A 55,932-nucleotide genomic window follows, 5' to 3' on the forward strand; every position below is an offset into this window, starting at 1 on the left:
GTCAAGCGCTTCGTCAATGGTGGCCTGCATGCTGTCATTGGCAAGCTTGGTGAGTTCCTCGACTGAACCGAAGATACCCGTCGCGAATGGGTTTCCCGTGTCCTCGCGGTTGTCTGTCGACACCTTGCTGTAGACCGGTTGGCCCGTCTTCTTATCCAACACCGTTACACGGAAGCGTGCATGCGCCTCCTTGCGGACGAACTGGCTGCAATCAAATTTCTCGACCACGATGTCCAAGCCGTAGCTCCCGTCTTTGGCTGGGGCGAGAAGACCGCGCGCGTCGAGTGCGTCTTCAAATGCTTTGCGCACCACATCCTTGACCGGGCCTGACGCTTCGATGGTCTTCACGGCGTTGCCGTAGCCGCCGCGGATTGCGCCCAGATGCTTGCCGGTGTATTTGCGCGAGTCGGTGACGGAGATCACATCGACGTTTGGCTTCGTCGACATCGGCTTCTGCACAGCGGACGGACTGTAGGTCATCGGGACCTGATGCGTCGAGCATGCCCCGAGAAAACCGGCCGCCATCAGTGCGTACAGAGCAGTCTTCCGCATTCCGATTTTCCTCTTCGGTTCGTGGTCCGGTCTCCGCATGAGAGTTCATGAACGTGAGAACCACCTGAGCGAGCGTACCCACGGGTGCGGAAGATAGGAACTGAAAATGGCAGTCAAGCCATTGACTGCAACCGATCAAGCGGGAAGTATACCGTCCTCGCGTGACACCGACAAAGGACAGGCTTGTGCGCAACATTCTGGCGGCCGCCGCCATTCTCTTTCTCGCCGCCTGCCAGACCCGGCCAATCACGACGACCCAGGAGCATGCTGTGCCCCCCGGGGCGCAAGCCCTGCCGCTCAACGCCATCGAACTCGCCATCGTCGAGGCTGGCGCCCGGCGCGGCTGGCGTTTCCAGCACCTTGCGGATGGACAGGTCCGCGCCACCTACACCAAATGGCCGTGGGTGGCCGAGGCCGATGTGCTGTTCTCGAACCGGAGCTACCGCATCCAATATGTCAGCGCCAAGAACATGGAGCGCGGCAACGACGGGGTGGAGCGGGCCTACAACCGCTGGGTGGGCAACCTCGAACGCGACATTGCGGCCAAGCTGGACCAGGTCGCCGTCCGTCGCTGAATTCGGTCGCTTGACGTTGCTCCCGCAACAGGGGTAGGAGGTCGCCTCTCCGACCGGCAAGCCTCATGGAGAAGGCATGAGCATCCGGGCATGCGCCATCATCCCCAGCCACAACCACCACACGGCGCTCGACGGAATCGTCGCGGCGCTGCGGGGGCATGGGCTGGAGGTCATCCTGATCGACGACGGGAGCGGTGAGCCCGCCCGCAGCGCCATCGCGGCACGGCACGCCCCTGCGGACGGGGTCGAGGTGCTGCGGCTGGACGTGAACCGAGGCAAGGGCGGCGCCGTCATGGCCGGGCTCCGCCGCGCTCATGAGCGCGGCTTCACCCACGCGGTGCAGGTGGACGCCGACGGCCAGCACGACCTTGGCGCCGTTGCCGACCTGCTGTCGACCGCGGCGGCGCATCCCGACGCGCTGGTCAGCGGCCGGCCGGTCTATGACGATTCCGTCCCCCGCTCGCGGCTGATCGCGCGCTGGGCCACCCATGTGTGGATTTGGGTGGAGACGCTGTCGCTGCGGGTCAAGGACAGCATGTGCGGTTTCCGCGTCTACCCGCTGGCCCCCACCATGGCGGTGCTGGACAGCGAGCGGATCGGCGCCCGCATGGACTTCGACCCGGAAATCGTCGTCCGCCTGTTCTGGCGTGGCGTTCCGCTGGTCCACATCCCCGTGCGGGTCATCTATCCCGAGGGAAACACCTCCAACTTCAACCTCCTGCGGGACAACCTGCTGCTGACGCGCATGCACACGCGGCTCGTGCTGACCATGCTGCTGCGCCTGCCCTCGGTGCTGCGCAACCGTCCGCCGAAAGCGGGAGCCGACGCGCACTGGTCGACCGTGGGGGAGCGGGGCGCCTGGTGGGGCATGAGGCTGGTGACGCTGGTCTATCGGCTACTCGGCCGGCCGGGCTGCATCGCACTTCTGTGGCCGGTGGTCGGCTATTTCTACATGACCAATGCCGCGGGACGGCGGCATTCGCTGGACTTCCTGACGCGCGCCAACGCGGCGAAAGGCCTGCCGGCCCCGTCCTGGCGGGACGGGCTGCGACACCACATGGGCTTCGCCGTCAAGGCGCTCGACACCTTCATCGCCTGGGCCGCTCCGGAGCGCACCGGTCCCATCGCCGTCGACGGCGACGAGCCGCTGGGCCGCCTCGCCGCGGAGGGGCGTGGGGCGCTGCTGATCGTTTCGCACCTGGGCAACGCCGAATTGTCGCGTGCCCGCCTGGGGACCCGGTTTGGAAAAGACATCAACGTGCTGCTGCACACGCGGCATGCCGTCCGCTACAACCAGATGATCCGCTCCGTCCGCCCCGACGCCGCGGACCACACCATACAGGTCACCGACATCGGCCCGCAGACCGCCATCGATCTCAAGGAGAGGGTGGAGCGCGGCGAATGGATCGCCATCGCCGGGGACCGCACGCCGGTGGAGTTCAACGGCCGGGTCAGCAGGGTTCCGTTCCTCGGCCGGGAGGCCGCCTTCTCGCAGGGACCCTACGTGTTGGCGGCGTTGATGGGCTGCCCGGTTTACCTCCTGTTCTGCCTGCGCGAGGGACAGGGCCACCGCGTCACCTTCGAGCCCTTCGCCGAGCGCATCGAATTGCCGCGGCGCGGGAAGGACGACGCGCTCGCCGTGCTCGCCGCGCGCTACGCGGCAAGGCTGGAGCACCATTGCTTGCGCGACCCGCTGCAATGGTACAACTTCTTCGACTTTTGGGCTGACCCGAAGGCCGGGCCGCGGTGAAACCTCTCCACGCAGTGATACAGCCTGAGATGGCATCGATGGAGGCCGGGCGCATAGGGCGCTCGACTCTCGCCCTGCACCGCCCGGCTTTCCTTCCATGACGCATCGTCCCTTGTCCGGTCAGTCCTCGGCATGGCCGATGCCGACGTTCGGCGGTTGGCCGGCCGGCGAGCACGAGCATCATGCGGTGGTGGTCGGCGCCGGGATCGGCGGGCTGTCGGCGGCGGCGACCCTGGCGGAGCGCGGGCTGAAGGTGCTGGTTGTGGAGGCGCACGACCGGCCGGGAGGCTACTGCTCGTCCTGGCTGCGCAAGGTCCGCGGCCGGGATGGGTCGGTGGGGCGCTACATCTTCGACGCCGGAGTGCAGGATTTCAGCGGGCTGGGGCCACGCGGACCGCTGCGGCGGCTGCTGGAGGGCCTGGGCGTGGCGCATCGCATGGACTGGCGCCGGGTCCGCCACCGCTATGTGCAGGACGGCCTGTGCCTGGATGTGCCGGACCGGCCGGCGGAGCTGGTGACGCACCTCCAGGCGCTGTTCCCGCAGGAGGCTCCGGGGATCGCCAGCTTCTTCGCGGAGATGGGGCGCGTCTACGCCGATCTCTACGCCGATGTGGATGAGACCGGCGGCGTGCCGATGCCGCCCGCCACGCTGGAGGCCATGCGGTCCTGGACCGCCCGCCGGCCCGACGCCTGGCGTTGGATGCACCGCCCCTACGCCGAGATGCTGGATACCCATCTGCGCGCCCCGCGGCTGAAGGCCCTGCTGACCACCATCAGCGAGTATCTCACCGACCGCCCCGAACTGCTGCCCGTGCGTGAGATGGCGCCGCTGTTCGGCTATTATCTGGAAGGCGGCTGGTACCCGGCCGGCGGCTCCCAGCGGCTGGCGGACCTGCTGTGCGCGGTGGTGCGGGAGCGGGGCGGCGCCGTCCATCTGCGCACCCGCGCCGAACGCATCCTGATCGAGGGCGGTCGGGCCGCCGGCATCGCCACCGCCGACGGAACGGTGCACCGGGCGCCGCTGGTGTTGGCCAATTCCGACGTGGTCGGCACGTTGACGCGGCTGGTGGACCCGGCGCTGCTGCCCAAACGCTACGCCCAGCGTGTGAGGGGGCTGAAGCGCGGTCCCACGGCGGTGCTGGTCAGCCTCGCCGTGGAGGGCGTTCCGGACCTGCCGGCCCGCGTGTTCGTCGGGGCGGACGGCCTGCATTTCGGCATCGGCAACCCGAGCGCCGTCGATGCGTCCCTGGCCCCGGAGGGCCACGCCGCCGTCAGCATGCTCTGCCTACGGCCCGAACCCGAGGCTGTCGAATGGTTCGCCGCCGACAAGGCCGCCAACCGCCGGCGCAAGGAAGCCTTCGCCGACCGTCTGGTCGCCGCGGCGGAGAGCGTGCTTCCCGGGCTGCGGGGGCGCATCCTCTACCGCCAGACGGCCAGCCCGACCACCTTCACCCGCTACGCGCTCGCCGACAATGGCGCGATCTACGGCGCCGCCCGCGGCCAATGGTGCCCGCCGAACAAGACGCCGCTACCGGGGCTGATGCTGGTCGGCGCCGGCTGCCAAAGCGGTCCCGGCGTCGAAGCGGTGGTGATCTCCGGCATGGGCGCGGCAAACCTGGCAACGGGGTTCCCGGCGGAGGCCAGGGCGGCGGAGTAGACGCCCGTCTACCCGCGCCGGAACACCAGCGACGTGTTGATGCCGCCGAAGGCGAAGTTGTTGGACATCAGGAACTCGGTGTCGATGCGCCGGCCCTCGCCCATGACGTAGTCCAGCTCGGCGCAGCGTTCGTCCACATTGTCCAGATTGGCGGTCGGGGCGAACCAGCCCTCGCGCATCATCTCGATGCCCAGCCACGCCTCCAGAGCGCCGCAAGCGCCCAGAGAATGGCCGAAATAGCTTTTCAGCGAATGGATGGGCGCGCGCGGCCCGAAGACGGCGTGGGTCGCCGCGGTCTCGGCGATGTCGCCCCATTCGGTGGCGGTGCCGTGGCCGTTGACGAAGCCGATGGCGTCCGTCGACACCCCGGCGTCCTCCAAGGCCATGCGCAAGGCGATCTCCATGGTCCCGGCCTGCGGCTGGGTGACGTGGTTGCCGTCGGAATTGCAGGCGAAGCCGACGATCTCCGCGTGGATGTTGGCGCCGCGGGCGATGGCGTGCTCGCGCTCCTCCAGGACCAAGGTGGTGGCGCCTTCGCCGATCACCAGCCCGTCGCGGTCGCGGTCGTAGGGGCGGGGGCTGGTGTGCGGGCGGTCGTTGCGGGTGGAGGTGGCGAACAGCGTGTCGAAGACCGCCGATTCGGTCACGTCCAGTTCCTCGGCGCCGCCGGCGATCATGGCGTCGGCCTTGCCCCACTTGATCGCCTCGTAGGCGTAGCCGATGGCCTGGCTGCCGGAGGTGCAGGCGCTGCTGGTCGGGATGATGCGGCCGGTCACGCCGTAGAACAACCCGATGTTTACCGCCGCGGTGTGGCTCATCATCTGGATGTAGCTGGTCGCGTTGAGCGTCTTCGACGCGCCCTGGGTCATCAACTCGGCGAAGGCGATCACCGGGGCGGGACTGCCGAAGGACGATCCGTAGGCGATGCCCATGCGCCCGCCGCGGACGAACGGGTCGTTCAGCAGAGCCGCGTCGTTCAGCGCCTTCTCGGTGGCGTAGACCGCCATCCGGGAGACCGGTCCCATGGTCCGCGTCTTCTTGCGCGGATAGCGGCTCTCCACCGAGAAGCCGGTCACCGGGGCGGCGAGGCGCGTGTTGATTCCGTGGAAACGGTCCCACTCCCCCATGGTGCGGACGGCGGTCTCGCCCTTCGCCATGCGGGCGCGGATGGTCGGCCAGTCCTCGCCCAGCGCGCTCACCCCACCCATGCCCGTGACGACCACCCTGCGCATCACACCATACCCCCGTTCACCGCGATCACCTGCCGCGTCACGTAAGCCGCCCCGTCGGAACACAGGAAGGACACCACCGCCGCGACCTCGTCCGGCCGGCCGGCCCGGCGCATGGGGACCAGCTTCAAGGCTTCCTCCATGGGCAGCCCGTCGGTCATTTGCGTCTCGACGATGCCGGGCGCCACGCAGTTCACCGTGATGTTCCGCTTCGCCAGCTCGATCGCCAGCGCCTTGGTGGCGCCGATGATGCCGGCCTTCGCGGCGCTGTAGTTGACCTGTCCGCGGTTGCCGACCAGCCCCGACACCGACGACAGCGTCACGATCCGTCCGCCCCTGCGGGCCGAGACCATCGGCATCACCAGCGGCTTCAGCACGTTGTAGAAGCCGTCGAGGTTGGTGTGGAGAACCGAATCCCAATCGTCGTCCGCCATGGCCGGGAAGGCGGCGTCGCGGGCGATGCCGGCGTTCAGGACGGCGCCCCAATAGGGGCCGTGCGCCTCCATGTCGGCCTCCAGCGCGGCGCGGGCGGCGTCGCGGTCGGCGATGTCGAAGCCGAGCAGCCGGCCCTCCCCGCCGGCCGCGCGGACGTCGGCCAGCGTCGCCTCGCCGCCGGCCGCGTCGCGGCCGTAATGCACCACCACCGCGAAGCCGTCGGCGGCCAGCCGTTCGGCGACCGCGCGGCCGATGCCCTTGCTGGCTCCGGTGACCAGAATCGTCTTCTTCATCGTTCGACCTGAACTCCCTGGCTGGCGAGCAGCGCGGCCGTGTCCTCGGGCTGGTAGACGGTGAGCTGGGCCTTCGCCAGTTCGTCCCCGGTGCCCGCGCGCATCACCACACAATCGAAAGACCCAATGTTCTCGTCCCGGAAGACCGGCGCCACCGACACCTCCAACCGCTCGCCGATGGCGAACCAGGGAACGGAGGCGCGGAAGTCGCGCGTGCCCAGCAGCAGGCCGAGACGGACGTCGCCGCCGGCTTCCCTGGCCTCGGCTCCGGCCTGGGCGCCGCAGGTCTGCGCCATCCACTCCACGGCGACATGGGCCGGGGCGCCCCGCCCCGTCACCACGAAGGGCGCCCCCTCCCGCACGGTCAGCGCCGACACGAAGCGGTCGTCCACCCGTCCGACCGCCTCGTCCAGCAAAATCATCGGGCGTGCGTGCGGCAGCAGATCCTCGATGGACCACGGATACGCGCTCATCGCCATTCCCCCCGGCCCAGCACCAGGGCCACGTTGCTGCCGCCGAACGCGAAGGAGTTGCTGAGCATCGCCGCCGGTCCGGCGGGAAGCGCCGCGCCGGGGCCGATCAGGTTCAGCGGCGGAATTTCCGGGTCGGGCGCGCCGTCCCACAGGTGTGGGGGCAGCAGGCCGTCGGGGTTGTGGGCTGGATTCAGGGCCAGCCACAGGAACGCCGCCTCGCACGCCCCGGCGGCGCCCAGCGTGTGGCCGGTCATCGCCTTGGTGGAGCTGCACGGGGTCGCGTCGCCGAACAGCGCGTGCACCGCCTTGCCCTCCATGGAATCGTTCAGCGCCGTCGCGGTGCCGTGCAGGTTGACGTAGGCGATGTCCTGCGGCGCCAGCCCGGCGTCGTCCAGCGCCGCCCGCATGGCGGCGAAGGCGCCGCGGCCCTCCGGGTCGGGGGCGCTGACGTGGTGCGCATCGGAGCTTTCCCCCACCCCGAGAAGCTGAACCGGGGCATCCTCCGCGGTCAGCAGGAAGACCGCCGCAGCCTCGCCGATGTTGATGCCGTCGCGATTGGCGCTGAAGGGATTGCACAGGCCCGCCGATACCGCCTCCAGCGCGCTGAAGCCGCCCAGGGTCGTGCCGCACAGCGTGTCGGCACCGCCGACGACGGCGGCGTCGCACAGCCCCGAGCGGATCAGCCGCCGGGCGGACGCGAACACCTTGCCGCTGGAGGAGCAGGCCGTCGCCACCGTGTAGGCCGGCCCCGGCAGGTCGAGCGCGCGCGCCGCGAACTCCGCCGGCCCGCCGGTGGCAAGCTGGTCGTAATGAAACGGACCCGTCCACGCGCCGTCGCGGCGCATCGCCGTGAAGCCGGCCTCCGCCTCGGCCATGCCCGAGGTGCTGGTGCCGATGATCACGGCGATCCGGTGCCGGCCGTGGCGCGCGGCCGCCGTTTCGACGGCGTCGCGGATCTGCTCCAGGGCCAGCAGCAGCAGGCGGTTGTTGCGGCAGTCGTAGGTCTCCAGCCCCGCCGGGACCGGCGGCAGCGGCGCGTCCACCGAACCGACATGCACTGCGCGGCCGGGCACGAAGCCGGTGCGCGGGCGCAGACCGTCGCGGGTGCCGGCGAACAAGGCATCGGCCACCGCGACCGCCCCGGTGCCGATGGGGGTGGCGAGGCCCAGGGCGGCAAGCCCGAGCGGGTGGCTCATTGCGCCGCCGCCGCGGATGGCGCCGTGGATGCCGCCGCGGATGCTGCCGTGGACTGCACCTCGATCTCGTAGCCCCAGGCGAGGTTGGCGTAGCGCAGGGTGCCGGTCCATGGCGCGCCGTCGGCCCAGCTGCGTTCGGCGTGCAGCACCTCCTTGCCGTCGATGCGCACGCTGCGCCGGTGCGGGTCGGCGCTCAGCGTGCCGCCCGCGGGGGCGAGCGCCTTCTGCACGACCGCTTCGGGCCAGTACAGCACGACGATGTCGGCCAGCATGCTGCCCGGCCGCAGGGCCGGGGGCAGCCAGGGGGCGGTCTCCATCTTCAACCCGGCATCGCTCCAGGTGACGGTCATGGCGCGACGGCCCAGGCTGTCCACCCCGACCAGCAGGAACCGCTCCGGCGTGACGCTGATCCGGCCCTCGAAAACGAAGGTCTGCCCGTCGCGGCTGGCGGTGATGAGCTGTGCCGCCTCGATGCTCTGCCCGAGATCGGACGGGCGCGGCAGGGCCAGCGGCTCGCCGGGGGCGAGCAGCGGCGTGCTTGGGTCCGCCGGGCCGCTGCCGGGCACGGAGGCGCACGCTCCGAGCAGGAACAGGAGTGCGACCCACCCCTTATGCGTGGTCATGACGTGAGGTGATTTCCCAGAAATGTATCTAACCTAGAGCATACACCAATCAGAGTAACCGCGCACCGGTTGTGGCTTCATTGTGGCGCGCGCCGCGCGCGGCCAGCGGTGCGAAAAGAAAGGCAATCGAGATTCCGATCAGCATGGTCATGCCGAAGCTGTGCACCGCCGGAACGGCGCTGAAGGCCAGAAGCCCGAAGGACAGCAAGGTCGTCAGAGTCGCCAGCCACACCGCCAGCATGGTCACCGGCTGCTGCTCGACGCCGCTCTCCGCGCAGAAGACGGCGTAGTCCACGCCGATGGAGAGGATCAGCACCAGCGCCATGGCATGGAAGAAGGTGAAATCCTGGCCCATCAGCCCCACCGCTGCCGGCGCCAGGATGAGCGCCGCCCCGGGCGGCAGCAGCGTCCACAGCCCCCCTTGCCAGCCGTAGCGCCACATCAGCACGGGCAACATCAGCAGTCCCGCCAGCCCGGTCAGCAGCAGCGCCCGGTGCCGGTACTTGGCGAGCAGCGCCGAGAAGTCCGCCGTCGGGTTCACCAGCCGGACGCCGGCCGTGCCGGCCACCGCGGCGCGCACGGCGTCCGGATCGTTCAGCCCCTGCAAGGCCACCACGTGCAGCCCCGGCCCGAGCACGAGCTCGCGCAGGAACGGCACGCTGTCCGCCGCCAGCGCATCTTTCAGCGTCAGCACCCCGTCCGCCGCCTTGTCGTTCGGAGCCTTGTCATCCGGCCCGGCCGGCGGCAAGCCGAGGCTGGCGCGCTGCGCCGCCAGCAGAGGACCGTCGAGCGCCCCGGCGACCAGTGCGCGGTTTTCCCGTTGCGTCCGGGCGGACGGCACGAAGGCGGCCGGCATCTGGTAGCCGGCGATGCTTCCTTTCGCCTTCAGCCCGGCCAGCGTGGCGGCGAGATCCTCCTGCAGCCGCAGCGCCGCCTCGTCGTCCGCGGCCTGCACCAGCAGGAACTGCGCGGCGGTGGTGGCACCGATCAGCCGCTGGATCTCGTCCTGCTCCTGCCTCAGTTCCGCCGAGACCGCCTGCAACCGCCGGACGTCGTCGTCCGCCGACAGCCGCGCCAGCCCCACCGTTCCGGCCAGCGCGCAGCCCAGCAGGAGAACGACGCGCACGCCGCGCCAGCGGCGCTCCTCCCAGAAGCCCCACAGGCCAGCCGCGGCGCGCAGCATCCAGGCGCCGTGCGTCAGCTTTCCCGCCCGGTCGAGCGAGGGCAGCCACAGCACCACCGTCAGGAAGGCGCCCACCAGTCCGATGATCGAGAAGGCGGCGATCTGCCGGAGCCCTGGAAAGGGCGCCAGCATCAGCGCCGCGTAGCCGATCAAGGTGGTGACCAGCCCCAGCGCGATGCCCGGCAGAACGTGGCGCAGCCGGTCGCGCGGGCTTCCCGACAGGGGATCGAACAGGCTGGCGCTGTAATGCAGGCTGTAGTCCACCGCCACCCCGATCAGGCTGGACCCGAACAGCAGCGCCGCCACATGCAGTTCGCCGAACAGCAGCAGGCTGCCGCTCAACCCGACCGTCATCCCGACGCCCAGCGCCAGCAGATTGTGCAGCAGCGGTCCCGGCCGGCGGAACGCCAGCGCCGTCAGCACTATGGTGCCGACCAACGACAGCGTGCCGAGCGTGGAGGCTTCGGCGATCGCGGTCTTCGAGCCGGCGTGCGCGAAGAACACCGCGCCCAGCCGCTTCACCGTGACGCCCGGCATCTCCCCCACGGCGGCGTCGAAGGCGTCGACCAGCCGGTCCTGCAAATCCAGCTCGAACGGCTCGCCGGCCAGAACGGCGCTGACCAGAACCCAGGTCGCGCCGTTCTCGGTGACGCTGAGCATGCCCTCGTCGGGGGTGAGCCGCGACAGCGGGAAGGGCAGGTTGGTGAGGAAGGAAGGCAGCAGCAGGAACGGGTCGGTGCGCAGCAGCCCGGCGTCCACAAGCCCGGCGAAGCCGAATGCCTGCGCCTGCGCGCGGGTGGCGACCTCCTCCCCCTTGCCGGCCGCCAGGAGCGCCCGGTCGCCATCGCTGAGCAGGCTCTGGCGATGGGGAAAGTAGAGAGCCCCCAGCCGCTTCAGCCGGTCGACGTCGATACCCTCGCCGATCCGCTCCACCTGCCCCGTCGCCAGAAGGGCGTCGCCGAGCTTCGCCGCCGCCTTGCGGGCGGTTTCGCGGTCGGCGTGCCCGACCAGCACCAGCACCCGGCGACCCAGCGCCTTGGTCACCGCATCGTTGGCACGCTGCAGAACGGGGTCCTGCTCCTCGCGCGGCAGCAGGGCGAGCAGATCGGTGCGGAAGCCCAGCCCATCGTGAAGGCGCAGCGCGAGATAGCCGCCGGCCAGCAGGACGAGCGCGAGCCAGAGCAGTGCCCCCAGCCGTCTCACGGACGCGCCGCCGAGGCCAGCAGCGCCGCCTCGTCCGCCGTCGGCGCTTCCGCGTTCAGACGCTGGTCGCGGAAGGTCAGGCGGTCGCGGTCGCCGTCGGGCTTGACGATCTCGACCTCTTCCACGAAGCGCCCGCCGCGCACGTCGATGGCGCGGATCGGCATGGTCGGGTCGTTGGTCCGGCGCGGCGTCAGGTGGAGGGTCCAGGCGTCGCGGTCGCCGCCGCGCTCAACCGCGAACATGTCCTCCAGCGCCTTCCAGTCACCGGTCAGCGCGCCGCCCAGCATGGTGTAGAGCTTCGACATGAAGGGCAGGCGCGCGGCGGGCAGGCGCATGGTCTCGTTGCCTTTCACCTCTTGCACGAGACCGGCGGGGCTCATGACGGTGGTGACTGCGAAGGGGGTCTCGGTGCGCCAGATCAGCCCGCGGCCCGGCGCCAGGGTGAAATGGCCCCCGCTCTTCAGCGGCGCCTGGAAGCCCTTGAGGAAACGCTCCTGCACGAAGGCGCCGCGCAGCACCTGCCCCTCATTGAGCGTCTCGGTGGCCAGCCTCTCGGTGGCCTGCGTCTGGGTGGCAAGCGTCCCGGCGGCCGGTGTCTCGGCGGCCGGCGCCGGGAAGGCGGCCAGCAGGGCCAGGAGGAAAACGACGATGCGCGTCACAGCAGAGCCCTCACCTTGTCCGTGAACACCGTGGGGCATTCGAAGCACAGCTCCGCCCCCTCTTCCTTCACCGCGAGCTGCACCGTGCGCGCCTTGGTCAGCAACGTGCCGTCCTGCTCGTCATGGATGCGGTAGTCGATGCGGATGCGGTTCTCGTACTCGACCAGAGTCGCCGTGACTTTGACCGACTGACCGAAGCGAATGGGGCGCACATACTTCACATGGAGGTCGACGATGGGGAAAACGTATCCCGACGACGCCATCTCCGGGTAATTGTAGCCGATGCGGTCGAGCAGCGCGCAACGCGCCTGCTCCAGATACCGGGCGTAGTTGCCATGCCAGACCACCTGCATGGGGTCGAGGTCGTAGAACTGCGCGCGGGTGATGACCTCTGCCGAAATCATGGGGCGATCCCCTCCACGCCGATGGAGCCGGAGGACAGCGTCTCGTCCCCGCAGCGATACTCGAAGGACAGGCGGCGCCGTGCCGGGGCGTGGCGCAACGCCAGCGTCACCAGCGTGTCCGGAACGGTGACTCGCCGGAACTTCACCTGCAGCGCCTGCGCCGCCTCGATCCCGAGGCCGAGATGCGTGTTGGCGAACATCACCGCCCAATCGATCTGCGCCACGCCCGGCACGATCGGCATGCCGGGAAAATGACCATCGAGCTGCACGAGGTTGCCGGGAATGAAGAGGTCCAGCTCCACCCCGTCGGCAAGCGACCGGACGGCGCGGACATCGGGGGCGGTTGACCGGGGGCCAGCCATCTCAGGCAGGACGGCTTCAGAAAGGGCGGCTTCAGACAGGGTGGCCTCCTCGAACAGGGCGGCGATGTCGGCATGCCGACGCTTGCCCAACGCGCCATCCGGCAAACGGTTCACGAAGCGCCAGCGGCGCGGCAGGCCGGCAGGTTCCAAAACGGCGGACAATTCCCGCCGCAACGAGCGGCCGAAGCGGAAGGCGCCGATCTCCTCCAGGCGCGCCGCGCCCTCGGCGCTCGGCACCACGACGGCGCAAAGCTGCTCCAGCGTCAGCACGGCGGCGTCGGCCACCAGGGGGGAGCGGCGCAACTGCGCCTCCACCTCCGGCAAGCTGACGCGCTTGCCCTCCACCTTCGCGATCCGGTCGGCGCGGCCAAGGAGACGGAAGCCGCCGTCCCCGGCCATTTCCACCAGGTCGGAGCCGACATGCTCCCGCCCTTCCACATGCGTCGCTCCGACCCGCAGGCGACCCTCCGGGGTGCGTCCGGCGACGACGCCGGGCAGCGGGCGCCAGGGCGGATCACCGCCCTCGCGGTGGCGGTGGGCGATGGCTCCGGTCTCGGTGCTGCCGAAGATCTCGGTGACCGCTGTGCCGAAGACCGCCGCCGCCTCCCGCGCAGCGGGCTCCGGAAGGGGGGCTCCGGCCGACAGCACCAGCGCCGGACGCCGCGACGGCGGCAGCGGCGCGATGCCCGACAGCCGGGTCAGGTGCGCCGGGCTGGTGACCAGCACAGACCCCGCGTCGAGCGCGGCCGGCACCGTCTCCCACAGCTCGTGCATCGTGCTGGCGAAGGGGCGGCCGGTGACCAGCGGCCACAGCAGGCGGAAGTTCAGACCGTAGACGTGCTGGTGGGGGACCGTGGCATGCACGCGGGCGGTCGGCCCGGCCAGCCGTCCGAGCACGGCCTCGGTCGCCAGGGCTTCGGCCTCCAGCATGCCGAGGGTGCGGACCACCCGCTTCGGCTCGCCGGTCGAGCCGGAGGTGAAGAAGGTCAAGGGCGTCTCGGGATCGAGCGGGGTCAACGCCATCTCTTCGCCACCCGGCCCTTCGCCACCCGGCCGCAGATCGCCGCCGACCGGCACGGCACCGTCCGCGGTCAGGGCGGTCAGAGTTCCCGGCTGGGCGTTCGGCGGGATCGTCACCTCGGCGCCGGCGTGCAGCAGCGCCAGCAGCCCCACCGCGCCCCAATAAGCGTCCGCCGCGACCAGAAGCCCGCGCCGGCACCCCTTCAGCCGTGCCGCGTTGCCGGCCACGTCGGCCCGGAAGCGGGCGAAGGTGACGCCGTCGGCAACCGGCGCATCGTCCGGCCGCCCCACGGCGAGCAGACGGGAAAGCGGGATGGCGGTCATGCCCCGGCGTGCCTCCGGCGCATGGAGCGGCGGACCAGGACTTCGCCGCCGAACAGCAGGCCCATGACGATGTAGGCGATGAGACCGGTCCACAGCGCCCACGCCTCGTCGCTGCCCCACAGGGCCAGCGCCCCGGCGACGGCGGCGTTCGACACCAGCCAGACGGTCCACACCACGGTGACGGTGCGGCAGTAGGCCTGCCCCGACGGCGGCAGGTCGGGCTCATGGAGACGGGCGAATCGCTCGACGAGGCTGGGCGGGTGCCGCAGCGAGGCGCCGAACGCCGCCGCGGTGCCGAGGCTGAGCGCGACCGGATAGGCCTTGGCCGCCAGCGTGCCATCGAGCACGGCGAGCACGCCGACCAGGACCGCCGCCGCCGCCAGCGGCAGGCGCCAGACCCGCGCCGCAGGCGAAGAGCAAATGGCGAAGCGCGCCCCGATCAGCGCCAGGGCCACTGCCACGAAGGCCAGCGGCGGCACCGAAGCCCGCCCGCCATAGACCAGCACGGGATAGAGTGCTCCGGCGACGACCAGGGCCGCGACGCCGAGCGGGTGCAGCCTATTCCTGGAGGAGGGCATGCACACGGTCGAGAACATCGCCGACCGTGCGGACGCTCTTGAACTCCTCGGGCTTGAACTTGCGGCCGGTCAGTTCCTGCAGCTTCACCACCAGATCGACCGCGTCGATGCTGTCGAGGTCGAGATCCTCGAACAGCCGCGCCTCGCGGGAGATCTTCTCGGGCGGCACCTCGAACATGTCTTCGAGATAGCTTTGGAGGCGCGCGTAAATTTCATCCTGCGTCAGCATGGCCTCTACTCCGCATGCTGAGATTGAATGAATCTGGCAAGAGACCGCACGTTGGCGAAATGTTGCTTCACGTCGTCCGTCACCGACTCAATCTTGATTCCGTAAGTCTTGCGCAGCGCGACCCCCAGTTCCAGGGCGTCAATGGAATCGAGGCCTAGTCCATCATTAAAGAGCGGCTCTTCGCTGTCAATATCTTCTGGGGCGATATCTTCCAGCTTGAGCGCGTCAACAATCAAAACCTTCAACTCACGTTCAAGCTTTTCCATCGGCCAACCGTTCCGCAAAATATTCTTCTAGACTGCGCACCAGCTTCCTGGCCGCCAGTGAGCGGTACTGATAGCCGAGCAACCCCGTAACGTCCAGACGATCCCCTACCATGACGCGAAAAATCGGCCGTCGCGGTGGGATCATCCACCATTTTTCGCCCTTAATGAGCGTGGGCGGATCGCAGGTTATCGTGACCGGTTGCACCTCGGCTTCCAGCAGGGTGGCCAGATTGGCGAAACCGCGGCGGAAGCGGATCGGCTCGCCGGGGACGGTGCGCGTGCCTTCGGGAAAGATGATGAGTCCGTCGCCGGCCTCCAGCGCGGTGCGGCAGGCGTCGAGCAACGCCTCCGGGTCGAGGTCGTTGCGGATGTAACCGGCGCCGCGCACCATGCCGCCCAGCCAGCGGCTTTCCCACAGTTCCTTCTTCACGATGCATTGGGCGCGCGGCATCAGCGCCATCAGAATCACCACGTCGAGCAGCGAGGGGTGGTTGGCCACCACCAGCTTGCCATGCCCGTCGCGCAGGCGCTCGGCGCCCTCGACCTTCAGGTCGATGACGCGCAGCACGCGCAGCATGCGGATGTAGAAGCGGAAGATCAGATGGATGAGGTGTTGGCAGCGCTGGCGCCGGACCGCACCCGCCGGGCTGGTCAGCGCCAGCAGCGGAAAGATGGTGGGCGCCAGGATTGCGCCGCCGCCGAACAGGAAGGCGAAGGCGAATCCGGTGGCCGCGCGCCGCCACAGCCTGTCCAGAACCTTAGCCGGCACGGTGCCACACCCAGTCGAGCCGCTCCCCGCGCGAGGTTGCCCGGGGCGCTCCGGACAGCAGGAAGCGCATGAAATCGAGCGCCGTGGACTCTGCGGCCGGCCCGCCGGCCGACGGCGCGCAGTGCAGCGCAAGCCCTTCGCCCTCTCCATCCGCGGGGCCAAGCGCCAGGGCGACCGCCAGCGGCAGGGCTTCGTCGGCTGCGGTGTGGAAGTGCGCGTATTCGTCGGGCATCGGCGCGTCGGCGTAGAGCAGAAGCACCGGCTCCGACGGGGTTTCGGCCAGGCTGGCGGCGGCCTCCAGGAGCCCGAAGGTGAAGCTGTCGGGACCGGCGGCAAGCGCCGTGTGGCCTCGGCGGTTGCCGGTGTGGATGGACAGCAACCCGGCCAGGCCGTGATGCACGGACAGGCTGAATTCGGCCGGCGACGGCAACTCGCCCTGCCGCAGCGAATCGATGATGCCGACGGTCCGCGCCAGCTCGCCATGGCCGGAGGCGAGGACGTAGCGCGCCGTCTGCGCCGCGTCGCCGCAGGCCAGCGCGGCGGCGATCAGCCTCTGCCCGATGGGCGAGGTGCGGCGGCGCAACATCATGGGGAGCGCCGGCGGCTGGGCATCGTCGGACAGGGCGGGCGCACCCGCCCAGGCCCGCCACGCGGCGCGGGTGCTGCGCTCCGGCGTCCAGGCGCACCAGCCGCGGATGGCGACACGCAGGGTTTCAGTCATGGCGCGGACGGGACCCGGGGTTCGGCCTGGCGCAGGCGCCGCTCGATCTCGTCCTGCAGCGCGCACACCAACTTGTTGTAGGCCTGATGAACGGTTTCGCCCCGCTCCCGCAGGTTGGTCGTGGACACATGATCGATGGTGTAGCTTTCATGCGAATAGCGGATTTCGACGACCGCCTCGTGGTCCTTCCATGCCTTCGTCGCCAGAATCTCACCGGGCGCCTTCCACTCCGCGGACCAGCCGCGTTCGATCGCCGCTTCCATGATCGTCCGCTGGAGCACCGCGGCGGACAGGTTGCGCGACGCCGCCGGCATGGGCTGGTCGGTTACCCGGTAGATGGGCTGCCGGCGGCTGCAGCCGCCGAGCACGGCGACCGTCGCGAGAATGAGGAAAAGCGCGCGGATGCCGGTCTGCAAAATCATGTCCTGCCGTTTCCGGACGCCATGTGGAGCGAGTGCGGACCCTATCATGGCAGGGTCACATTGTGGATAGAGGCGCGCATCGATTTTGCGATGCGGTTGCCGGTCTTGCCGTCGATGGCCGGAGCCGTCGCTGCGACGGCAAGGCCCATGCCGGCGGCTTTACTTGGCGCCCAGCTTGACCACGGTTCCCTTGAGCGCCACGCCTGCCATGATGTTGCCGGCGCCGCACATGTATTCCGTATTGCTGTTCGTTTCCGTGTTCTTGTAATTGCTTTTGATGTCGATCACCGCGTTACCGCCTTCTTTGCGGGCGCGCTCCTGCAGTTCCAGAACGGCGCTGAGGAAGACCCACTCGCAAGCCTCCTTGTCGGATTTGTTGAATGCGTTGGTCTTCTTGTTTGTGGCCCATTCGCCGACGACCTTGACCGGATTGGGATGTTTCTGGTTGCCAAAATAAAGCTTCACGCCCTTGTCCAGCTTCTCCTGGGCTGCGGCTGTGTTGAGGGCGGACTCTATCGGAAACATCAGGTGCGCGTCCCGGGCCGAAGCGGGAGATGCGGCAGAGACAATGGCCGATGCGACGGTGGAAATCAGCGCCAGGGTAGCGGCTTTGTTCACGGTCCCTCCCAAAGAAAGAATATTTCGCAGACGATGCTATCTTAAGCGGAGGCATTGGCTGTGCAACCGCTTTCATGATTCTTCGGTTGGCGGCCGAACCCGCCTCGGACCGCCGCTGGCGGCAGAGTCAACGCCCGGCGGCTTCTCGGTGTTTCCGGTCTTTTGCCGTTCGCGACCCTTCATCCGCGGAATGGACCGCTGTGACGAGAGTGTGCGGTGGGTTGTCGCGCTGTGGGGAACCCGCGCTCTACAGTCGGTGCGCAAATCAACGCCTGCGCGAAATTAACCTCTCATAAACGCCTTCACGGCGAACCTATTTTAGACAAAAGCAAGGCAGAGGGATGGTCGCCGGGCCGGGAAGGGGCTGGCGGGCCGGCCTCCTGCCGCGCGACCACCAGCCGTGTGCCGGCCGCCCCAGGAGACATAAATGTTCAATATTTTGACCGTCATTATTTCGGTCGCTCTTACGGCGGTGATGGGAGCCGCCGGCGTGTTCTATGTCGGTAGCGCCTTCACCACCGCCGGTCCGAAGGCCGCCGCCGTCGGCATCATCCAGGCGCTGTCGCAGGTCGATGCGGCCTGGACGCTGTATGGCAGCAACGGCAACACCACGACCCTGGGTGCCGCAGGTTCGACGTTCCCGACCATGTCCGGTGCGGCGACGCAGACCGACTTGATCAACACCGGCTACCTCGCCGCCGTGCCGACCGCTCCGACGATTTCCGCCACCTGGAACGGCGTCGCCGGTGCCTACACGCTCGACCTGACCAACACGGCGACCGCCACCGGCGTCACCCAGTTCGGCAGCTTCGCCAACGGCGGCATCTTCCTTGTGCTGGGCACCACGGCCCTGTCCCAGTGCACGGAAATCGCCCGTGCCGGCGGCCAGATCTCCGCCACCGGTACGCTGGCCGTTCCCGGCACCGGCCTGACGCTGACCGTCGCCACCCCGGCCGCCTTCAACACCGCCTTCACCGGCTACAAGTTCGGCTGCGTCCAGATCACCACGGCGACCGCGCTGACCTTCAACAACGTGACCGGCATCGCCGGTGACAACAACAAGTACGTCGCCTACTACAAGTTCTAAGCGTCGTCTGAGGCGCCCTGTTGCTGACCGAAGCGCCCCGACCCCTGTGGCCGGGGCGTTTTCTTGTGATTTTCCGGGTCTTTTTCCGGAATGCGCGGCAACGGGATTGGTCCGCGACCCGGCGGCAAGATAGAGTGGGCCCGATTTGGAGGCCATGCCATGACATCGCTGATCCTGATGACGATCATGGCCATCTCGCTGGTGGCGACGACCGGCTACACCGCCTACACCATGGTCGACGCCTCGAACCGGATCAGCCAGGCGCAGCGAAGTGCCGCCGACATGCACCGGCTGGCGGCGCTGGTCGAGGCCAACCTGCGCGTTCTCGACAATGACGGAGTCGCCAGTCCGCCGGCGCCCGAGGATCCGCCTCCCCGTCCGGCAGGCGCCGCATCCGCAAAAGGGCAGGCATCGACCGGCAAGGCTGCGGCCAAGGAGCCGGTGCAGCCGGCCGGCACCCTGCCGCGCTGGCTGATGCCGGGCACCCGGACACCCTGGGGAGCGGTCTACGGCTATTGCGTGTTCGCTCCGGCATCGGACCGGGCGGCGGCGCAGCTCCGCACGGCGTCCTGGCCGGCGGGGGCGGCCGGCGGCGGGCGCAGCTACGTGGCGGCCGCACCCGCGGCTCCAACGGAGTTGGCCCGTGCCGGGGTGATCGCCGCGATCGTGGCGCCGCCGATCGGCTCGACCGCTCTGCCGGACTGCGCGGCCCTGACCTTCCGCGACGGCCGGATCGAGGTTGCCGAGGGCAGCGCCGTCGCCGTCACCCGCGGGGCTTCGGCCGATCTCGCAGCGCTGGCCGCCTCGGCGACCGTCACGCGCCATGTGGCGCCGACCGCGCAGGGCGATGCGACCGGGACCAGCCCGGCCGACGCCATGACCCTGTCGGCCGCGCTCGGCCATTGGCAGGCGACCCGGCCCTCGACCATGGTCCTGCGCCTCGCCCCCGGCCGGCACGAGCTTCCGGCGGCGCAGGTTCAGGCGCTGGCCGCTGATCAGGACGGCGGCCGGGCGGTGCGGCTGGTGCTGAAGGCGGAAGCGGCCGGAGTCGTGGTGTCCACCAACCCGCCGGACGTGGCGCTCCGGCTGCCGACCGATACCCGGATCGAGAATGTCGGCTTCGAGATGCCGGTCGAGGCGCTTCCCGGCACCCGGCTGACCTTCGCCGGCAACAACGCCATCTCGACCAACCGGGCCGCCGGGCTGCGGGTGGCGCATGCGCGGCTGGACGTCGCGGGCGGGAAGCTGACGGTGACGGCGCCCGGCGGCGACGGTGTGCTGGTCGACGGCGGCACCGCCCTGTTCCGCGACGCCGCCGTCGAGGTGACGGTGGGGGCCGGGCGCAGTGCGCTGGTGTCCTCGCTGGGGGCCGGCGTCACCTTCACGGCCGAGTCGCGGCGCCCGTCCTTGCAAGTCCATGGCAGGGGATTGCCGATGGCGGCGCTGCGCAGCGGCGGCGGCCAAGCCATCCTCGACCGGACCGACGTCGCCGTCGACAACGGCACCCCCTTCGGCATCGTCATCGAGAACGGACAGCTGGAGATGAAATCCTCCATCATCGGCGGGCCAGCGGCGCGGCCGGGCAGTGCCGGTGTCCTCGACCTCGGCGGGTCGCACGCGGTGGCAGACCCCAACAGCCACATCTGGTCGGCGCCCGGCGGCCGCTGCGCCCAGGGGGCGCTGTTTTCCCAGCAGGCTGTCGCGGGGGAGGGGGCGCGGGCCGTTTCCGGGGCCGCCGCATCGGGCGCGGTCCTGCCGTCGGTCGCCAACCGGGCGAGCTGGACATGCCGGTCCTGAAGCCGTCCGCCGCCTTCCGCGAGGAACTTGCCGGCTATTTGCTGCGCAAGGGGCTGGTGACGCGCGGCATCCTCGATGCGGCGATGGCGGAGCAGCGGGTGACCGGCGAACCGCTGGGCGCCATCCTGGTGCGCAACGGCTTCCTTGCCCGCGCCGACCTGGACGAGGCGAAGATCAGCCACGAGACCGCCCTGGAGACGCCGGAGGCGATGGGCGGCACGCCGATCCCGCTGCCGCTGCTGGAGCGGCACGCGATCATCGTCACCGGGCTCAGCGACGATGCGGTGCATGTGGCGACGCTGCACGACGAATCGGTCGCCGGCCGGGTGGCCGCCCGTTACTACCCCGGCCGGACGGTGCGCTTCAGCAGCTTCGTCCCCGACCAGTTCGACGAGTTCCTCGACCGCGTCCGCCGCGCCCAGTCCGGGCTGGAGGACAGCGATCCGGTGGAGCAGCTGGTGTCGCGCGCGGTGGAGGCCGGGGCGTCGGACATCCACATCCTGCCGCGCCGCAAGACCTGCAGCATCTTCCTGCGGGTGGACGGCATCCGCCGCCTGATGGACGAGACGGCATCGGCCACCGCCGCCACCATCGTCGCCCGGATCAAGGACCGCTCCGGCATGGATCTGGCGGAGCGGCGGCTGCCGCAGGAAGGGCGGTTCGAGGTCGAGCATCGCGGGCGGCCGGTCGATCTGCGCGTGACCACCGTGCCGTCGGTGGATGGCGAGATCATCGTCATGCGCATCCTGGACGTGGAGCGGGTGCAGCCGAACCTGGACCGGCTGGGCATCAGCCAGGTCGGCGACTGGCGCCGCGCGGTGGACCGCCGCCATGGGCTGTGCCTGGTCTGCGGGCCGACCGGATCCGGCAAGTCCACCACCCTGAGCGCGACCGTGCGCGAGATGGACCGGCTGGGCCGCGCCATCTACAGCATCGAGGATCCGGTGGAATACCGCATGGCCTATACGGGGCAGGTCAACGTCAATCCGGCGGTGAAGCTGGACTTCGCGCGGGTGGTCCGCACCTTCATGCGCGCCGATCCCGACGTGATCGTGCTGGGCGAGGTGCGCGACGAGGAAACCGCGCAGATCGCGGTGCGCGCCGCCGATACCGGCCACATGGTGCTGACCACCCTGCACACGGGATCGGTGAACGGGGCCATCGACCGGCTGCGCCATCTCGGCGTTCCGGCCCACGACATCAAGTCGCTGCTGCGCGGCGTTCTGGTCCAGTCGCTGGTCCGCACCCTCTGCCGGGCCTGCCATGGCGCCGGCTGCGCGGCCTGCGGCAATGCCGGCTATGCCGGGCGGACGGCCGTCAGCGAATGCGCGGTGTTCGACGAGCCAGCCGCGGTGGTCGCCGCGGCGAAGGGGGCAAGGAACTGGCGGTCGCTGTATGAGGATGCGGTCGCCAAATTCCACGCTGGCGTCACCACCGCGGCCGAACTGCGCCGCGTCTTCGGCAGCGAGGCCAAGGGTGTGGAGCAGCGCATGCCGGCGCCGCGGCCGAAGACGTGAGGCGGAAGACATGACACGTCGGCGGCGATGAACATCATCCAGGCGATCTTCGCCCTTGCCCTGATGGGCATGGTGGTGGCGGGCGGCATCCAGTACGTCAACCCTTCGGCCATGGCGAAAAGCCGCGTCGCCTCGCAGGCCGATTCCGGCTTTTCCGTGCTGGAGGGCGCCTATCGCAGCCGGCAGGCCAGCGGTGCCGCGGTGCCGGCCGCCGACGGATGGCAGGCGGCGCTGTTCCCGGCCTTCGGCACGATGCCGCCGGCGGTGTCGGGGCTGTCCTGGTCCTACGGCGTGCAGGCGGAGGGGACCTGGTTCTGCCTGTCCGGCCCGCTGTCCGGCGGCTCTGCCGGTGGAGTTGGCGGCGATCCGGTGACGGGGGCGCTGGCTTCGCTCGCCACCCGGCGGCCGGAGGGGCTGTACGAGGTGACGCGCACCTGCGGCGGGGCGGGGGGAGAGCCGGCGGGAACCATTGCCGCCACCCTGTGGATGCAGCGGACGGCGCGATAGGGGGCTGGCTCCGGTCCTCACGTTGTTTCAGCCCCGGCCATTGACCGCGGGGCGTCGGCGGGCATAGAGATGCTGCGGCGCCCTGTCCGTGCGTGGTACCTTGGACGGACTGTCGCCACCTCTTTCGGTCGAGTCGGGAAGGCAGGGGCGTTCTTGGGCAGCGGCGGTCTCGCGACCAATGTCTTGTACGGCTTCTTGGAAGGTGTGGAGCGCCGCGACGCCCTCGCCTATGCGCGCTCGTTCGCGCGGCGCACGGTGGGAAGCTCCGAACGCTGCTGGTACGCGGTCGAGCCGCTGTGGACCGGCTTCCTCTATGAAATCCACGAGGGCGGCCCCGGCCGATCCTTCCTGCCCGATCTGGTGACGGAGCTCGACGCCAATCCCGGCGGAATCGCGCTGGTGCCGTCGGGACGCCGGGTGTTCGAGCTGACGGTGCGCAATGGGCGTCCGGTCGGCGGGCTGCTGCCCGAGGCCAAGAGCCGGCAGGTCCAGCTTCAGATGGCGGCGATCCGGCCGACGGTGCCGGTCGACGGCAAGGCTTATGGCGTGGTGATCCCGCCCTGGGTGACAGCCGATCAGGTCAGGCTGCGCACCATCCGGGCGACGCGGCGGATGCGGCGGGTGTCGGCGCCGGTCTCGGTGCCGCTGGCGCTGTCGTCGGTCGGCTTCGCCGCCGGGCTGGGGCTGCTGACCACCGGCGGCGGGCTGTATTACTGGTCACCGCACCGCGTGCCGCAGCCGCAGGCCCTGACGTTGGAACAGATGCCCCACCGGCAGTGGGAGGCGGCGCTGGCCGCCATCGGTCCGGACAATTATGTCAGCAAGCTGGAATACCGCGACGGCAAATGGACCATCGAGATTGCGGGCCAGCCACCGAGTGCTCGCTGATGCTGTGGACGGTCGCCGATTTACCCATTCTCAAGCATAGCGCCGGGAGTATTGCCGCCGGACCTGATGGTCGCAACCGGCGGGCGGGAATGATGGCGGACCGGGTTTCCGGGATGATGAGACAGATGGCGGGAGCGGCCCTGCTGGCGGCGTCGCTGTCGGCCGGCCCACTGCTTCCCGCTGCCGCGCTGGCGGAGGAGAGCCCGTTCCTGCCGCCATCGGCCCGCCAGGACAATCTGGAGCGGCGCCTGCAACAGCGCATCGACAGCGCGGTGTCCGGGCTGGAGGAGCGGGTCGCCAAGGCGATGATCGATGCCCTCGATGGGCGCACGCGCGACGGTGCCCTGCCGCGGGCGGTCGAGGATGCGCTGGCCCGCCGGATGGCGGTGCCGGGCGGGACCTTGCCCGGTGGTGCCTCCGCCGGAGCGATGGCGCCGGGCGGACGCCGCCAGGGGGCGGCCCTGGCCGGCAGCCCGCCGGGGGCGCCGCCGCTGCCGCCGTTGCCCAACATGCCGGGGTCCGCCATGTCGGCGGCCGATCTGGTGCCGTCGGGCGCCACCTTCGTCGGCTGTCTCGACGGCCGCGCCTTTTTCCAGGACCGTGCCGGCACGCCGTTCCTGATCGACCCGCGCGCCTTCCCGGCGACGGGCGGGGGACCCGCCACATGCGCAAGATGACCGTGATCCGCAAGAGCGGCTTTCTGCTGCCCGCAATGCTGGGGCTGCTGGCCTCCTGTTCCCTGCCGGAGGTGGCCGAGCTGCCGAAGCGCGAGACGGTGGTCGCCGCCGCCGAGCAGCGCCTGACCGAGGACAACTCCCCGGCGGTGACCGAGGTGCCGGTGGGCCGCGGCATGCTGGTCGCCCAATCCCTGCGCCAGCCGCTGCCGGCCAGCCTCGCGGCGCGCCAGATCTCGGTCAGCTTCCCGTCGGGCGAGAACACGCTGGACCGGCTGACCAGCATGATGACCTATTCCGGCGTGCCGGTCGCCACCCGGTTCGAGGGCACCGACGGGGCGGCGATGCTGCGCCAGACCCTGCCGATCCGCGCCTTCACCGGCAGCTTCACCGATCTGGCCGGCGTGCTGGAGACCGGCATGGGCGTGGTGGCGTGGTGGCAGAACGGCACGCTGTTCCTCAGCAACCGCGACCGCTTCGCCTTCACCGTGCCGCAGAACCAGGCGGTCATCGATTCGGTGATGACCGACCTGAAGACGCTGGGCGCCACCGACATCACCCAGTCGCTGCGCGGCGGGCAGGTGGTCTTCTCCGCCTCGCCCACTGTCTACAGCGAGGTGATCCAGCCCTACATCGACCGGCTGCACCGCAACATGGCGATGGTGCGCATCCAGCTGGCGGTGGTCAGCCTGGGCCTGACCGACCAGTCGGCCAGCGGCTTCGACTGGAACGCGCTGGCCTTGCAGTTCAACCGGCTGCAATCGGGTGCCACCACGACGACCACCAACGGGACGACGACGGTCAACGGTGGGCTTGGCGGCACCGTCTCGGCGGGCCAGGCACCGATCTCGGTCAACATCTCCAACCCCGGCACGCTGCTGGGGGTCAGCGGCGTGTTCAATGTCGCCGGCGCCATCTCCTTCCTGTCGAAGTTCGGCAACACCGACACCCGCCAGAATGTCGAGGTGCACACCCTGTCGGGGGCGGAGGTGACGCTGCGCAGCGGCCAGACCATCCCCTATGTCACCGGGGTCGGCGTCACCGCCGTCGGCGGGCTCGGCACCACGACCGCCGCGACCGGCAACGCCGCGCTGAACTCGCCGGGGGTGGTGGGGTCGGCGCAGACCGGCACGGTCCAGACCGGGCTGACCATCAAGCTGACGCCGCATTTCGATGCCGACAACCAGATCGTCACCATCGACCTGAACCTGCTGCTGAACAACCTGATCGAGTTCCGCGACCTGAATGCCGGCAACCAGGTCGGCATCCTGACCCAGCCGGTGACGCAGGAGCAGGCGCTGAACGACATCGTGCGGGTGGTGGCCGGCAACACGGTGGTGCTGGGCGGCTTGCAGACCGACAGCCGCGGCTTCAGCGGCAACCAGCCGACGATGACCCGCGGGGCGATCGACAAGGGGGTGATCGGCAAGCAGGCGCAGGACATCAGCAAGGACGCGCTTTTCCTGATCCTGCGGCCGACCGTGACGGTCTTCCGTCCGGCCGCGCGCTGACGGGACGGCGGCGATGGCGTGGTTCGAGGTCAGGCTGCTCGCCGGCGGCCGTGCCCGCTCCATCGAGGTCGAGGCCGCCGACGAACGCCGCGCCCGCGATGCCATCAGCGGCCGGGGCCGCGTGCTGTCGGTGCGGCGACGGCTCAAGGTTGGCGGCTGGGGCCGGCCGCTCGACCGCAACGAACGGCACATCCTGTTCATCCGGCTGGCGGCGATGCTCGACTCGCGCGTCGGGTTGGCCGAGGCGCTGCGCCGCATCGCCGCCGCCTTCCGCGGGCGCATCCGCCGCACCGCCGAACGGATGGCCGACGCGGTGGAGCTGGGCGACGACCTTGCCGACGCCATGCTGCGCCAGCCGCGCAGCTTCCCGCCGGTGCTGGTGGCGCTGGTGCGGGCCGGCGGCTTCGGCGAGGGCACGCCGGCGGCACTCCGCACCGCCGCCGAGTTCGAGCGGCAGCTGGCCGGGGCGCGCCAGGGCTTCCGCTCCGGGCTGGCGCTGGCGGTGCTCTATGTCGTGACGTCGGGCGTGGTGATGGTCGGCACCTCCTTCGTCCTGACACCGCTCCTGCTCGAGACCGAGGTGTTCCGGCGGGCGGGCGAGGAGGTGAATGTCGACTGGGTCTATCTGCTGTCGAATTTGACCACCGGGCTGGTCGCGATTGTGCTGGCCGTGCTCGCCGTCCTGGGCGGGCTGGCGACCGTCGGCCGGCGGGCCGCACCGGAACAGGTCGACCGGCTGGTGATGGGGATCCCGCTCTACCGCGACATCGCGCTCGGCATCCAGCACCATGTGATCTTCCGCGAGCTGTCGCTGCTGGTGGCCGGCGGCGTGCCGATCGACCGGGCGCTGCGGCTGACCGCCGACGGCGCCCCCGCCGGTGCGCTGGCCGCCGACCTCATTGATGCGACGCGGGCGGTCGCCGCCGGGCTGCCCTGGACCGACGCCATGCGGGCGCTGCCGGGCACCGACCGCGCCTCCATCGCCGCGGCGGAGAACCGGGTCGAACTGGCGCAGAGCCTGTCGGCGCTGGCCGAGCAGTACCGCGACCTCTACCTGCACGCCGTCGCGGTGGCGGAACCGGTGCTGCGCGGCCTGTCCGTCGTGGTGGTCGGGGTGGCCGGCATCGTCATGTTCGGCCTGACCATCGTGCCGATCCTGCAACTCGCCGAGCACATCGCGCGGCAACCCTTTTAAGCCGAGGAAACTCCACCGCCATGACCGGCCCCCTCTTCGCCCCCGGATCGGCCCGCACCGCCTGCATCGCCCTGTCGGTCTGCGGCGTCCTGTTCGCCGGGGTCGGGGCGGCTTTGCATATCCGCAGCTATCTGCTGGGCGAGGCGGTGGCCGAGGGCGGCAGCCGGTCGGACGGCATCTGCCTGGGGGCGGCGCGCCGGATGGGCGGGGAACTGACGATGACGCCGGAGGGCTTGCGTGTCACGCTGCCGGACGCGGTCGACCAGCGGACCTCGCTGACCGACGCGTCGGGCCTGCTGGCCTTCTGCCCGGACATGACGCTGTCCTATTTCTGCATGGGGCTGTCCTGCGGTCCCGGTGGCGGTCTCGGTGGCGGCCCCGGCGGCAAGGTCGGCATGCAGGTGGAGTTGACGCGCAAGGCGCTTTAACGGGGGCTTATTTGGGCTGGCTGGACAGTGACTTCGCGGCTTCGATGACGCGCCGCAGGTAGCGGGCGTGGAACTCCGGCGTGCGGCTGTGATAGTTGCCGACGGCGGTCCAGAAATTCTCCCAGCCGACGGCGTCGATCTCCCGCCGCAGGATCCAGGCGGTGACCCGGATGTTGTAGCAGGGGTCGAAGGTCAGCGCCTGCTGCACCACCTCCGGCGGGACGCGGCCGGCGGCGATCACCGGGAACCAGATGCTGTTGATCTGCCCCGGCCCGCAATCCTTGGTGCCGTTGCTGTTGGCCGAGCAGGCGCCGGGCGTGCCCTGTTCCACCGCCAGGATCAGCCGCAGCGCATCGGCCGGCACCTGCCATTCCACCGCCGCCATGTCCAGGCAGTGCGGCGGGACGGCGGCGATGCCCTTCGGCGCGCGGTCGGCCAGGGCCGGGGTTGCGGCAACCAGCAGCGCGGATGCCAGCAGTGCGGCAATATCGAAACGCACCCACCGTCTCACCCGATGCCTCCCCCCGCGACCAGACGCATGCATGAGAAGGCGGCGGCGCCCGCTAACAACCGGTTAATTCAAACGCATTGCATGGTTTCAAGTGAAACGATATGGTTTGCCCAACCGATCAATGACGGCCGTGCGTCCCTGGAGGGTTGGGGGTATCGGCCGCGCCTGTGGAGAAAACGGATGTCCAAGAACTTCGCTTCGCACGCCGACCTGGACGAGAAGACCATCAGTTTCGACAAGCTGTCGGACAACGCCTATGCCTACACGGCGGAGGGCGATCCCAACACCGGCATCGTCATCGGCGACGATGCGGTGATGGTGATCGACACCCAGGCGACGCCGGTGATGGCGCAGGATGTCATCCGCCGCATCCGCGAGGTCACCGACAAGCCGATCCGCCATGTCGTGCTGTCGCATTACCATGCGGTGCGCGTGCTGGGCGCCTCGGGCTATGCGCCGGAGCAGATCATCGCCAGCGAGGACACCCGCGACCTGATCGTCGAGCGCGGCGAGGCCGACATGGCGAGCGAGATCGGCCGCTTCCCGCGCCTGTTCCGCGCCGTCGAGTCCGTCCCCGGCCTGACTTGGCCGACCATCACCTTCCGTGGCCACATGACGATGTGGCTGGGTTCGCTGGAGGTGCAGTTGCTGCAACTCGGCCGTGGCCACAGCAAGGGCGACACGGTGGTGTGGCTGCCGCAGCAGAAGATCCTGTTCTCGGGCGACCTCGTCGAATATGGCGCCACGCCCTATTGCGGCGACGCCTATTTCACCGACTGGCCGGCGACGCTCGACGCCCTCGCCGCGCTGAAGCCGGAGAAGCTGGTGCCCGGCCGCGGTGCCGCCCTGACCACGGCGGAACAGGTGCAGGAGGGGCTGCGCGGCACCCGCGCCTTCACCAGCGACCTGTTCGAGCTGGTCAAGCAGGGGGTCGCGGCCGGCAAGGACCTGCGCGCCATCTACAAGGACACCTACGCCGCGCTGAAGCCGAAATTCAGCCACTGGGTGATCTTCGACCATTGCATGCCGTTCAACGTCACCCGCGCCTATGACGAGGCGACCGGCCATGTCGATCCGCGCATCTGGACCGCCGAGCGCGACATGGAGATGTGGCGCCAGCTGGAGGGCTGACGCCACCTTTACCCATCCTCACGTGGTGACGATCAGGCGGACATGACGCTTGCGGCCGGCCGACAGCACGGCCGGCGCGGTCAGCGTCGCCGCCTCGTCGGTCACCGGCCGGCCGTCCAGCCGGGCGCCGCCCTCGCGGATCAGGCGGCGCGCCGCCCCCTTGGAGGCCGACAGGCCGGCCGCCACCAGCGCATCGACCAGCGGCACGCCGCCGCTCCCCTCGGCAAGCCGCAGGATGACTTCCGGCAGTCCGTCGCCATTGGGGGCGAAGGGGCTGCCGGCCGCCGACGCCGCCCGTTCCGCCTCCACGGCGCCATGGCACAGGCGGGTCGCCTCGGTCGCCAGGACGATCTTCGCCTCGTTGATCTCAGCACCCCCCAGCCGCTCCAGCCGGGCGATCTCGTCGAGCGGCAGTTCGGTGAACAGGCGCAGGAAACGGCCGACATCGGCGTCCTCGGTGTTGCGCCAGAACTGCCAGAAATCGAAGGGGCTGCGCGCGTCGGCGTTCAGCCACACCGCACCGCCGGCGGTCTTGCCCATCTTGGTGCCCGACGCCGTGGTCAGCAGCGGCGTGGTCAGGCCGAACAGCTCGCGCCGCTCGACCCGGCGGGCCAGCTCGATGCCGTTGACGATGTTGCCCCACTGGTCGGACCCGCCCATCTGCAACAGGCAGCCGTGGCGGCGCGACAGCTCCAGGAAATCATAGGCCTGGAGGATCATGTAGTTGAACTCCAGGAAGGTCAGCGGCTGCTCGCGCTCCATCCGCTGGCGCACCGACTCGAAGCTCAGCATGCGGTTGATGGTGAAATGGCGGCCGACGTCGCGCAGGAAGGGCACGTAATCCAGCCCGTCCAGCCAGTCGGCATTGTCCACCATGACGGCGTCCGCCGGGCCGTCCCCGAAGGTCAGGTACTGGCCGAAGACGCTGCGCAGGCCGGCGGCGTTCGCGGCGATCTGCGCCTCGTCCAGCATCGGGCGGCTGGTGTCGCGGAAGCTGGGATCGCCGATCCGGGTGGTGCCGCCGCCGATCAGCACGATGGGGCGGTTGCCGGTGCGCTGAAGCCAGCGCAGCGCCATGATCGACAGCAGATGCCCGACATGCAGGCTGGCCGCCGTGGCGTCGTAGCCGACATAGGCGGTCAGCGCCCCGCCCGGCGCCGCGGCGGCGAGGCCCGACAGGTCGTCGGCCGGATCGCTGCATTGGTGGAGGAAGCCGCGCTCGCGCAGGATGCGCAGGAACTCGGCAGCATTGGAGTGGGTCGGCATCGAAGACGTCTCTACGGTTGGCCGGGCCGTCCGGAGACTGTCTCTGTATGGGGAGAGAACCATGGCCGCCGGACTTGCGACGGCATGGTTTCGGGTATGACCGATCGACGCCGCGCTATGTGAGCGGCGGATAATACATCGGGGCAGTGAGGGCGATGCGGTCGGTCATGGTGCACTCCCTACACCGGCATGAGGGAAAGGTCCAGCCTTGGACGATCACTTCCGTCCAAGCATCTGGCGGCGGGCGATGGCCCGGTGCAGCTGCATGCGCTGCGACACCGTGCGCAGGCGGGTGCTGCGGGCGCCGGGGGCGAACAGACCGTCCAGGTTCTGGCCGAACATCTCCCAACTGCGCAACGGGCCGGTGTCGATGTGCAGGAAGTGGGAGCGCGGATACCAGCCCACCCCGCCGCGCTTCAGGTCGAGCGCGCTGCGGTGCGCATCGGGCAGGCGCGACGGCAGGGTGACGTCCAGCGCGCGGCCCAGCAGGTGCTGGCTGTGCTCCGCCACGCCCAGGCTGCGGGCGGCCAGCATGGCGTTGGTTTCCGGCGTGCGGAAGGCCGACAGGATGGTCGCCTTGGACTGGCCCACCGCCTCCAGGATATCGGCCAGGAAGTCGAGCGTGCCGACGTCGACCGGCCCCTCCTTGTTGGCGCGGTGGTCGCGCAGGAATTTGCCGAGGTCGGCCATCGCGTCGGGCAGCGGGCCGTCGGCGTCGCGGTAGGGGCCGTCGAAGGTCTCTCCGGTGTGCTGGTTGGTCAGGGTCAGGCGGCGCGGGGCGGCGGGGGCGGCCATCGCGCGGTCGGACATCAGCACCAGGGCGCCGCACCCGATCAGCAGGCTGCGGCGCTTCAGGGAGAGGGGCGAGGAGGACATGCGGTCGGTCGATCTTTCGGCGGGGCAGCGTCAGGTCAACAAAATGGCGACCGATTCGCAAATGCAAAGTGGCGGCGCATGGCGCGGCTGCATGGCAAGCAGGGGATGAGGAGCGGGTTACAGCAGGCGCTGCGCCTTGAAGCTGGTGTGCCGGCCGCCCTTGCCGATCACCAGATGGTCGTGCACGACGAGCCCCACGGCGTTGGCGGCGCGGACGATCTCCTTGGTCATCTCAATGTCGGCGCGGCTGGGGGTGGGGTCGCCGGAGGGGTGGTTGTGCACCAGGATCACGGCGGCAGCCGACAGCTCCAGTGCGCGCTTCACCACCTCGCGCGGGTAGACCGGGGTGTGGTCGATGGTGCCGCGCTGCTGCACCTCGTCGGCGATCAGCTTGTTCTTGCGGTCGAGGAACAGCAGGCGGAACTGCTCGGTCGGCTCATGCGCCATGGCGGCGGCGCAATAGTCGATCAGCGCCTGCCAGGAGGCCAGCACCGGCCGGTCGATCACCCGCTGCTGCAAGGCGCGCAGGGCCGCCGCCCCGACGATGCGCACGGTGGCGACGGCATTGTCGGTGCCGAGCGACACGCCGTCCGCCTTCAGGCCGCGCAGCCGTTCCGGCGGGGCGTTGACCACCCCCCACAGGTCGCCGAAGGTCCGGATCAGCAGCTTGGCCAGCGGCCTCACATTGCGCCGCGGGCTGGCGGCGAACAGCACCATCTCCAGCAGCTCGTAATCCTCCAGCGCGTCCGGACCGCGGTCGAGGAAGCGGCGGCGCAGCCGTTCGCGATGGTCGAGATAATGGGGATCCTCGGCGGCGGCCTCATCGTCGGCGTCGCCAGCGGCATCGGGGGCGGGATCGGGGGTGGAGCCGGCGGTCGAGGCCAGCAGGTCGGGGAAGGGCAGGAGGCCGGCGCCTTGGCCGGCATCGTCCATTTCCGCTCCGCCTGCCGCACGTCCGGTCTTCCGGCCGCGTCCTGTCGTCTTGCGTTCTGCCATCGCCCATCGCCATGCATATGTATGGCAAAGACTATAGCGTCTGGATGCGCGAGCGCACAGGGATGGCGCTCGCATGGGTGGAGAAAGACGGCTGCGGGATCAGTCGGCGAGGCCGGGCTGGCTGCGTCCATGGCGGCCCGGCAGCATGCGGGCCAGTACGCCGTCGCGGCGGACGAAATGGTGCCACAGCGCCGCCGCCGCATGCAGGGCGGCAAGGGCAAGGATCAGGTTGGCGCCAAGCTCGTGGATCTCCTTCACCGAGCGGCCAAGCGTGCGGTCGGCCTCGACGGGGGAGGGGATGGTGAACAGGCCGAAGAAGGTCAGCGTGTCGCCGCGCAGCCAGGTCAGCACCACGCCCACCAGCGGGATCGCCAGCATCAGGGCGTAGAGGCCGAAATGGACGAGTTGCGAGGCGCCGCGTTCGGCCGGCGTCATCTCCGGCGGCAGGGCGGGGGTGCCGCGGGTCAGGCGCAGCACGATCCGCGCCAGCACCAGCCCGAGCAGGCCCAGGCCGAAGGAGATGTGCAGCCACCAGATCGTGGCCCGCATGGGGTGCCCGCGCTCGTAGAAATCCTCGCCGAAGGTCAGCAGATAGAGGCCGACGATCAGCAGGGCGATCAGCCAGTGCAGGGTCTTCTGGGTGGTGCTGTAGGTGGTGGGCATCTGGAACGCGCCTCCGTTCAGGCGGTGATGTTGAGCGTGCGGCCGCGGTTGGGGTCCGCCGGCAGGCTGGGGGTGGCGCTGCGCTGCTCGGTGGACTGGGCGCTGGCGCTCTCGCGGGTGTCGTTGTCGCGGTCGCCGTCGCTGTCGATCCCGGCCGTGGCCGTCGCGGTCGCGGACGGGCGGCTCTGGAGCGGTGACGGCATCGTCGGCAGGGCGGTCGGGGAGGTGGCGGACAGCATCGGCGGTCATCCTGGCAAGGGCGGAAAGTCCCCACCGGTCTAGACCGCCAAGCTTACATGGTGCTTACGGGGCGCCTGTGACGGCGGGACTCGTCCGCACTGCGTCGCTTCGCCGCGGCATGGGCGGGAAATGCAGGGTGAAGGTGGCGCCGCCGCCGGGGGTGTCCTCGACCGCGATGCCGCCGCCATGCGCCTGCATGGTGCGCGCGACGATGGACAGGCCCAGCCCGGCCCCGCCTGTTCCGTCAACATGCGTTCCGGCGCCGTGGCGGCTGTCGCGCCCGCCCTGCCAGAAGCGCTCGAACACGCGGGTCCGCTGGTCCGGCGGGATGCCGGGGCCGCGGTCGATCACCCGCAGCAGCGGCCCGCCGTCGGCGGACTGCGCCAGCTCCAGGCTGACCGTGCTGCCGGCCGGGGCATGGCAGACGGCGTTCTCCACCAGATTGCGCAGGGCGCGGAACAGCGGGTCATGTGCGCCACGCACCGGCAGCGCCCGCTCGTCGCCGATCACCTCGATCAGGCGGCCCTTGCCGAGCGCCAGCGGGGCGAGATGGGCGGCGGCCTCCACCGCAAGCCGGGACAGATCGACCGACTCGTCGGGGGCGATGCGCAGGGCGTCCAGCCGCGCCAGATCGAGCAGCTGGTCGACCAGCCGCGCCATGCCGGCGACATCCTCGCGAATCGGGGCGCCCGCGGTGCCGATCAGCGCCAGATGGGCGTCCAGCACCGCCAGCGGCGTGCGCAGCTCGTGCGCGGCGTCGGCGATGAAGCCGCGCTGCGCCTCGTAACCGGCCTCCAGCCGGTCGAGCGCCTGATTGACGGCGCGGACAAGCGGCAGCACCTCGCGCGGCATGCCCTGCTCCGGCAGCCGTTCCGACACGCTGTCCGGTCCGATCTCGGCAGCACGGGCCGAGGCGCGGCGCAGCGGGCGCAGGCCGCGGTGGATGATGACCAGATTGACGATGATCAGCACCAGGGCGAAGGGCAGCCAGATCCAGCCGAAATGCTCGACGAACTCCTCTAGCAGCCATTCGATGTGCAGCTCCTCCTCGCCGGAGGCCACCTGGATCCAATAGGCCCGGCCGCCGACCTCGATGCGGTGGCTGAGGCCGTAGAGCGGCGGCTCGCCGTTCTGCGCCGGCACGCGGAAGACGCTGCGCGGCCGTTCGGTCGCGCCAGGGTCGAGCGGACCGTCGACACCGCTGGAGCCGAGCAGCAGCCGGCCCCCGCCATCGACCAGGGCGAAGGAGGCGGCATTCACCCGCAGCATCGCCTGGACCGGCTCGGACAGGGCGGTGTTCACCGTGCCGTCCGGGCCGCGCACCGCCTTCTCGATCACGCGGGCGACGCCGGACAGGGTGCGCTGGCGCATCCGGTCGTGGGTGCCCTTGAACTCGACATAGAGCAGCAACGCCGTGGTGGCGACGGCCAGCAGCGTGACCAGCACCAGCCAGCGCGCGATGGATGCCAGGAGCGACGGCGGGCGCCCTTTGTCCGCGCCGCCGCTCATTGCCCGCTCTCCGCGCCGGCCTCCGCCCCCTTCTCCGCAGGCACTTCGGTCAGGATGTAGCCGATGCCGCGCAGGGTCTGGACGCCGGCGGTGGCGCCCGCGGCAAGCAGCCGCTTGCGCAGCCGGTGGATCAGCACCTCGACCGCATTCGACCCGACCTCCTCGCCGAAGCCGTAGAGGCCGTTTTCCAGCGCCGCCTTCGACACCACCCGGCCGGCGCGGCGCAGCAGCAGTTCCAGCGCGTCCAGCTCGCGCCGGCTGAGGTCCAGCGGCCTGCCGGCGACGCTGGCCAGCCGGGCCGCCGAATCGAAGGCGAGGTTCCCCTGTTGCAGCACCATGCCCAGCGCCGCCCCCGGCCGGCGCAGCAGGGCGCGGATGCGGGCGACCAGCTCCTCCAGCGCGAAGGGCTTCACCAGATAATCGTCGGCCCCCAGATTCAACCCCCTGACCCGGTCGTCCACGCAATCGCGGGCGGTCAGGATCAGCACCGGGGTGGCGTCGGCGCGGGCGCGCAGGGCCGACAGCAGCGTCAGCCCGTCGGCATCGGGCAGCCCAAGATCGAGCAGCACGGCATCGAAGCCGGTGACGGCCAGGGCGGCCGACGCATCCTCCGCACTGTAGACGAGGTCGACGGCGAAGCCGGCCTTGCCCAGCCCTTCGGCGGTCAGGGCGGCCAGCCGGCGGTTGTCTTCGATCAGCAGCAGCCGCAAAGGGAAATTCCCGGAACCGGTGGGCGGGTGGCCGCGACTCTCCGCCTTTTGCCCGGCGACCGCAAGCCGGGCAGCAAAAAGGGCCTTCCCCCGCATGCCGGCGCAGGAAGGCCCCTTGCCGTCGCACTCAGACGATGGCGGTGTCCGGGATGGTTCCGGTCAGCACGGCGCGGACATTGTCGGCGATCATATGGCCGGTGCGGACGCGCGCTTCGTCGGTGGTGGCGCCGATGTGCGGGGTCAGGATCAGGTTCGGCACGCCCTGGAACGGGTTGTCGGCCGGCAGCGGCTCCGTCGCATAGACGTCGAGCAGGGCGCCGCCGAGATGGCCGCTCGTCAGCGCCGCCGCCAGTGCGGCCTCGTCGACGATGCCGCCGCGGGCGACGTTGACCAGGATGGTGCCGGGCTTAAGCCGGGCGATCACCTCGGCGCTGACAAGGTTGTGGGTGTCGGGCGTGTAGGGCAGGTGGAGCGACAGCGCGTCGGCACTGTCCCAGATGCGGTCGAACGACACCTTCTCCACGCCCATGCGGGCCCAGACCGGATCGTCGGCCGGCACATGCGGGTCGGCGGCGATCACCGTCATGTCCAGCCCCTGGGCACGGCGGGCGACATGGCGGCCGATGCGGCCGAAGCCGACGATGCCGAGCGTCTTGCCCGACACCTCGCGCCCGATCAGCCGGCCGCGCGGCCATTTGCCGGCAGCCACGTCCGGCGTCGCGAAATAGGTGGTGCCGCGCACCAGCATCATCAGGCCGGCGATCGCCAGCTCCGCGACCGACACCTCGTTGGCGCCGGTGGCCGGCAGGACGGCGATGCCGCGCTCCCGGCAGGCCGGCACGTCGATGTTGTCCAGCCCGACGCCCAGCCGGCCCACCGCCTTCAGGTTGGGGAAGGCGTCGAAGAAGGCGCCGCGGATCTCCGTCTCGTTGCGGATGCAGATGGCGCGGGCGTCGCGGCCCATCGCATACAGCTCGTCCAGGCGCTTATAAAGGGTCTCGTCGTAATGGACGTCGAAGTCGCGGCGCAGATCGTCCACGGCGCTGGGCTGCATGAATTCGGAAATGATGATGTCGGGCATGGCGGGGGACTTCGCTGGAGGGGGCGGTCGGCGGGCGGGTCAGAGCGCGATGTTGGCGGCGTCGAGATAGGGCTTCAGGTTCAGAAGCTCGATGGTCGTCTCGCCGGCTTCCAGCTTGTGGCGGTAGGCCTCTTCCGCGGCCTCGCGGGCGGCGGCCTTTGCAAGCGTGTCGGCAGCCAGATCCTGCGGCACCACCACCACGCCGTCGTCGTCGGCGACCACGATGTCGCCCGGCGAGACCATCACGCCGCCGACCACGACCGTCGTGTTGACGTCGCCCTTGGCGTCGGTCTTGTTGGTGCCCTTCATGTTGGTGCCGCGGCAGAAGACCGGGAAGCCCATGTCGCGGATGGCGGTGGCGTCGCGCACGCAGCCGTCGATCACCAGCCCGCCCAGACCGCGGGCGATGGCCGACGCGGTGAGGATGTCGCCCCAGGGGCCGGCATCGGTCATGCCCTTGAAATCCACCACCAGCACGTCGCCGGGCTTTGCCAGCGCCACCGCGATGTGGATCATCAGGTTGTCGGTCGGCCCGCAGGACACGGTCAGCGCCGGACCGCACAGCCGCATGCCGGGGAACAGCGGCTTGATCGGGTAGCCCATGGCGCCCTTCTTGCCCATCGCCTCGTGCAGGGTGGCGGGGGCCTGGGCACGCAGCGCCTCCAGCGTCACGGCGTCGGGGCGGGCGAAATCCTTGTGAACGGTCATGCCGGGAACAGCCTTTCGCGAATGAACGGCATCCGGTGCGACGTGCCTCGGATGATCCTTATGACGGGTGAATCACGACGGATAGACAAGTATTAGAATATTTGGCTGTAACTGAAAACATCGAAACGGAGGTTGATTGCTGGAAAATCGCCTCTACGATGGGTCGTGCCGCAAGAAGGTGCCGGAACGGTGTCTGATGATCGATAAAAAGCAATTGGAAGATGCCGCATCCGCAGGATCGGCGGTTCCCGGGGCGGTTCCGGGTACAACGCTGGATCGTGGTCCCGGCCGTGGCGCGGATGCGAACCGAAGGAGGCGATGTATGGATATGAAGGCGCATTCCACCGTTCAGGATGGATCGACAGGACCCGCCGCCGCGGCTGGAAGCGGCCGGTTCGGCGCCTTGTCGCACAGGCTCCTGTCGCGCGGGCTGGGGCGGCTGTCGGCGGCCGCCGGGATTGTCGCCACTGGGGCCGCCGCCGGGCTGGCGGCGGTCATCGCGCTGGCGGCGCCGGGTGCTGCCCTGGCCGCCTACCCGGAGAAGCCGATCAGCCTGATCGTCGGCTATGCCGCCGGCGGCGGGTCCGATTTCATCGTCCGGTCGCTCGCCCCCTTCATCGAGAAGGAGCTGGGCGGCAGCGCCCGGGTGATCGTGATGAACCGTCCGGGTGCGGGCGGCGAGATCGGCTTCGCCGCCATCGCCGACGCCACCCCCGACGGCTACACCATCGGCCTCATCAACTCGCCCAACGTCGTGACGATCCCCATCGAGCGGCATGCGCGCTTCTCGCTCGACCGGCTCGACCCGCTCTACAATCTGGTCGACGATCCCGGCTCCTTCGTCGTCCACAAGGACAGCCCGTTCCAGACGCTGGCCGACGTCGCCGCCTTCGCCAAGGCCAACCCGAACAATGTGACGGTCGGCACCACCGGCATCGGCTCCGACGATCATCTGGCGATGCTGATGTTCCAGCGCCTGACCCAGACCCAGCTGACCCATGTGCCCTTCCCGGGCAGCGCCGACGCCCACCGCGCCCTGCTGGGCCGGCATATCCAGGTCACTTCGATGAACATCGGCGAATCGGCGCGGGCCCGTGAAGGCGACCCGATCCGCATCCTGGGCGTGATGACGGAAAAGCGGTCGGAGCAGGCCGCCGACGTGCCGACCTTCAAGGAACTCGGCTTCGATGTGAAGATGTCGTCGCTGCGCGGCCTCGCCGCCCCGATGGGCCTTCCGCCGGACGTGCGGACCCGGCTGGTCGACGCCATCGCCAAGGCGGTCCAGCATCCGGAGTTCCAGGACATCGCCCGCAAGGCCTACCAGCCGCTGCGCCTGCTGCCCTCCGACCAGTATGCGGCGGAGCTGAAGACCCAGGAGGCGACCTTCCGCACCATCTGGAAGGAGACGCCCTGGCTGAAGTGAGGGGCTGACGAAGGGATCGTGAGTTTTTCAAAACGATAAAGGGCGCCGGTGCAAGCCGGCGCCCTTTCCTTATCGTCCGAACCCTGCGGGGGCTCTTACTTCAGCCACGGGTTGGTGGCCCACAGCTCGCGCAGCTCCTTGGTCGACTCGGCCAGTTCGGCGGCGTACTGGTCCGGCGCCAGCAGGCGGATCGGCTGGTACAGCTCCTTCGCCTTGGCCTGGAAGCCCGGATCGTTGGCGGCCTTGCCCAGCGCGTCGACCAGCTTGGTCCGCACCTCCGGCGGCAGACCCTTCGGCGCCGCGATGCCGCGCAGCGACGACATCAGCGCGTTGAAGCCCTGCTCCTTGAAGGTGCCGACGCCGGGGGCCTGCTCCACCTTCTTCTCGGCCATCACGCCCAGGACGGCGATCGGGTCCTTCTGCTTGTACTGCATCGCCTCGCCGATGTTCACGGCGCTCAGCATGATCTTCTTGTTGGCCAGCGCCGCCTCGTTGGCGGCGGAGCCCTGGAAGGGCACATGGGTGAAGGTCACGCCGGCTTGGCGCTGGAACACCAGCATCGCCAGATGGTCGTCGGAGCCGATGCCGGTGGTGCCGACCGTCACGCCGTTCGGGTTGGCCTTGGCGAAGGTGACGACGTCGGTCAGCGTCTTGAACTGACCTTCGGTGTTGACCGCGAAGGAGCTGGGATCGTCGACCAGATTGTAGAGCGGGTCGAGGCGGTCCAGCGAATAGCGGGCCTGGCGCTCGATCGGGATGGCGTTGACGTTCGGCGAGTTGATGGCGCCGATGGTGTAGCCGTCGGGGGCGGCGTCGGCGATGGCGGCAAAGCCGATCTCGCCGCCGGCACCGGGCTTGTTCACCACCTCGACCCGGCTGCCCTCACCCAGCTGCTTTTCCAGGAAGGGTGCCAGGGCGCGAATCAGCAGATCGGTGCCGCCGCCGGCGCCGAAGGCCACGATCATCGTGACCGGCTTCTCCGGATAGGCCGCCTCGGCGTTCGTGGCCGACATGAACAGCGCGCCGGCCGCGGCTGCCAGAGAGAGAGCTTTCCAGAACTTCATGATCCCCCCATCGATGATGCGCTGCGCAGGCGACCGCATGCGGCGTGCCATGCGCGGAACGGGACGGAGTCCGGGCCGATCCGGCACGAATCGACAACCTTTCCGACGGGATCGGCTGTAATCATGCGCGATGGCGGTCCGGATGCCGCTGAATATCTGAGGATGTTCCTACATCAGCAAGAACAGCCCTTCAACTCCGCAGCATACGATTTCGGATCGTCGCGTCAATACACCGCAGAATATTGCGAAAGATTGATGAAGCTATCAGGGTGTCATAAGTAAATACTGTGTATCGGCTCGATTGTGTGGCGGTTTTTGTTGGATTTTTTTGGGGAGGGCAAAGTCGAGAATCGTGGGCGGACAGTCATCTCCGGCCCGCCGCCCATCGGCGCCGTCTAACGCGAAGTTGTATATCTTCCATACAGTTTGCTGGACCGTCCCATGGATTTCTCTTTATTGGAGAGATGGTATCAGCATTATGTCCCATAAATATCCTATGCCCATCCGTCCTCCCGCATCTGTCGTTCCGGCGGGGTAGATGGGGCGGCAAAGGCTGAGCGGCAGGGAGGTGCTTTTCGGAGCGTTCCCGAGCGTTGACAGTCGGTGGGCACCGCACTATGGTGCGCGCCTTCAATCGAGCCGCCGAGCGTTCAGGAACAGCATCATGAAAATCGTCAACTCCCTGAAGTCGATGAAGACGCGCCATAAGGCCTGCCGCGTGATCCGCCGCAAGGGCCGCGTCTACGTCATCAACAAGCAGAACCCCCGTTTCAAGGCCCGCCAGGGCTGATCGATCCGCAAGGGTCGATCGACTGCGAGGCCGGGCATCGCGCCCAGCCTCCCGTCATCGGGTGTTTACGCAAGAGCCGCGCCTTCGGGTGCGGCTCTTGCGTTTTGTGGCCTGCGCTTTCCGCAGGATGCTTCCGGCCGGATGGGGCGGGAGCGGCATCGTCTTGTCTTACGGTTGCGGCGGATGGTACGTGTGGCGGACGAGTTCGCCGCAACGGGATAAGGACCGCCCGCCATGAAGATGCCGGTGCCGGACAGCGGGGTGATCGCCCGCCGCCGGGAGATCGTGGAGGCGTTGCGCGCCATCGTTCCCGGCGAAGGCGTGATCGTCGACGAGAACGAGCTGCGCGCCTACGAGTGCGACGGTCTGACCGCCTACCGCCAGCTGCCGATGGTCGCCGTGCTGCCCAGCACGGTGGAGCAGGTTTCGCAGGTCCTCAAAGCCTGCAAGGCGATGGGGGTGAAGGTGGTGCCGCGCGGCGCCGGCACCTCTCTGTCGGGCGGCGCCCTGCCGCTGGCCGACGGGGTGCTGCTCGGCATGGGCAAGTTCAAGCGCATCCTCGACATCGACTATGCGAATCGGTGTGCCACCGTGCAGCCGGGGGTGACCAACCTCGGCATCTCCAACGCGGTCGCGCATGAGGGCTTCTATTACGCCCCCGACCCGTCCAGCCAGATCGCCTGCACCATCGGCGGCAACATCGCCGAGAATTCCGGCGGCGTGCACTGCCTGAAATACGGGCTGACCACCAACAATGTGCTGGGACTGGAGATGGTGCTGATGGACGGCACCATCCTGCGGCTGGGCGGCAAGCATCTGGACGCCGGCGGCTACGACCTGATGGGCATCGTCACCGGGTCGGAGGGGCTGCTCGGCGTGGTGACCGAGGTCACGGTGCGCATATTGAAGAAGCCGGCGACCGCTCGCGCGGTGCTGCTTGGCTTTCCCAGCAGCGAGCAGGGCGGCGACTGCGTGGCGGCGATCATCGCCGCCGGCATCATCCCCGGCGGCATGGAGATGATGGACCGCCCGGCCATCCATGCGGCGGAGGCCTTCGTCCATGCCGGCTATCCGCTGGACGTCGAGGCGCTGCTGATCGTCGAGCTGGACGGCCCGGCGGCGGAGGTCGACCATCTGATCGACCGGGTCGAGGCGATCGCGCGGGACAAGGGCGCCTGCTACGCCCGCGTGTCGAAGAGCGAGGAGGAGCGGCTGGCCTTCTGGGCCGGGCGCAAGGCGGCCTTCCCGGCAGTGGGGCGCATCAGCCCCGATTACTACTGCATGGACGGCACCATCCCGCGCAAGGCGCTGCCGCTGGTGCTGCAACGGATGCAGGAGATGTCGGACCGCTGCGGCCTGCGCGTCGCCAACGTCTTCCATGCCGGCGACGGCAACCTGCACCCGCTGATCCTCTACGATGCCAACAAGCCGGGCGAGTTGGAGGCGGCGGAGGAATTCGGCAACAACATCCTGCGCCTGTGCGTCGAGGTCGGCGGCGTGCTGACCGGCGAGCATGGCGTCGGCGTCGAGAAGCGCGACCTGATGACCGACCAGTTCGACGAGGCCGACCTCCGGCAGCAGCAGCGGCTGAAATGCGCCTTCGACCCCGACGGGCTGCTGAACCCCGGCAAGGTCTTCCCCACGCTGCACCGCTGCGCCGAGCTTGGCCGGCTGCATGTCCACCAGGGGGAGCTGCGCTTCCCCGACATCCCGCGCTTCTGAGGGGCCGCTGTCAGCCATGACCATCACCACCTTGAAGCCGGAAACCACAGCACAGGTGACCGACGCGGTGCGCTGGGCGCTGTCGGCCAATGAGCCGCTGGAGATTCTCGGCAGAGGCAGCCGTCGCGGGCTGGGGCGCCCGGTGCAGGCCGGCCACGCGCTCGACCTGTCGGGCCTGTCCGGCGTCATCGCCTACGAGCCGGAGGAGCTGGTGCTGACCGCGCTGGCCGGCACTCGCATGGACCTGATCCGCTCCATGTTGGCGGACCGCGGCCAGCATCTGGCCTTCGAGCCCCCCGAAGGAGGGACGCTCGGCGGGCTGGTCGCCAGCGGGCTGGCCGGGCCGCGCCGCATCTCGGCGGGATCCGCCCGCGACCACACGCTGGGCATTGCCGGGGTCAGCGGCCGGGCCGAGGCCTACAAGGGCGGCGGCAAGGTGGTGAAGAACGTCACCGGCTACGACGTGCCCAAGCTGATGGCGGGGTCGTTCGGCACCCTGACCGCGCTGACCGAGATCACGGTGAAGGTGCTGCCGGCGCCTGAGGACAGCGCGACGCTGCTGCTGTCCGGGCTGGACGATGCGGCGGCGGTGGCGATGCTCGACCGCGCGCTGCGCAGCCCCTACGAGGTGTCGGGCGCCGCCCATCTGCCGGCGGGGATCGCCGCGCGGTCGGGCGTGGCCGCGGTGTCGGGGGCGGGCGGGGCGGTGACGCTGGTGCGGCTGGAGGGGTTCGGCCCGTCGGTCGCCGCGCGCGTCGCCATGCTGCGCGAGGAACTGCGGGCCGATGCCGTGCTGGGTCGCGACGAGTCGCTGGCGGTCTGGCGCGAGGTGCGGGACGGGGCGGGGCTGGAAGCCTGCTTGGCGGAGGGTGGCGACGCCCATCTCTGGAAACTCTCCGTACCCCCGTCGGCCGGCCCCGCCACAGTCGAAGCCATCCGCCGGACGCGCGACGTCGAGGTCTTCTACGACTGGGGCGGCGGGCTGGTCTGGCTGACGGCGCCGCCCGACTCAGGTGCCGCGATCCGTGGTGCGCTTTCCGCCGGCGGCCATGCCACGCTGGTGCGGGCGCCCGACTCGGTGCGCGCGGCGACGGACGTGTTCCAGCCCTTGCCCGAGCCGCTGATGGCGCTCAGCCGTCGGGTCAAGGAGAGCTTCGACCCCAAGGGCATCCTCAACCCCGGCCGCATGTATGCGGGTCTGTAACGGGAAGACCGATCTCGATGCAAACCAACTTCTCGCTGGCCCAGCTGGCCGACGCCGCGATCCGCGACTCGGAGCAGATCCTGCGCAAATGCGTGCATTGCGGCTTCTGCACCGCGACCTGCCCGACCTACACCATCCTGGGTGACGAGCTGGACAGCCCGCGCGGCCGCATCTACCAGATCAAGGACATGCTGGAAAAGGGCGGCCCGCCGCCCGAAACCACGGTCAAGCACATCGACCGCTGCCTGTCCTGCCTGTCCTGCATGACGACCTGCCCGTCGGGCGTCCATTACATGCATCTGGTCGATCACGCCCGCGCCCATATCGAGGCCACCCACAGCCGCCCGCCGGCCGACCGGGCGGTGCGCGACCTGATCGCGCGGGTCCTGCCCAACCCACGGCTGTTCCGCATGGCCCTGCTGGGGGCGTCGCTTGGCCGCCCCTTCCGCGCGATGCTGCCCAAGCGGCTGTCCGCCATGCTGGCGCTGACCCCGTCCAGCGTCCCGGCGCCGAGCTACAGCGACCGGCCCGGCGTGCATCCGGCGGAGGGTCCGCGCAAGAAGCGGGTGGCACTGCTGATCGGCTGCGCCCAGCAGGTGCTGGCCCCGCAGATCAACGAGGCGACCATCCGCCTGCTGACCCGCCATGGGGTCGAGGTGGTGGTGTCGAAGGGGGCCGACTGTTGCGGCGCCTTGACGCACCATATGGGCAAGGAGGATCTCGCCCACGCCGCCGCGAAGAAGACCATCGACGCCTGGACGGCAGAGATCGAGGGCGGCGGGCTCGACGCCATCGTCATCAATGCGTCGGGCTGCGGCACCAGCGTGAAGGATTACGGCCACATGTTCCGCGAGGATGCGGCCTATGCCGCCAAGGCGGCACGGGTGGCCGGTCTCGCCAAGGATGTCACCGAGCTGATGGACGAGATCGGGCTGGCCCGGCCGGTGGTGGAGACCGGGCAGGTCATCGCCTACCACTCCGCCTGCTCCATGCAGCACGGCCAGCGCATCAAGGAGCCGCCGCGCGCCCTGCTGCGCGCCGCCGGATTCCTGGTGAAGGAGATCCCCGACGCGCATCTCTGCTGCGGATCGGCCGGCACCTACAACATGCTGCAGCCGGAACTGGCGGGAGAGCTGCGCACCCGCAAGGTCGCGGCCATCGAGAGCACCCAGCCCCAGGCGGTGGCGGCCGGGAATCTCGGCTGCATCACCCAGATTGCCGGCGGGACGGGACTGCCGGTGGTCCATACGGTGGAACTGCTGGACTGGACGACCGGCGGCCCGATGCCGGATGCGCTGGCCGGACGCTCGGCCTTCCGGCAGGGTGGGGTGCGGGCGGCCTGACCATCGGGGCGGGGAGAAGAGGGCGTGCACGACAGCGTGGGCGGAACCGGGGGGTTTCGTACCCCCACAATTCTGTGTTTATCTGCGTCCAACTGTGTCAGAAAATCCGCCCGCCTCACCGCCTATCGTTCCAGCCCCCGCCCCGTTCAGGTCATCGCCTTGTCCTCGCCACCCACGGAAAACATCGGCATGAGCGCCGCCTACGGAATCACCCATCGCCTGTCGGCCTGGGGCGTTCACATCTTCACGGCCAGCGGCGCCGTGCTGGGGCTGCTCGGCCTTCTCGCGGCGGCGGCGGGCGATGCGAAGCTGTGCCTGATGTGGCTGGGCATCGCCCTGGTCGTCGACGGCGTCGACGGCACGCTGGCCCGGCGCGTCTCGGTCAAGCAGGTGCTGCCGGGCATCGACGGCTCGGCACTGGATCTGGTGATCGATTACCTGACCTATGTCGTGGTGCCGGCGGTGTTCATGCACCGCTTCGGCCTGCTGCCGGAGGGGCTGGTCAGCATCGCGCTTGCCGCCTGGGTGCTGCTGACGGCGCTTTATTGCTTCGCCAATGTCGGGATGAAGAGCGGCGACAATTATTTCGTCGGCTTTCCGGCGATTTGGAACGTCGTGGCCCTCTATCTCTGGCTGCTCGATCTCAATCCCTGGTTCAACGCGGCCGTCGTGGTGGCGCTGGGGCTGCTGACCTTCACCACGGTCAAGTTCCTGCATCCCTTCCGCGTCAAGGCGCTGATGGCGCTGAACATCGCGGTGACCACCGTCTGGCTGCTCTGCTGCATCGCGCTGGTGGTGGTGGAGCCGGCGCGGCCGGGCTGGCTGTTCGGCCTGTGGCTGGCGACCTCGGTCTATTACGCCGCGGTCTGCGCCTGGCGGACGCTGCGCGGTCCTTGATGGCGCGCTAAAGGGAGCCCTGGGGGGAACCGCCGCGGCGGATGGACGTTGCTCATGCGCAAATCCGTCCGCTTCAGCGAAGGGGTCCCGTTTTGGCCGAAGGCTCCACCAAGGTCGTGCTCGCAGCGCTCGGCGGCAACCTGATGATCGCGCTGACCAAGTTCGTCGCCGCCGCGATGACCGGCAGCGCCGCCATGTTCAGCGAGGCGATCCATTCCGTCGTCGACAGCGGCAACCAGCTTCTGCTGCTCTACGGCATCCGCCGCGCCCGCCGTCCGCCGACGCCCCAGCATCCCTTCGGCCATGGGCGAGAGGTGTATTTCTGGTCCTTCGTCGTCGCGGTCCTGCTGTTCGGCATCGGTGCCGGCCTGTCCATCTATGACGGCTGGCACGCGCTGTCCCATCCGGAGCCGGTGCAAAGCCCCTGGGTGAATTTCGCCGTTCTGGGCTTCGCCGTGCTGTTCGAGGGTTTTTCCTGGATCGTCGCGCTGCGCGAGTTCCGCCGCGGCCAGAGCGGCGTCGGCATCCTGTCCGCCGTCCACCGCTCGAAGAACCCGTCGGTCTTCGTCGTGCTACTGGAGGACACCGCGGCGCTGATCGGCCTGCTGCTGGCCGGCATCGGCCTGACGCTGGGCGAGGTGACCGGCAACCCGATCTTCGACGCCTACGCCTCCATCGCCATCGGCGTGGTGCTGGCGGTCGTCGCGGCGCTGCTGGCCTACGAGTCGAAGGGGCTGCTTATCGGCGAGTCGGCCGACCGCCGCGTCGTCGAGGGCATCCGCCGCATCGTCGGCGAGGAGGCGCGGGTGAAACGCCCGCTCGACGTACTGACCATGCATATGGGCCCCGACGACGTGCTGCTGAACCTGTCGGTGGAGTTCCAGGACAGCCTGAACGCCCGCGAGGTGGAGGATGCGGTCTGCTCGCTGGAAAGCCGCATCCGCAGCCAATATCCGATCATCCGCCGCATCTTCGTCGAGGCCGAGTCGCTGCGCGCCCGCCGCGGCCGCGACGCTGACGGAACCGCCCCGGTTCAGGGGCTTCCGCCCCATGGAATGCCGGCCGAGTGATGGCGCAACCGGCCGGGCACCCGATCCGGATCGGCACGGCGGGCTGGAGCATCCCGAAGCTCTCGGCCGCCGCCTTTCCCGTGGACGGCACCCATCTGGAGCGCACCGCCCGCGTCATGCCGATGACCGAGGTGAACAGCAGCTTCTACCGTCCGCACAAGCCGGAAACCTGGGCGCGCTGGGCGGCCTCCACCCCGCTGGGCTTCCGCTTCGCGGTGAAGCTGCCCAAGGCGATCAGCCACGACGCCCGGCTGGTGGGCGCGGAGGCGGCGCTCGACCGTTTCCTGGCCGAGGCGGGGATGCTGGGCGACCGTTTCGGTCCGCTGCTGGTCCAACTGCCGCCCAGCCTGCGCTTCGACCGCGCGGTGGTGGAGGGTTTCTTCACGCTGCTGCGCACCCGGTTCGACGGTGACGTCGTGTGCGAGCCGCGCCATGCCAGCTGGTTCACCGATGCGGCAGAGGCATTGCTGGTCTCCCACCGCGTCGCCCGCGTCGCTGCCGATCCCGCCCCGGTGCCGGGAGCGGGCGAGCCGGGCGGTTGGGATGGCTTGCGCTATTGGCGGCTGCACGGATCGCCGGTGATGTACCGCTCCGCCTACGAACCGGCGGTGCTGGACGCGCTGGCCGAGAGGCTGGCGGCCGAGGCGGCGCTGCGGCCGGTCTGGTGCGTCTTCGACAACACTGCCGACTTCCATGCCGTCGACGACGCGCTGGCGACGATGGCGCGGCTGCGAGCGCTCCAGTCCTGAAACGGGTGTCGGTCATAGGTGGAATTCTCCAATGGGGGAGCCTCCAGCACGACCGAGACAGTTCATTGTTGCAAAGCTATCCTGCCACGAAACGCCCCCGGAGATGGGGCAACGGCGTGCAGGCGGTGCGGTCATGGAGTTCCTCGTCCTACTGCTGATTTTCGGCTTCATCACCCACCGGCTCGACCGGAGGCTGAAGGTGCAGGCGGCGGAGATCGCCCTTCTGCGCGGCAGGCTGGACAAGGCACTGACCGGGACCTTGCCTTCCGCCGCCGCCATGCAGGCCGGAGCTGCCGAACCGCCCATCGGGGCGCCCGTCGGGGCTTCCGCCGGAACGCTGGAACCGGAGATCGAGCCACCTCCCGAAGCCGCGGAGATCGGTGAACCGGTCTTCGCCTCGGAAGCGGCTTCGGAAACGGAAGAGCCGGCACCGCCTCCAAGCCCCACCCCGCAACCCGCGGCCCCGCCGCATCGGACGGGGTGGCGCGAGCTGGAGGACTCTCTCGCCTCGCGCTGGCTGATCTGGCTCGGCGGCGGCACCATGGCGCTGGCGGCGGCCTTCTTCATCAAGCTGTCGGTCGATCACGGCTGGCTCGGGCCGTCGGTCCGCGTCGCGCTGGGGCTGCTCTCCGGCCTTGGGCTGATGGTGGGGGGCGAGTGGCTGCGCCGCCGGCCGATGCAGCGCGCCGTCGCCGCCTTGCAGCCGGACTACGTGCCGCCGGCCCTGACCGCCGCCGGCCTGTTCACCGCCTTCATCAGCGTCTATGGCGGATTCGCCCTGTTCGGCCTGTTCACCCCGCTGGTCGCCTTCGCGCTGCTGGCCGGCCTGTCGCTGGCCGCCATCGGCCTGTCGCTGCTGCAAGGGCCGCTCATCGCCGCGCTGGGGCTGCTGGCCGGCTATGTCTCCCCCCTTCTGGTGTCCACCGGCAACCCGGACGCCTGGAGCCTGTTCGCCTATCTGCTGGCGCTGAACGGCGCCGGGATGGGGGTGGTGCTGTATCGCGGCTGGCGCTGGCTCGGCTGGGGCGCTCTGGCCGGTGCCGGGCTGTGGCCGCTGTTGTGGATGATCGATCCCTGGCGCAGCGGCGACGAGCTGCCGACCGGCCTCTATCTGCTGCTGACCTCCGCGCTGTTCCTGGTGCCGGCGGTGCGCGGCGTGCTGGACCAGACGCTGCCGGAGCCGGCCCCCGCCACCGGCTGGCGCACGGCTTTGCCCGGCTGGGCCCGGCGCAAGCGGCGCCACCCCGCCGACCAGCTGGCGATGACGGCGACGGTGGTGTTCGGGTTCCTGGTCGCCGCCATGACTTGGCGCGACTCCCATGGATCGGTGTCGCTGATCGTCCTCGGCCTGTTCGCCCTGCTGGCGATGGTCGGCGGGCGGCGGACCGAGCGGATCGCCGGCGTCGCCTGGATCGCGGCGCTGGGCGTCCTGCTGTCGCTGGCGCCCTGGAGCCTGCCCTATGTGCCGGCCAGCCCGCCGTCGCTGAATGCCGACGGCCAGCCGCTGATCGTCGCTGATCCGGCCGGCTATCCGGCGGCGGTCGCGCATTTCCTGTGGGTGGCGGGCGGAATCGCCGCGCTGTTCGGCATCGGCGGTTTCATCGCCTTGTGGGACGCGCGGCGGGCGGCGCTGTGGGCCTCGATCTCGGCGCTGGTGCCGCTCGCCCTGCTGACGCTGGCCTATGCCCTGGTGGAGCCGCCGGAGACCGCCATCGGCTGGCCGGCGGCGGCGCTGGGTCTGGCGGCGCTTCTGGTCGGCGCCACCACGCCGCTGGGGCGTCACCGCCACCGGCCCGGCGCCTCGCTGGGGCTGGCCGCCTTCGCCGCCGGCGCCACCGGCGCCATCGCGCTCGGCGCCACCATGGTCCTGCAGGAAGCGTGGCTGACGGTGGCGCTGGCGATGCAGGTGCCGGTGCTGGCCTGGCTGGAGCGGCAGCTGAACCTGCGCGAGCTGCGCGGCATCGCCCTGCTGGTGGCGGCGGCCGTGCTGGTGCGGCTGGCGATCAACCCCTCGGTGCTGGAGTATGAGGGCTATGGCTGGATCGCCTACGGCTATGGCCTGCCGGCGCTGGGCTTCCTGGTGGCGGCGCGCTTGATGCGGTCGGCCCCTGATGGCAAAGGCGACGATCTGGTGGTGATGGTGCTGGAGGCCGGCGCCCTGATCTTCACCACCCTGATGCTGTCGCTGGGCGTTCACCGCTGGATGGCCGGCAGCCTGGAGGCGGCGCCGTCCAGTCTGGCGGAGGTGGCGCTGCACACCCTGTCCTGGCTCGGCCTTGCCCTGCTGCTGGCGGTCGACCGGCGGTGGAGCGCGCGGCCCGTCGCGGTTTGGGGCCGGCGTCTGCTGGTGCTGCTGGCCGCCGCGACCGCCCTGTTCCTGCATCTGTTGGCGCTGAACCCCTTGTGGAACGACGAGTGGGTGGGCAACTGGCCGGTGGTCAACCGGCTGCTGCTGGCCTATGGCGCGCCGGCCATGCTGGGGCTGATCTATCTGTGGTACGACCCGCCGCCGTCGGCGCCCTTGCGCAGTGCGGCCCCGGTGCTGCCGCTGCTGCTGATCGCCACCAATCTGGCGCTGGAGATCCGCCGCGCTTTCCAGGGGCCGGTCCTGTCCGGCTACGAGATGTCGGACGCCGAATGGTACAGCTATTCGGCCGGATTCCTGCTGTTCGCGGTGGCGATGCTGGTGGTGGGCATCCGCTTCGGCTGGGGCTGGATGCGCCATGCCGGGCTCATCCTCGTGCTGGCGGTGGTCGCCAAGGTGTTCCTCAGCGACATGTCGGACCTGGAGGGCATGTACCGCGTCGCTTCCTTCCTCGGCCTCGGCCTCAGTCTGGTCGGCACCGGCTGGCTCTACCAGCGGCTGCTGCGCCCGCCGTCGGCCGGCACGCCGCCGGAGCCGTCAGCGCCATTGGGGCCGCCGCCGACAGATGATCTGCCGACCGACAGTCTGTTGGACCAACGGACGCATTGACAGGCCGGGCGGGGGACGCTCCCATACGGTGAAGGATGGGCCGGAGCGGAAATCCGGCCCCCGCCACCGGAGGAGCAGCGCTCATGCACAGCGAGACGCACGGCAACGCCTATCCCATCCTGCCCGACGGCGAGGAGGGCTTCACCGTCGAGGCGGCGCGGATGAAGTTCGGCCCCGGCATGCTGGCGGAACTGGGCGGCGACGCTCTGTCGCTGGGCATGACGCGGGTGGCGCTGTTCACCGACCCGCGGGTGGCGGCAACCGCTCCGTTTGGTATGGCGCTCGAGTCGTTGAAGCGGGCCGGCGTCGATCCGGTGGTGTTCGACCGCTGCCGGGTGGAGCCGACCAGCGCCTCCTTCCTCGACGCCGCCGACTTCGCGCGGGACGGCGGTTTCGACGGCTATGTCTCCATCGGCGGCGGCTCGGTGATCGACACCGCCAAGGCGGCGAACCTCTACGCCACCCACCCGGCCGACTTCCTCGCCTACGTCAACAAGCCGCTGGGCGAGGGCATCCCGGTGCCCGGCCCGGTCAAGCCGCACATCGCCTGCCCGACCACCTGCGGCACCGGCAGCGAGACCACCGGCGTCGCCATCTTCGACCATGTGGAAAAGCAGGTGAAGACCGGCATCTCGTCGCGCTTCCTGCGGCCGAGCCTTGCCGTCGTCGATCCGCGCACCATCGACAGCCTGCCGCCCGGCGCCATCGCCGCCACCGGCTTCGACGTGCTGACCCACGCCATCGAGAGCCACACCGCGCGCCCCTTCCGCTCCCGCCCAAAGCCGGAGTCGCCGACGGCCCGCCCGCCCTACCAGGGCGCCAACCCGTGGTCGGACATCGGCAGCCTTCAGGCGATCCGGCTCGGCGGGCAATGGCTTGAACGGGCGGTCAACGACCCCGACTGTGCGGAAGCCCGCGACGCGCTGATGTTCGCGGCGACGCTGGCCGGTCTGGCCTTCGGCAATGCCGGCGTCCACATCCCGCACGCCATGTCCTATTCGGTGGCCGGGATGAACCACAGCTTCACCGCCACCGGCTACGAGACGGTGGACCCGATGGTGCCGCACGGCATCTCGGTGGTGCTGAACGCCCCCGCTGCCTTCCGCTTCACCGGCCCGGCCGCTCCCGAGGCCCATCTGCGCGCCGCCGAGGCGCTGGGGGCGGACACGCGCGGCGCCGCGCCGGAGGATGGCGGCGAGTTGCTGGCGACGCGGCTGATCGGCATGATGCGGGCGACCGGCCTGCCGAACGGGCTGTCGGCGCTCGGCTATGGCGAGGCCGACATTCCGGGTCTGGTCAGGGGAGCAGCCGCCCAGCAACGCCTGCTGACCATCGCGCCCCGCCCGGTGTCGGAGGACGATCTGCGCGGGCTGTACGCGGATGCGATGCGCTACTGGTGAAGGTTGCCCCTACTCTGCCATCGTTTCGCCGGAACCGCCGAACTCAGCCGGGAAGTCCTTCAGCTTCGGCAGGCCATCCCGCATCGGCAGCACGGTCTCGGCGTAGTTGACGTGGACGGCGGGGGCGAAGGGCAGGGTCGGCAGGGTCGCGGAGAAAACGTCCACGAGGCCGAGCGGCGGGTGATTGGTCATCAGATGCCCGCCGCACTTCGCGCAATATTGGCGTTGGCTGACCGGCGTCTTCTGGAAGGTCGCGAGATGTTCGGCACCTGCGGTCACGCGCACCGCGTCGGGCTTCCACAGAGTGAAGGCGTTGACCGGGCCGCCGGACCAGGAGCGGCAGGACCGGCAATGGCAATAGCCCATGGCCTCCGGCGATCCGGTGACCTCCACCTCCACCGCACCGCAGAAGCAGCTGCCCGTATGAGTCTCGGTCTGAGTCTCTGTGCTTGTCATGGCTTACGACTTCATCTTTGTTGGTGATGCGAACAATATGACGCTATCACCGATAACAAGGATGTTCAGTTGGCCATTAGGACCATGCTCATTCGATAGGCGATAACAAAGCTCCCCGAAAAAACAGGGCAGTCGGGAGCCGGCGGAAGGATTGGGGTGGACGACGCAGGGAAAGCCCCTCTCCCACTGGGAGAAGGAATGCCGCGCTGGCTTTGGCAGGATGCCATCTTGAGGGCGAATACCGTCTGGCCCGATTTTCGGCGGAACGTTGTCTGAAGCATCTGCTGGATATAGGATTAACGTCCTGCTTTCTCGCGGAGCCCCCATGTCCCCCGTTGCCCGGTTTCCCACCCCTTTCACCACTCAACGCCGCCATGGCGATGGCGGCGTTGAACAGTTGAACAGGGGCCGGAAAACCGTTTCACGGCGTTTCAAACGTTCCATCCACCCCCGCAAAACAGGGGTGCAGACCTCAGAACTGGTCTTCGCTCAGCGCCATCACGGTGTTGCGGGCGCTGGCGATGGTCGGCAGCAGGGCGGGGGCGGTCGCCAGGACCTGCTCGGCGTAGAAGCGCGCGACGATCAGCTTGGTTTCCAGGAAGGCCGCGTTGGCGCCGGGCTGGCGCAGACCCTCCATCGCCTTCATCGCCGAGCGGGCGAGCATCCAGCCGCCGGCAACCGTGCCCCACAGCTTCAGGTAGGCCACGGCACCGGCGGCGGCACCCTGCAGGTCGCCCTCCGCCTGGGTCGCGACCATCCAGTCGATGGCGCGGTCCAGCGCGTCTAGACCGGCCGACAGCTCGGTCCGGATCACCGCCAGATCGTCGCCGGGGGCGGCCCCCAGTTCCTCCACCGTCGCCCGCATGTCGGCGACGAAAGCACGGGCGGCGGCCCCCTTGTCGCGGCCGGTCTTGCGGAAGGTCAGGTCGTTGCCGTGGATGCCGTTGGTGCCCTCGTAGATCGGGGTGATGCGGGCGTCGCGGTAATGCTGGGCGGCCCCCGTCTCCTCGATGAAGCCCATGCCGCCATGGATCTGCACGCCGGTGGACGCCACCTCGCAGCCGATGTCGGTCGACCACGCCTTGACGATGGGGGTCAGCACATCGACCCGCGCCGTGGCCGCGGCGCGGACGCCCGCATCCTCGTGGTGGCGGGAGATGTCCAACTGTGTGCCGGCATAGAGCGCCAGGGCGCGGGCGGCTTCGGTCTTGGCCCGCATGTCCAGCAGCATGCGGCGCACGTCCGGATGCTTGATGATGGCGACGCCGGAGCCCTTGGGATCGGCCAGATCCTTGCTCTGCACGCGGCTCTTCGCATAGTCGCGGGCCTGCTGGTAGGCGCGTTCGGCAATCGCCACGCCCTGGATGCCGACGCCGAGCCGGGCGTTGTTCATCATCGTGAACATGTATTCGATGCCGCGGTTCTCCTCGCCGACGAGGTAGCCGATGGCGCCTTCGTCGTCGCCGTAGGCCATGACCGCGGTCGGGCTGGCCATGATGCCCAGCTTGTGCTCCAGGCTGGCGCAGCGCAGGTCGTTGCGCTGGCCCGGCGTGCCGTCGGGGTTGGGCAGGAATTTCGGCACGATGAACAGGCTGATGCCCTTGATGCCGGCCGGGGCGTCGGGCAGGCGGGCCAGCACCAGATGGACGATGTTCTCCGTCAGGTCATGCTCGCCATAGGTGATGAAGATCTTCTGGCCGCTGATGCGGTAGCTGCCGTCGCCGGCCCGCACCGCCCTGGTCCGCACCGCGGCGAGGTCGCTGCCCGCCTGCGGCTCGGTCAGGTTCATCGTCCCGGTCCATTCGCCGGAGATCATCTTCGACAGATAGACCGCCTTCTGCTCGTCGCTCGCATGCTCGGTCAGCAGGTCCACCGCACCCTGGGTCAGCAGCGGGCACAGGCCGAAGGACAGGTTGGCGGCCTGCCACATCTCGTTCACCGCGAAGGCGACCGTCCAGGGCAGGCCCTGCCCGCCATAGTCCGGCTCGAAGGGCAGGCTGTTCCAGCCGGCTTCCGTGAACTGGCCATAGGCCTCCTTCCAGCCGGTGGCGGTGCGGACGACGCCGTTCTCCAGCTTCGCGCCTTCCTTATCGCCCACCCTGTTCAGCGGGGCGAGCACGCCGGAGGCGAATTTGCCGGCCTCCTCCAGGATGGCGTCGACCAGATCGGGGGCGGCGCTGTCGCAGTGGGGCAGGGCGGCGATGGCGTCGAGGCCGACCACCTCGTTCAGGACGAAGCGCAGATCGTCGACCGGAGCGGTGTAGGTCATGGCGGGGCGAGTCTCCCAGGACGGATTTATGGGGGCGAATTGTTTGGTTTACCTATAGGTCAACATACAGCATCGGATGGCGCTTGGCGAGAGGGCGGGATGCCGCGTCCATCCCCTTCACCAAGGCTAGGCCAGCCATGGGGCAGCATCAACCCCCCAGCCGACTGGCACGGCGTCTGCATAGGAGAGGACGCCTCCCACCGGGGCCTTCACACGGGGATCGACCCATGACCTACGCTTCCGCCCTCGGCAACCTCAGCAATGCCGCCACCCAGGCCGCCGGCGCTTCTCGCGGGCCGGCCACCGTGGAGGCTGCCGTGCGCAATGCCAGCGCGAAGACGGGGGTCGATTTTTCCTACCTCATGGAAAAAGCTGCCGTGGAGAGCGGGTACCGCACGGACGTAAAGTCCTCCTCCTCTTCGGCGACGGGGCTCTACCAGTTCATCGACAGCACCTGGTTGCAGACGATGAAGGAGCATGGCGCCGACCATGGCTACGGCAAATACGCCAACGCCATCCAGACCCGCGGCGACGGCCGGCCCTATGTCTCCGATCCGGAGATGAAGAAGGAGATCCTGGAGCTGCGCAAGGATCCGACCGCGTCGGCCCTGATGGCCGCGGAATACACCCGCGACAACAAGGAGTATCTGGAGGAGACGGTGGACGGCAAGATCGGCTCGACCGAGCTGTACATGGCGCATTTCCTGGGGGCCGGCGGTGCCTCGAAGTTCCTGAACGCGATGCAGGAGAACCCCGGCCGCACCGCCCGCGACGTCTTCCCCGACGCCGCCGCCGCCAACAAGAACGTCTTCTACGACAAGGCCACCGGCAAGGCGAAGTCGCTGAAGGAGATTTACGACCGCTTCGCCTCCAAGTTCTCGGAGAACCCGATGGCGAATTTCGCCCCGGCCCAGGTGGCGAACGACGCGGTGCGCAAGCAGGACATGCCGGACGGCTTCACCACCCAGGTGCCGACGGCCCCGGCCAAGGCGCTGAACGGCACGCCGCTGTCGATCTACCAGGTGCTGGCGTTGAACGCGCTGGAGACGCCGGACGAAGTCGACAGCGTCAGCGGCCGCCCGGCCCGCCTGCGCGACAAGGAGCATCGCCGCATGCGTGACGAGCCGGTGCGGACCGACCAGTCGTCGGGCACCGGCGTCGCCGTGGGCTTCGGGCTGGGTCTGGGCCGCATCGTCGGCTCCGAATCGGCGACGCCGGTCGCGTCCGCCACCGCGGGCGCGGCCGGAACCGACGCGGTCTCCAAGGCGGCTTGACGCTGGAAGCGGAGCGGGGAGGGGGCAAAATGCCCTACGCTGGCGCTTTGACTTGATCGCCGGATGGGTGCAAGGTCGCGCCGTTTTTGGCGCTCACCCCTCAGGACCGATCATGAGCAACCAGCAGCCCGCCGTCACCTTCGAGGAAATCCGCGCGCTCGTGCGCAACCTGCCCGGCCCCGACCTGGAGGCCGGCACCGCGGCCCTCCAGCGCGAACGGCAGCTGACCAAGCCGGCGGGCTCGCTCGGCCGGCTGGAGGAGATCGCGCAGTGGATGGCGACCTGGCAGGGCCAGCACCCGGCCGAAGCCCGCCGCCCGCGCGTCGCCGTCTTCGCCGGCAACCATGGCGTGGCCGCCCGCGGCGTCTCGGCCTATCCGGCCGAGGTGACGGTGCAGATGGTCGCCAACTTCCAGAACGGCGGGGCGGCGGTCAACCAGCTCTGCGAGGTGGCCGACGCCG

The 55,932-nt window shown here is 69.5% G+C and carries 55 protein-coding genes (1 of these 55 only partly in view); 25 read left to right on the forward strand and 30 right to left on the reverse strand.

The window, feature by feature from the left end; all coding sequences use genetic code 11:
* On the reverse strand, positions 1–552 hold a 552-nt coding region (locus TSH64_RS36025), incomplete at its 3' end, for a hypothetical protein (protein WP_199237677.1).
* Between the two features lie 185 nt (positions 553–737).
* Here TSH64_RS36025 and TSH64_RS27215 point away from each other — a divergent pair.
* The 3 genes from TSH64_RS27215 (at position 738) to TSH64_RS27225 (ending at position 4,534) form a co-directional block, all read left to right on the forward strand.
* The gene (locus tag TSH64_RS27215; protein WP_109449857.1) at positions 738–1,127 is read left to right on the forward strand and encodes a hypothetical protein; all 390 of its coding nucleotides are present in this window, start codon (positions 738–740) and stop codon (positions 1,125–1,127) included.
* Positions 1,128–1,203: 76 nt separating this feature from the next.
* On the forward strand, positions 1,204–2,877 hold the full coding sequence (locus tag TSH64_RS27220) for a glycosyltransferase family 2 protein (protein ID WP_109449859.1): 1,674 nt from the start codon (positions 1,204–1,206) through the stop codon (positions 2,875–2,877).
* A 139-nt stretch (positions 2,878–3,016) separates the two neighbouring features.
* Complete coding sequence (locus TSH64_RS27225) at positions 3,017–4,534, forward strand: NAD(P)/FAD-dependent oxidoreductase (RefSeq protein ID WP_158285417.1); 1,518 nt, start codon at positions 3,017–3,019, stop codon at positions 4,532–4,534.
* An 8-nt stretch (positions 4,535–4,542) separates the two neighbouring features.
* Here TSH64_RS27225 and TSH64_RS27230 read toward each other — a convergent pair whose 3' ends face one another.
* The 16 genes from TSH64_RS27230 to TSH64_RS27305 form a co-directional block, all read right to left on the reverse strand.
* Positions 4,543–5,766: a beta-ketoacyl-ACP synthase gene (locus tag TSH64_RS27230; RefSeq protein ID WP_109449864.1), complete on the reverse strand. Its 1,224-nt coding sequence runs from the start codon at positions 5,764–5,766 to the stop codon at positions 4,543–4,545.
* Complete coding sequence (locus TSH64_RS27235; protein ID WP_109449866.1) at positions 5,766–6,491, reverse strand: 3-ketoacyl-ACP reductase FabG2; 726 nt, start codon at positions 6,489–6,491, stop codon at positions 5,766–5,768. The genes TSH64_RS27230 and TSH64_RS27235 overlap by 1 nt, the downstream gene beginning before the upstream one ends.
* Positions 6,488–6,964 carry a 3-hydroxylacyl-ACP dehydratase gene (locus TSH64_RS27240; RefSeq protein WP_109449868.1) on the reverse strand — a complete coding sequence of 159 codons (477 nt, stop codon included), beginning with the start codon at positions 6,962–6,964 and terminating at the stop codon, positions 6,488–6,490. Before TSH64_RS27240 ends, TSH64_RS27235 begins: the two co-directional genes overlap by 4 nt.
* A complete protein-coding gene (locus tag TSH64_RS27245) occupies positions 6,961–8,160 on the reverse strand; it encodes a beta-ketoacyl-[acyl-carrier-protein] synthase family protein (protein ID WP_109449870.1) in 1,200 nt (399 codons plus the stop codon). The genes TSH64_RS27240 and TSH64_RS27245 overlap by 4 nt, the downstream gene beginning before the upstream one ends.
* Complete coding sequence (locus TSH64_RS27250) at positions 8,157–8,783, reverse strand: DUF3261 domain-containing protein (protein ID WP_109449872.1); 627 nt, start codon at positions 8,781–8,783, stop codon at positions 8,157–8,159. Before TSH64_RS27250 ends, TSH64_RS27245 begins: the two co-directional genes overlap by 4 nt.
* Positions 8,784–8,832: 49 nt before the next feature.
* Entirely contained in the window at positions 8,833–11,169 is a 2,337-nt protein-coding gene (locus tag TSH64_RS27255; protein WP_109449874.1) for a hypothetical protein, read from the reverse strand.
* Positions 11,166–11,828, reverse strand: coding sequence for an outer membrane lipoprotein carrier protein LolA (locus tag TSH64_RS27260; protein ID WP_109449876.1), 663 nt, complete (start codon positions 11,826–11,828; stop codon positions 11,166–11,168). The genes TSH64_RS27255 and TSH64_RS27260 overlap by 4 nt, the downstream gene beginning before the upstream one ends.
* Positions 11,825–12,232 carry an acyl-CoA thioesterase gene (locus tag TSH64_RS27265; RefSeq protein ID WP_109449878.1) on the reverse strand — a complete coding sequence of 136 codons (408 nt, stop codon included), beginning with the start codon at positions 12,230–12,232 and terminating at the stop codon, positions 11,825–11,827. The genes TSH64_RS27260 and TSH64_RS27265 overlap by 4 nt, the downstream gene beginning before the upstream one ends.
* Positions 12,229–13,938, reverse strand: a complete 1,710-nt coding sequence (locus TSH64_RS27270) for an AMP-binding protein (RefSeq protein WP_109449880.1) — start codon at positions 13,936–13,938, stop codon at positions 12,229–12,231. Before TSH64_RS27270 ends, TSH64_RS27265 begins: the two co-directional genes overlap by 4 nt.
* Positions 13,935–14,516 carry a hypothetical protein gene (locus TSH64_RS27275; protein ID WP_109449882.1) on the reverse strand — a complete coding sequence of 194 codons (582 nt, stop codon included), beginning with the start codon at positions 14,514–14,516 and terminating at the stop codon, positions 13,935–13,937. The genes TSH64_RS27270 and TSH64_RS27275 overlap by 4 nt, the downstream gene beginning before the upstream one ends.
* Complete coding sequence (locus TSH64_RS27280; protein ID WP_014239597.1) at positions 14,497–14,745, reverse strand: acyl carrier protein; 249 nt, start codon at positions 14,743–14,745, stop codon at positions 14,497–14,499. The genes TSH64_RS27275 and TSH64_RS27280 overlap by 20 nt, the downstream gene beginning before the upstream one ends.
* Before the next feature lie 5 nt (positions 14,746–14,750).
* Positions 14,751–15,011 carry a phosphopantetheine-binding protein gene (locus TSH64_RS27285; protein WP_109449884.1) on the reverse strand — a complete coding sequence of 87 codons (261 nt, stop codon included), beginning with the start codon at positions 15,009–15,011 and terminating at the stop codon, positions 14,751–14,753.
* Positions 14,998–15,780, reverse strand: coding sequence for a lysophospholipid acyltransferase family protein (locus TSH64_RS27290; protein WP_109449886.1), 783 nt, complete (start codon positions 15,778–15,780; stop codon positions 14,998–15,000). Before TSH64_RS27290 ends, TSH64_RS27285 begins: the two co-directional genes overlap by 14 nt.
* The gene (locus tag TSH64_RS27295; RefSeq protein WP_109449889.1) at positions 15,770–16,501 is read right to left on the reverse strand and encodes a beta-ketoacyl synthase chain length factor; all 732 of its coding nucleotides are present in this window, start codon (positions 16,499–16,501) and stop codon (positions 15,770–15,772) included. Before TSH64_RS27295 ends, TSH64_RS27290 begins: the two co-directional genes overlap by 11 nt.
* On the reverse strand, positions 16,498–16,923 hold the full coding sequence (locus TSH64_RS27300; RefSeq protein ID WP_109449891.1) for a hypothetical protein: 426 nt from the start codon (positions 16,921–16,923) through the stop codon (positions 16,498–16,500). Before TSH64_RS27300 ends, TSH64_RS27295 begins: the two co-directional genes overlap by 4 nt.
* Positions 16,924–17,082: 159 nt before the next feature.
* Positions 17,083–17,541 (reverse strand): excinuclease ABC subunit A, encoded by a 459-nt coding sequence (locus TSH64_RS27305; protein WP_247873176.1) that lies wholly within the window; start codon positions 17,539–17,541, stop codon positions 17,083–17,085.
* Positions 17,542–17,968: 427 nt separating this feature from the next.
* Between TSH64_RS27305 and TSH64_RS27310 the strand changes: the two genes are divergently transcribed.
* From TSH64_RS27310 to TSH64_RS27350, 9 genes are all read left to right on the forward strand, one after another.
* A complete protein-coding gene (locus TSH64_RS27310; RefSeq protein ID WP_098740578.1) occupies positions 17,969–18,628 on the forward strand; it encodes a hypothetical protein in 660 nt (219 codons plus the stop codon).
* Positions 18,629–18,787: 159 nt separating this feature from the next.
* Positions 18,788–20,425, forward strand: a complete 1,638-nt coding sequence (locus tag TSH64_RS27315) for a hypothetical protein (RefSeq protein ID WP_109449893.1) — start codon at positions 18,788–18,790, stop codon at positions 20,423–20,425.
* On the forward strand, positions 20,413–21,942 hold the full coding sequence (locus tag TSH64_RS27320) for a GspE/PulE family protein (RefSeq protein ID WP_109449895.1): 1,530 nt from the start codon (positions 20,413–20,415) through the stop codon (positions 21,940–21,942). The genes TSH64_RS27315 and TSH64_RS27320 overlap by 13 nt, the downstream gene beginning before the upstream one ends.
* A gap of 27 nt (positions 21,943–21,969) precedes the next feature.
* A complete protein-coding gene (locus TSH64_RS27325; protein WP_109449897.1) occupies positions 21,970–22,449 on the forward strand; it encodes a hypothetical protein in 480 nt (159 codons plus the stop codon).
* Between the two features lie 183 nt (positions 22,450–22,632).
* The gene (locus TSH64_RS27330; RefSeq protein ID WP_109453079.1) at positions 22,633–23,337 is read left to right on the forward strand and encodes a hypothetical protein; all 705 of its coding nucleotides are present in this window, start codon (positions 22,633–22,635) and stop codon (positions 23,335–23,337) included.
* Between the two features lie 125 nt (positions 23,338–23,462).
* Entirely contained in the window at positions 23,463–24,014 is a 552-nt protein-coding gene (locus TSH64_RS27335) for a hypothetical protein (RefSeq protein ID WP_247873177.1), read from the forward strand.
* Positions 24,002–25,522, forward strand: coding sequence for a hypothetical protein (locus tag TSH64_RS27340; RefSeq protein WP_109449901.1), 1,521 nt, complete (start codon positions 24,002–24,004; stop codon positions 25,520–25,522). The genes TSH64_RS27335 and TSH64_RS27340 overlap by 13 nt, the downstream gene beginning before the upstream one ends.
* Positions 25,523–25,535: 13 nt before the next feature.
* The gene (locus tag TSH64_RS27345; protein ID WP_109449903.1) at positions 25,536–26,717 is read left to right on the forward strand and encodes a type II secretion system F family protein; all 1,182 of its coding nucleotides are present in this window, start codon (positions 25,536–25,538) and stop codon (positions 26,715–26,717) included.
* A 20-nt stretch (positions 26,718–26,737) separates the two neighbouring features.
* Positions 26,738–27,145: a hypothetical protein gene (locus TSH64_RS27350; protein ID WP_109449905.1), complete on the forward strand. Its 408-nt coding sequence runs from the start codon at positions 26,738–26,740 to the stop codon at positions 27,143–27,145.
* A 7-nt stretch (positions 27,146–27,152) separates the two neighbouring features.
* Here TSH64_RS27350 and TSH64_RS27355 read toward each other — a convergent pair whose 3' ends face one another.
* The gene (locus TSH64_RS27355; protein WP_199237678.1) at positions 27,153–27,644 is read right to left on the reverse strand and encodes a lytic transglycosylase domain-containing protein; all 492 of its coding nucleotides are present in this window, start codon (positions 27,642–27,644) and stop codon (positions 27,153–27,155) included.
* Positions 27,645–27,836: 192 nt separating this feature from the next.
* On the opposite strand from TSH64_RS27355, the gene TSH64_RS27360 reads away from it, so the two are divergent.
* A complete protein-coding gene (locus TSH64_RS27360) occupies positions 27,837–28,787 on the forward strand; it encodes an MBL fold metallo-hydrolase (RefSeq protein WP_109449907.1) in 951 nt (316 codons plus the stop codon).
* An 18-nt stretch (positions 28,788–28,805) separates the two neighbouring features.
* On the opposite strand, the gene tyrS is transcribed toward TSH64_RS27360, so the two are convergent.
* From tyrS to TSH64_RS27405, 9 genes are all read right to left on the reverse strand, one after another.
* On the reverse strand, positions 28,806–30,053 hold the full coding sequence (tyrS, locus tag TSH64_RS27365; protein WP_109449909.1) for a tyrosine--tRNA ligase: 1,248 nt from the start codon (positions 30,051–30,053) through the stop codon (positions 28,806–28,808).
* 216 nt (positions 30,054–30,269) lie between these two features.
* Positions 30,270–30,929, reverse strand: a complete 660-nt coding sequence (locus TSH64_RS27370) for a DUF882 domain-containing protein (protein WP_098740568.1) — start codon at positions 30,927–30,929, stop codon at positions 30,270–30,272.
* A 117-nt stretch (positions 30,930–31,046) separates the two neighbouring features.
* Entirely contained in the window at positions 31,047–31,862 is an 816-nt protein-coding gene (gene radC / locus TSH64_RS27375; protein WP_247873178.1) for a DNA repair protein RadC, read from the reverse strand.
* 162 nt (positions 31,863–32,024) lie between these two features.
* Positions 32,025–32,588, reverse strand: a complete 564-nt coding sequence (locus TSH64_RS27380) for a cytochrome b (protein ID WP_109449913.1) — start codon at positions 32,586–32,588, stop codon at positions 32,025–32,027.
* A gap of 17 nt (positions 32,589–32,605) precedes the next feature.
* Entirely contained in the window at positions 32,606–32,827 is a 222-nt protein-coding gene (locus TSH64_RS27385) for a hypothetical protein (protein WP_109449915.1), read from the reverse strand.
* Positions 32,828–32,891: 64 nt separating this feature from the next.
* The gene (locus tag TSH64_RS27390; protein WP_109449917.1) at positions 32,892–34,337 is read right to left on the reverse strand and encodes an ATP-binding protein; all 1,446 of its coding nucleotides are present in this window, start codon (positions 34,335–34,337) and stop codon (positions 32,892–32,894) included.
* Positions 34,334–35,047 carry a response regulator transcription factor gene (locus tag TSH64_RS27395; RefSeq protein WP_109449919.1) on the reverse strand — a complete coding sequence of 238 codons (714 nt, stop codon included), beginning with the start codon at positions 35,045–35,047 and terminating at the stop codon, positions 34,334–34,336. Before TSH64_RS27395 ends, TSH64_RS27390 begins: the two co-directional genes overlap by 4 nt.
* Positions 35,048–35,174: 127 nt before the next feature.
* Entirely contained in the window at positions 35,175–36,128 is a 954-nt protein-coding gene (locus TSH64_RS27400; protein WP_109449922.1) for a hydroxyacid dehydrogenase, read from the reverse strand.
* A gap of 39 nt (positions 36,129–36,167) precedes the next feature.
* Positions 36,168–36,836: a 4-carboxy-4-hydroxy-2-oxoadipate aldolase/oxaloacetate decarboxylase gene (locus tag TSH64_RS27405; RefSeq protein ID WP_109449924.1), complete on the reverse strand. Its 669-nt coding sequence runs from the start codon at positions 36,834–36,836 to the stop codon at positions 36,168–36,170.
* A gap of 322 nt (positions 36,837–37,158) precedes the next feature.
* Between TSH64_RS27405 and TSH64_RS27410 the strand changes: the two genes are divergently transcribed.
* Positions 37,159–38,259, forward strand: a complete 1,101-nt coding sequence (locus tag TSH64_RS27410) for a tripartite tricarboxylate transporter substrate binding protein (RefSeq protein WP_109449926.1) — start codon at positions 37,159–37,161, stop codon at positions 38,257–38,259.
* 95 nt (positions 38,260–38,354) lie between these two features.
* Here TSH64_RS27410 and TSH64_RS27415 read toward each other — a convergent pair whose 3' ends face one another.
* Positions 38,355–39,323 (reverse strand): tripartite tricarboxylate transporter substrate binding protein, encoded by a 969-nt coding sequence (locus TSH64_RS27415; RefSeq protein ID WP_109453081.1) that lies wholly within the window; start codon positions 39,321–39,323, stop codon positions 38,355–38,357.
* Between the two features lie 664 nt (positions 39,324–39,987).
* On the opposite strand from TSH64_RS27415, the gene ykgO reads away from it, so the two are divergent.
* The 9 genes from ykgO (at position 39,988) to TSH64_RS27460 (ending at position 51,472) form a co-directional block, all read left to right on the forward strand.
* A complete protein-coding gene (gene ykgO / locus TSH64_RS27420) occupies positions 39,988–40,113 on the forward strand; it encodes a type B 50S ribosomal protein L36 (protein ID WP_012973122.1) in 126 nt (41 codons plus the stop codon).
* Between the two features lie 234 nt (positions 40,114–40,347).
* A complete protein-coding gene (locus TSH64_RS27425) occupies positions 40,348–41,835 on the forward strand; it encodes an FAD-linked oxidase C-terminal domain-containing protein (RefSeq protein WP_109449928.1) in 1,488 nt (495 codons plus the stop codon).
* A 16-nt stretch (positions 41,836–41,851) separates the two neighbouring features.
* Complete coding sequence (gene glcE, locus TSH64_RS27430) at positions 41,852–43,039, forward strand: glycolate oxidase subunit GlcE (protein WP_109449930.1); 1,188 nt, start codon at positions 41,852–41,854, stop codon at positions 43,037–43,039.
* Between the two features lie 17 nt (positions 43,040–43,056).
* Entirely contained in the window at positions 43,057–44,382 is a 1,326-nt protein-coding gene (glcF, locus tag TSH64_RS27435) for a glycolate oxidase subunit GlcF (protein WP_109449932.1), read from the forward strand.
* A gap of 189 nt (positions 44,383–44,571) precedes the next feature.
* Positions 44,572–45,279 (forward strand): phosphatidylcholine synthase, encoded by a 708-nt coding sequence (gene pcsA, locus TSH64_RS27440; RefSeq protein ID WP_109449934.1) that lies wholly within the window; start codon positions 44,572–44,574, stop codon positions 45,277–45,279.
* A gap of 92 nt (positions 45,280–45,371) precedes the next feature.
* Positions 45,372–46,349: a cation diffusion facilitator family transporter gene (locus TSH64_RS27445; RefSeq protein ID WP_109449937.1), complete on the forward strand. Its 978-nt coding sequence runs from the start codon at positions 45,372–45,374 to the stop codon at positions 46,347–46,349.
* Positions 46,349–47,098: a DUF72 domain-containing protein gene (locus TSH64_RS27450; protein WP_109449939.1), complete on the forward strand. Its 750-nt coding sequence runs from the start codon at positions 46,349–46,351 to the stop codon at positions 47,096–47,098. Before TSH64_RS27445 ends, TSH64_RS27450 begins: the two co-directional genes overlap by 1 nt.
* A gap of 133 nt (positions 47,099–47,231) precedes the next feature.
* Positions 47,232–50,072, forward strand: a complete 2,841-nt coding sequence (locus tag TSH64_RS27455; RefSeq protein WP_109449942.1) for a DUF2339 domain-containing protein — start codon at positions 47,232–47,234, stop codon at positions 50,070–50,072.
* Between the two features lie 83 nt (positions 50,073–50,155).
* Positions 50,156–51,472, forward strand: a complete 1,317-nt coding sequence (locus tag TSH64_RS27460; RefSeq protein ID WP_109449944.1) for a hydroxyacid-oxoacid transhydrogenase — start codon at positions 50,156–50,158, stop codon at positions 51,470–51,472.
* A gap of 9 nt (positions 51,473–51,481) precedes the next feature.
* On the opposite strand, the gene TSH64_RS27465 is transcribed toward TSH64_RS27460, so the two are convergent.
* Positions 51,482–51,928 (reverse strand): GFA family protein, encoded by a 447-nt coding sequence (locus TSH64_RS27465; protein WP_109449946.1) that lies wholly within the window; start codon positions 51,926–51,928, stop codon positions 51,482–51,484.
* A 472-nt stretch (positions 51,929–52,400) separates the two neighbouring features.
* Positions 52,401–54,197, reverse strand: coding sequence for an acyl-CoA dehydrogenase (locus TSH64_RS27470; protein ID WP_109449948.1), 1,797 nt, complete (start codon positions 54,195–54,197; stop codon positions 52,401–52,403).
* 227 nt (positions 54,198–54,424) lie between these two features.
* Between TSH64_RS27470 and TSH64_RS27475 the strand changes: the two genes are divergently transcribed.
* Positions 54,425–55,471, forward strand: a complete 1,047-nt coding sequence (locus TSH64_RS27475) for a transglycosylase SLT domain-containing protein (RefSeq protein WP_109449951.1) — start codon at positions 54,425–54,427, stop codon at positions 55,469–55,471.
* A 112-nt stretch (positions 55,472–55,583) separates the two neighbouring features.
* Positions 55,584–55,932, forward strand: partial view of a nicotinate-nucleotide--dimethylbenzimidazole phosphoribosyltransferase gene (gene cobT / locus TSH64_RS27480; protein ID WP_109449953.1) — the start only. It continues 677 nt past the right edge of the window; only the first 349 of its 1,026 coding nucleotides appear in the window; its start codon is at positions 55,584–55,586; its stop codon lies beyond the right edge, outside the window.

This window comes from Azospirillum sp. TSH64 (assembly GCF_003116035.1).
GTDB lineage: Bacteria > Pseudomonadota > Alphaproteobacteria > Azospirillales > Azospirillaceae > Azospirillum.

Excerpts from the sequence above, each read along its gene's own strand:
- TSH64_RS27220 (WP_109449859.1), top strand. The coding sequence starts at position 1,204 with ATGAGCATCCGGGCATGCGCCATCATCCCCAGCCACAACCACCACACG.
- TSH64_RS27225 (WP_158285417.1), top strand. The coding sequence starts at position 3,017 with ATGCCGACGTTCGGCGGTTGGCCGGCCGGCGAGCACGAGCATCATGCG.
- TSH64_RS27230 (WP_109449864.1), bottom strand. The coding sequence starts at position 5,766 with ATGCGCAGGGTGGTCGTCACGGGCATGGGTGGGGTGAGCGCGCTGGGC.
- TSH64_RS27235 (WP_109449866.1), bottom strand. The coding sequence starts at position 6,491 with ATGAAGAAGACGATTCTGGTCACCGGAGCCAGCAAGGGCATCGGCCGC.
- TSH64_RS27240 (WP_109449868.1), bottom strand. The coding sequence starts at position 6,964 with ATGAGCGCGTATCCGTGGTCCATCGAGGATCTGCTGCCGCACGCACGC.
- TSH64_RS27245 (WP_109449870.1), bottom strand. The coding sequence starts at position 8,160 with ATGAGCCACCCGCTCGGGCTTGCCGCCCTGGGCCTCGCCACCCCCATC.
- TSH64_RS27250 (WP_109449872.1), bottom strand. The coding sequence starts at position 8,783 with ATGACCACGCATAAGGGGTGGGTCGCACTCCTGTTCCTGCTCGGAGCG.
- TSH64_RS27265 (WP_109449878.1), bottom strand. The coding sequence starts at position 12,232 with ATGATTTCGGCAGAGGTCATCACCCGCGCGCAGTTCTACGACCTCGAC.
- TSH64_RS27270 (WP_109449880.1), bottom strand. The coding sequence starts at position 13,938 with ATGACCGCCATCCCGCTTTCCCGTCTGCTCGCCGTGGGGCGGCCGGAC.
- TSH64_RS27275 (WP_109449882.1), bottom strand. The coding sequence starts at position 14,516 with ATGCCCTCCTCCAGGAATAGGCTGCACCCGCTCGGCGTCGCGGCCCTG.
- TSH64_RS27280 (WP_014239597.1), bottom strand. The coding sequence starts at position 14,745 with ATGCTGACGCAGGATGAAATTTACGCGCGCCTCCAAAGCTATCTCGAA.
- TSH64_RS27285 (WP_109449884.1), bottom strand. The coding sequence starts at position 15,011 with ATGGAAAAGCTTGAACGTGAGTTGAAGGTTTTGATTGTTGACGCGCTC.
- TSH64_RS27295 (WP_109449889.1), bottom strand. The coding sequence starts at position 16,501 with ATGACTGAAACCCTGCGTGTCGCCATCCGCGGCTGGTGCGCCTGGACG.
- TSH64_RS27300 (WP_109449891.1), bottom strand. The coding sequence starts at position 16,923 with ATGATTTTGCAGACCGGCATCCGCGCGCTTTTCCTCATTCTCGCGACG.
- TSH64_RS27310 (WP_098740578.1), top strand. The coding sequence starts at position 17,969 with ATGTTCAATATTTTGACCGTCATTATTTCGGTCGCTCTTACGGCGGTG.
- TSH64_RS27315 (WP_109449893.1), top strand. The coding sequence starts at position 18,788 with ATGACATCGCTGATCCTGATGACGATCATGGCCATCTCGCTGGTGGCG.
- TSH64_RS27320 (WP_109449895.1), top strand. The coding sequence starts at position 20,413 with ATGCCGGTCCTGAAGCCGTCCGCCGCCTTCCGCGAGGAACTTGCCGGC.
- TSH64_RS27325 (WP_109449897.1), top strand. The coding sequence starts at position 21,970 with ATGAACATCATCCAGGCGATCTTCGCCCTTGCCCTGATGGGCATGGTG.
- TSH64_RS27335 (WP_247873177.1), top strand. The coding sequence starts at position 23,463 with ATGGCGGGAGCGGCCCTGCTGGCGGCGTCGCTGTCGGCCGGCCCACTG.
- TSH64_RS27340 (WP_109449901.1), top strand. The coding sequence starts at position 24,002 with ATGCGCAAGATGACCGTGATCCGCAAGAGCGGCTTTCTGCTGCCCGCA.
- TSH64_RS27345 (WP_109449903.1), top strand. The coding sequence starts at position 25,536 with ATGGCGTGGTTCGAGGTCAGGCTGCTCGCCGGCGGCCGTGCCCGCTCC.
- TSH64_RS27350 (WP_109449905.1), top strand. The coding sequence starts at position 26,738 with ATGACCGGCCCCCTCTTCGCCCCCGGATCGGCCCGCACCGCCTGCATC.
- TSH64_RS27360 (WP_109449907.1), top strand. The coding sequence starts at position 27,837 with ATGTCCAAGAACTTCGCTTCGCACGCCGACCTGGACGAGAAGACCATC.
- tyrS (WP_109449909.1), bottom strand. The coding sequence starts at position 30,053 with ATGCCGACCCACTCCAATGCTGCCGAGTTCCTGCGCATCCTGCGCGAG.
- TSH64_RS27370 (WP_098740568.1), bottom strand. The coding sequence starts at position 30,929 with ATGTCCTCCTCGCCCCTCTCCCTGAAGCGCCGCAGCCTGCTGATCGGG.
- radC (WP_247873178.1), bottom strand. The coding sequence starts at position 31,862 with ATGGACGATGCCGGCCAAGGCGCCGGCCTCCTGCCCTTCCCCGACCTG.
- TSH64_RS27380 (WP_109449913.1), bottom strand. The coding sequence starts at position 32,588 with ATGCCCACCACCTACAGCACCACCCAGAAGACCCTGCACTGGCTGATC.
- TSH64_RS27385 (WP_109449915.1), bottom strand. The coding sequence starts at position 32,827 with ATGCTGTCCGCCACCTCCCCGACCGCCCTGCCGACGATGCCGTCACCG.
- TSH64_RS27390 (WP_109449917.1), bottom strand. The coding sequence starts at position 34,337 with ATGAGCGGCGGCGCGGACAAAGGGCGCCCGCCGTCGCTCCTGGCATCC.
- TSH64_RS27400 (WP_109449922.1), bottom strand. The coding sequence starts at position 36,128 with ATGCCCGACATCATCATTTCCGAATTCATGCAGCCCAGCGCCGTGGAC.
- TSH64_RS27405 (WP_109449924.1), bottom strand. The coding sequence starts at position 36,836 with ATGACCGTTCACAAGGATTTCGCCCGCCCCGACGCCGTGACGCTGGAG.
- TSH64_RS27410 (WP_109449926.1), top strand. The coding sequence starts at position 37,159 with ATGGATATGAAGGCGCATTCCACCGTTCAGGATGGATCGACAGGACCC.
- TSH64_RS27415 (WP_109453081.1), bottom strand. The coding sequence starts at position 39,323 with ATGAAGTTCTGGAAAGCTCTCTCTCTGGCAGCCGCGGCCGGCGCGCTG.
- ykgO (WP_012973122.1), top strand. The coding sequence starts at position 39,988 with ATGAAAATCGTCAACTCCCTGAAGTCGATGAAGACGCGCCATAAGGCC.
- TSH64_RS27425 (WP_109449928.1), top strand. The coding sequence starts at position 40,348 with ATGAAGATGCCGGTGCCGGACAGCGGGGTGATCGCCCGCCGCCGGGAG.
- glcE (WP_109449930.1), top strand. The coding sequence starts at position 41,852 with ATGACCATCACCACCTTGAAGCCGGAAACCACAGCACAGGTGACCGAC.
- glcF (WP_109449932.1), top strand. The coding sequence starts at position 43,057 with ATGCAAACCAACTTCTCGCTGGCCCAGCTGGCCGACGCCGCGATCCGC.
- pcsA (WP_109449934.1), top strand. The coding sequence starts at position 44,572 with ATGAGCGCCGCCTACGGAATCACCCATCGCCTGTCGGCCTGGGGCGTT.
- TSH64_RS27450 (WP_109449939.1), top strand. The coding sequence starts at position 46,349 with ATGGCGCAACCGGCCGGGCACCCGATCCGGATCGGCACGGCGGGCTGG.
- TSH64_RS27455 (WP_109449942.1), top strand. The coding sequence starts at position 47,232 with ATGGAGTTCCTCGTCCTACTGCTGATTTTCGGCTTCATCACCCACCGG.
- TSH64_RS27460 (WP_109449944.1), top strand. The coding sequence starts at position 50,156 with ATGCACAGCGAGACGCACGGCAACGCCTATCCCATCCTGCCCGACGGC.
- TSH64_RS27465 (WP_109449946.1), bottom strand. The coding sequence starts at position 51,928 with ATGACAAGCACAGAGACTCAGACCGAGACTCATACGGGCAGCTGCTTC.
- TSH64_RS27470 (WP_109449948.1), bottom strand. The coding sequence starts at position 54,197 with ATGACCTACACCGCTCCGGTCGACGATCTGCGCTTCGTCCTGAACGAG.
- TSH64_RS27475 (WP_109449951.1), top strand. The coding sequence starts at position 54,425 with ATGACCTACGCTTCCGCCCTCGGCAACCTCAGCAATGCCGCCACCCAG.